The 41,034-nt window shown below is 35.3% G+C and carries 42 protein-coding genes; 35 read left to right on the top strand and 7 right to left on the bottom strand.

The annotated features are described in order from the left end of the window. The first annotated feature begins 84 nt into the window (after positions 1 to 84). The 13 genes from RBU60_RS10370 to RBU60_RS10310 all read left to right on the top strand — a co-directional run bounded on the left by RBU60_RS10370 (position 85) and on the right by RBU60_RS10310 (position 11,879). Positions 85 to 1,413 carry an FMN-binding glutamate synthase family protein gene (locus RBU60_RS10370; protein ID WP_308864876.1) on the top strand — a complete coding sequence of 443 codons (1,329 nt, stop codon included), beginning with the start codon at positions 85 to 87 and terminating at the stop codon, positions 1,411 to 1,413. A gap of 513 nt (positions 1,414 to 1,926) precedes the next feature. Then, the gene (locus tag RBU60_RS10365; protein WP_308864874.1) at positions 1,927 to 2,739 is read left to right on the top strand and encodes an META domain-containing protein; all 813 of its coding nucleotides are present in this window, start codon (positions 1,927 to 1,929) and stop codon (positions 2,737 to 2,739) included. Positions 2,740 to 2,894: 155 nt separating this feature from the next. Further along, positions 2,895 to 3,119 (top strand): hypothetical protein, encoded by a 225-nt coding sequence (locus RBU60_RS10360; RefSeq protein WP_308864872.1) that lies wholly within the window; start codon positions 2,895 to 2,897, stop codon positions 3,117 to 3,119. Further along, positions 3,104 to 3,238: a hypothetical protein gene (locus RBU60_RS10355; RefSeq protein WP_308864871.1), complete on the top strand. Its 135-nt coding sequence runs from the start codon at positions 3,104 to 3,106 to the stop codon at positions 3,236 to 3,238. The genes RBU60_RS10360 and RBU60_RS10355 overlap by 16 nt, the downstream gene beginning before the upstream one ends. A gap of 193 nt (positions 3,239 to 3,431) precedes the next feature. Continuing rightward, positions 3,432 to 3,890, top strand: coding sequence for a hypothetical protein (locus tag RBU60_RS10350; RefSeq protein ID WP_308864869.1), 459 nt, complete (start codon positions 3,432 to 3,434; stop codon positions 3,888 to 3,890). Between the two features lie 20 nt (positions 3,891 to 3,910). After that, entirely contained in the window at positions 3,911 to 4,441 is a 531-nt protein-coding gene (locus tag RBU60_RS10345; RefSeq protein WP_308864867.1) for a DsrE family protein, read from the top strand. Positions 4,442 to 4,492: 51 nt separating this feature from the next. Next, positions 4,493 to 4,978: a GbsR/MarR family transcriptional regulator gene (locus RBU60_RS10340; RefSeq protein WP_308864866.1), complete on the top strand. Its 486-nt coding sequence runs from the start codon at positions 4,493 to 4,495 to the stop codon at positions 4,976 to 4,978. A gap of 205 nt (positions 4,979 to 5,183) precedes the next feature. Beyond that, the gene (locus tag RBU60_RS10335; protein ID WP_308864864.1) at positions 5,184 to 5,822 is read left to right on the top strand and encodes an HdeD family acid-resistance protein; all 639 of its coding nucleotides are present in this window, start codon (positions 5,184 to 5,186) and stop codon (positions 5,820 to 5,822) included. 204 nt (positions 5,823 to 6,026) lie between these two features. Beyond that, a complete protein-coding gene (locus RBU60_RS10330; RefSeq protein ID WP_308864881.1) occupies positions 6,027 to 6,818 on the top strand; it encodes an SDR family oxidoreductase in 792 nt (263 codons plus the stop codon). Between the two features lie 330 nt (positions 6,819 to 7,148). After that, complete coding sequence (locus RBU60_RS10325; protein ID WP_308864863.1) at positions 7,149 to 7,610, top strand: hypothetical protein; 462 nt, start codon at positions 7,149 to 7,151, stop codon at positions 7,608 to 7,610. Positions 7,611 to 7,613: 3 nt separating this feature from the next. Continuing rightward, positions 7,614 to 9,338, top strand: a complete 1,725-nt coding sequence (locus RBU60_RS10320; protein ID WP_308864862.1) for an amidohydrolase — start codon at positions 7,614 to 7,616, stop codon at positions 9,336 to 9,338. Positions 9,339 to 9,342: 4 nt separating this feature from the next. Then, positions 9,343 to 10,971, top strand: a complete 1,629-nt coding sequence (locus RBU60_RS10315; RefSeq protein ID WP_308864860.1) for an FAD-dependent oxidoreductase — start codon at positions 9,343 to 9,345, stop codon at positions 10,969 to 10,971. A gap of 131 nt (positions 10,972 to 11,102) precedes the next feature. Next, positions 11,103 to 11,879: a glucose 1-dehydrogenase gene (locus tag RBU60_RS10310; protein WP_308864859.1), complete on the top strand. Its 777-nt coding sequence runs from the start codon at positions 11,103 to 11,105 to the stop codon at positions 11,877 to 11,879. A gap of 83 nt (positions 11,880 to 11,962) precedes the next feature. Here RBU60_RS10310 and RBU60_RS10305 read toward each other — a convergent pair whose 3' ends face one another. After that, complete coding sequence (locus RBU60_RS10305) at positions 11,963 to 13,513, bottom strand: M20/M25/M40 family metallo-hydrolase (protein WP_308864857.1); 1,551 nt, start codon at positions 13,511 to 13,513, stop codon at positions 11,963 to 11,965. A 625-nt stretch (positions 13,514 to 14,138) separates the two neighbouring features. On the opposite strand from RBU60_RS10305, the gene RBU60_RS10300 reads away from it, so the two are divergent. From RBU60_RS10300 to RBU60_RS10260, 9 genes are all read left to right on the top strand, one after another. Then, the gene (locus RBU60_RS10300; protein ID WP_308864878.1) at positions 14,139 to 14,513 is read left to right on the top strand and encodes an NAD(P)-binding protein; all 375 of its coding nucleotides are present in this window, start codon (positions 14,139 to 14,141) and stop codon (positions 14,511 to 14,513) included. 162 nt (positions 14,514 to 14,675) lie between these two features. Further along, the gene (locus tag RBU60_RS10295; RefSeq protein WP_308864856.1) at positions 14,676 to 15,278 is read left to right on the top strand and encodes a hypothetical protein; all 603 of its coding nucleotides are present in this window, start codon (positions 14,676 to 14,678) and stop codon (positions 15,276 to 15,278) included. Positions 15,279 to 15,415: 137 nt separating this feature from the next. After that, positions 15,416 to 15,658, top strand: a complete 243-nt coding sequence (locus RBU60_RS10290; protein ID WP_308864855.1) for a hypothetical protein — start codon at positions 15,416 to 15,418, stop codon at positions 15,656 to 15,658. Beyond that, on the top strand, positions 15,649 to 15,846 hold the full coding sequence (locus RBU60_RS10285; protein ID WP_308864853.1) for a hypothetical protein: 198 nt from the start codon (positions 15,649 to 15,651) through the stop codon (positions 15,844 to 15,846). Before RBU60_RS10290 ends, RBU60_RS10285 begins: the two co-directional genes overlap by 10 nt. Before the next feature lie 751 nt (positions 15,847 to 16,597). Continuing rightward, positions 16,598 to 17,692, top strand: coding sequence for a mechanosensitive ion channel family protein (locus tag RBU60_RS10280; RefSeq protein WP_308864852.1), 1,095 nt, complete (start codon positions 16,598 to 16,600; stop codon positions 17,690 to 17,692). 1,129 nt (positions 17,693 to 18,821) lie between these two features. Then, positions 18,822 to 19,028: a hypervirulence associated TUDOR domain-containing protein gene (locus tag RBU60_RS10275; RefSeq protein WP_308864851.1), complete on the top strand. Its 207-nt coding sequence runs from the start codon at positions 18,822 to 18,824 to the stop codon at positions 19,026 to 19,028. A 90-nt stretch (positions 19,029 to 19,118) separates the two neighbouring features. Further along, positions 19,119 to 19,700 (top strand): HupE/UreJ family protein, encoded by a 582-nt coding sequence (locus RBU60_RS10270; RefSeq protein WP_308864849.1) that lies wholly within the window; start codon positions 19,119 to 19,121, stop codon positions 19,698 to 19,700. Between the two features lie 46 nt (positions 19,701 to 19,746). Beyond that, complete coding sequence (locus RBU60_RS10265; protein ID WP_308864847.1) at positions 19,747 to 20,178, top strand: deoxycytidylate deaminase; 432 nt, start codon at positions 19,747 to 19,749, stop codon at positions 20,176 to 20,178. Positions 20,179 to 20,181: 3 nt separating this feature from the next. Beyond that, positions 20,182 to 21,771 carry a S41 family peptidase gene (locus RBU60_RS10260; RefSeq protein WP_308864846.1) on the top strand — a complete coding sequence of 530 codons (1,590 nt, stop codon included), beginning with the start codon at positions 20,182 to 20,184 and terminating at the stop codon, positions 21,769 to 21,771. On the opposite strand, the gene RBU60_RS10255 is transcribed toward RBU60_RS10260, so the two are convergent. Both RBU60_RS10255 and RBU60_RS10250 read right to left on the bottom strand, forming a co-directional pair. Next, positions 21,772 to 21,972: a hypothetical protein gene (locus RBU60_RS10255; RefSeq protein WP_308864845.1), complete on the bottom strand. Its 201-nt coding sequence runs from the start codon at positions 21,970 to 21,972 to the stop codon at positions 21,772 to 21,774. It abuts the gene before it with no gap. 2 nt (positions 21,973 to 21,974) lie between these two features. Then, positions 21,975 to 22,550 (bottom strand): MarC family protein, encoded by a 576-nt coding sequence (locus tag RBU60_RS10250; RefSeq protein ID WP_308864843.1) that lies wholly within the window; start codon positions 22,548 to 22,550, stop codon positions 21,975 to 21,977. Between the two features lie 142 nt (positions 22,551 to 22,692). On the opposite strand from RBU60_RS10250, the gene RBU60_RS10245 reads away from it, so the two are divergent. Beyond that, positions 22,693 to 23,259 carry a DUF3109 family protein gene (locus RBU60_RS10245; protein ID WP_308864841.1) on the top strand — a complete coding sequence of 189 codons (567 nt, stop codon included), beginning with the start codon at positions 22,693 to 22,695 and terminating at the stop codon, positions 23,257 to 23,259. 3 nt (positions 23,260 to 23,262) lie between these two features. On the opposite strand, the gene RBU60_RS10240 is transcribed toward RBU60_RS10245, so the two are convergent. From RBU60_RS10240 to RBU60_RS10230, 3 genes are all read right to left on the bottom strand, one after another. Continuing rightward, the gene (locus tag RBU60_RS10240; RefSeq protein WP_308864839.1) at positions 23,263 to 25,326 is read right to left on the bottom strand and encodes a tetratricopeptide repeat protein; all 2,064 of its coding nucleotides are present in this window, start codon (positions 25,324 to 25,326) and stop codon (positions 23,263 to 23,265) included. 81 nt (positions 25,327 to 25,407) lie between these two features. After that, the gene (locus tag RBU60_RS10235) at positions 25,408 to 26,910 is read right to left on the bottom strand and encodes a sensor histidine kinase (protein WP_308864837.1); all 1,503 of its coding nucleotides are present in this window, start codon (positions 26,908 to 26,910) and stop codon (positions 25,408 to 25,410) included. A gap of 5 nt (positions 26,911 to 26,915) precedes the next feature. Continuing rightward, positions 26,916 to 27,638, bottom strand: a complete 723-nt coding sequence (locus RBU60_RS10230; RefSeq protein WP_308864835.1) for a LytR/AlgR family response regulator transcription factor — start codon at positions 27,636 to 27,638, stop codon at positions 26,916 to 26,918. A gap of 259 nt (positions 27,639 to 27,897) precedes the next feature. Between RBU60_RS10230 and RBU60_RS10225 the strand changes: the two genes are divergently transcribed. The 12 genes from RBU60_RS10225 to RBU60_RS10170 all read left to right on the top strand — a co-directional run bounded on the left by RBU60_RS10225 (position 27,898) and on the right by RBU60_RS10170 (position 38,763). After that, positions 27,898 to 28,293, top strand: coding sequence for a DUF4870 domain-containing protein (locus tag RBU60_RS10225; protein WP_308864833.1), 396 nt, complete (start codon positions 27,898 to 27,900; stop codon positions 28,291 to 28,293). A 53-nt stretch (positions 28,294 to 28,346) separates the two neighbouring features. Further along, positions 28,347 to 29,993 (top strand): ELWxxDGT repeat protein, encoded by a 1,647-nt coding sequence (locus RBU60_RS10220; protein ID WP_308864831.1) that lies wholly within the window; start codon positions 28,347 to 28,349, stop codon positions 29,991 to 29,993. Positions 29,994 to 30,100: 107 nt separating this feature from the next. Continuing rightward, positions 30,101 to 30,622, top strand: a complete 522-nt coding sequence (locus RBU60_RS10215) for an outer membrane protein (protein WP_308864829.1) — start codon at positions 30,101 to 30,103, stop codon at positions 30,620 to 30,622. Between the two features lie 53 nt (positions 30,623 to 30,675). Further along, positions 30,676 to 31,908, top strand: a complete 1,233-nt coding sequence (locus RBU60_RS10210) for a hypothetical protein (RefSeq protein ID WP_308864827.1) — start codon at positions 30,676 to 30,678, stop codon at positions 31,906 to 31,908. A 136-nt stretch (positions 31,909 to 32,044) separates the two neighbouring features. Further along, a complete protein-coding gene (locus RBU60_RS10205; RefSeq protein ID WP_308864825.1) occupies positions 32,045 to 32,911 on the top strand; it encodes a DUF4412 domain-containing protein in 867 nt (288 codons plus the stop codon). Positions 32,912 to 33,065: 154 nt separating this feature from the next. Beyond that, the gene (locus RBU60_RS10200; RefSeq protein WP_308864823.1) at positions 33,066 to 33,647 is read left to right on the top strand and encodes a hypothetical protein; all 582 of its coding nucleotides are present in this window, start codon (positions 33,066 to 33,068) and stop codon (positions 33,645 to 33,647) included. Between the two features lie 83 nt (positions 33,648 to 33,730). Beyond that, the gene (locus RBU60_RS10195; RefSeq protein ID WP_308864822.1) at positions 33,731 to 34,723 is read left to right on the top strand and encodes a lipocalin-like domain-containing protein; all 993 of its coding nucleotides are present in this window, start codon (positions 33,731 to 33,733) and stop codon (positions 34,721 to 34,723) included. Positions 34,724 to 34,851: 128 nt separating this feature from the next. Beyond that, on the top strand, positions 34,852 to 35,469 hold the full coding sequence (locus RBU60_RS10190) for a laminin B domain-containing protein (RefSeq protein WP_308864821.1): 618 nt from the start codon (positions 34,852 to 34,854) through the stop codon (positions 35,467 to 35,469). Between the two features lie 24 nt (positions 35,470 to 35,493). After that, the gene (locus RBU60_RS10185; RefSeq protein WP_308864820.1) at positions 35,494 to 36,846 is read left to right on the top strand and encodes a right-handed parallel beta-helix repeat-containing protein; all 1,353 of its coding nucleotides are present in this window, start codon (positions 35,494 to 35,496) and stop codon (positions 36,844 to 36,846) included. A 110-nt stretch (positions 36,847 to 36,956) separates the two neighbouring features. Next, positions 36,957 to 37,514: a hypothetical protein gene (locus RBU60_RS10180; RefSeq protein ID WP_308864819.1), complete on the top strand. Its 558-nt coding sequence runs from the start codon at positions 36,957 to 36,959 to the stop codon at positions 37,512 to 37,514. A gap of 61 nt (positions 37,515 to 37,575) precedes the next feature. Beyond that, positions 37,576 to 38,067: a hypothetical protein gene (locus RBU60_RS10175; protein ID WP_308864818.1), complete on the top strand. Its 492-nt coding sequence runs from the start codon at positions 37,576 to 37,578 to the stop codon at positions 38,065 to 38,067. A gap of 123 nt (positions 38,068 to 38,190) precedes the next feature. Then, positions 38,191 to 38,763, top strand: coding sequence for a hypothetical protein (locus RBU60_RS10170; protein WP_308864817.1), 573 nt, complete (start codon positions 38,191 to 38,193; stop codon positions 38,761 to 38,763). Positions 38,764 to 39,148: 385 nt separating this feature from the next. Here RBU60_RS10170 and RBU60_RS10165 read toward each other — a convergent pair whose 3' ends face one another. Next, a complete protein-coding gene (locus RBU60_RS10165) occupies positions 39,149 to 40,792 on the bottom strand; it encodes a hypothetical protein (RefSeq protein WP_308864815.1) in 1,644 nt (547 codons plus the stop codon). Positions 40,793 to 41,034: the final 242 nt, after the last annotated feature.

Genomic DNA, 41,034 nt, shown 5'->3' with positions numbered 1-41,034 from the left:
ATGTTTTTTTGCCATAATTTAAATCTATAAATATTTATGGACTCTAAAAAATCGTCACATCAAAGGTAGACACTCCACTATCTCATGGAAATGGTCGCGCCCGAATTACACCAATATTTGGTAGAATCTGATACCGATGGAACTCCGGTAGACCGAAATCATAGAACTTATATTTATCAACGCGCAAAACTTCAAAACCAGACGCATCCCTTTGGCACCGAACTAGACGTTGAAAGCGAATATTACAAATGGATGCAACACAGTATTTATCCTACAAAAGAATTAGAAGAAGCTCCTAGGGTTTTAGTTGGTGGCAAGGATTGTACACAAAAATACTCTGCCAGTCTCTTTAATATTTCTGCCATGAGTTATGGCGCATTAAGCAAAAATGCAGTGATGGCCTTAAATCTAGGCGCAAAAGCAGGAAATTTCTTTCACGATACGGGCGAAGGTGGTATTTCTGAATACCATTTAAAAGGAGGAGATTTAGTCTATGAAGTAGGAACCGGTTATTTTGGTTGCCGCACCGAAGACGGTAATTTTTCTGCGGAAAAATTTAAAGAAAAAGCCGCTTATCCGGAAGTGAAAATGATAGAAATAAAAATATCTCAAGGTGCCAAACCCGGTCATGGCGGAGTCTTACCTGCCGCTAAAAACAATGAAGAAATTGCCAGAATACGAGGTGTAAAACCACATACCGTGATCCTATCTCCTCCCGGACATAGCGCTTTTAGTAATGCTGAAGGATTACTGAAATTTGTACAGCAAATGCGGAAACTATCAGATGGCAAACCCATTGGATTTAAACTTTGTATTGGGAGTAAAAAAGAGTTTATAGACATTTGTGAGATGATGGTCAAAACCGGTATTAAGCCAGATTTTATCACGGTAGATGGCTCTGAAGGTGGTACAGGGGCAGCTCCTATAGATTTTTCTAATTATGTGGGAATGCCCTGGGAGCAAGCACTTATTTTTGTAGTAGATACCTTAAACGGCTACGGACTTAAAGAAGAAATCAGAGTTTTTACAGCCACCAAAATTTTTACCGCATTCGATATCTTTAAAGCCTTATGTATAGGGGCAGACGTCTGCAATTCTGCTCGTGGGATGATGTTTGCTCTAGGTTGCATTCAGGCTTTAAAGTGTGATACCAACAAATGTCCTACAGGAGTCACCACGAATAATTCAAGTTTAATGCGTGGCTTAGTGGTATCCGATAAGTGGGAACGTGTAAAAAACTATCAGCAGCAAACCTTAAAAGAATTTTTAGAGCTTTTTGCCGCCGCTGGTTGCAATCACTTGGAAGAACTCAACAGAAGCCTGATCTACAAAAAAATTGAAGGAGAAGTTAAAAGCTATGAAAGTCATTACCCAAGCGTAGCAAGAGATAGTTATCCCAATTTAATTTCGTAATGTCGTACAAAAAATAAAGTTGCTTTTTCGTTCTATGACGCTGCGATTGGTTTGCATAGCCACTCGTGCTGAGTAAAGTCGAAGTATAGCTATGGAAGTTATGAGCAACCCGCTTGACCGGTACGGGCGAGGGAAATAGTCCCGAAGCCTCGGGAGGAAAATGACCGAGTTTAAATGCGGCATTATATGGTTAATTTGGTATTACCTATAAAATAGTTTATCATTCTTCTATTCTCGTTATGACAAGAATCTTTCGGGTAACTTCCAGTTAGACATCTCAATTTCATTACCTATACGTTTGCTTCAAAAGTGAAATAATTCTAAAAATTTACGATATTCAACTAGAGAATATTTTATGGCATCCTTTGTGTATAAAGCTTTTTGTGTTATTAAAACTTTCACTTTAATTTAGCTTTTTTATATGATGCCATCCAGCCTATAAGCGATAATTTGCATCCAAAGTTTTAAAGCATCTTTACTAACTATTAAATACTAACATTTAAAATCTAAGTTATGAAATTAAAAATTTTCACATTGGCACTTGCCGCTATGTCACTTTATAGCTGTGGGCCTAGTCAAGACAAAGAATCAAACGATAAAACAACCGAAATGAATGATAGCGCTATTACCGAAACTCAGTGGGTTTTGGAACAGTTAGAAGGAGAAAAGATTGAGGCTTCTCAAAATGGAAAGCTGATTAGCTTTACCTTAAATACAGAAGAGAATAGAGTAACAGGATATGCAGGATGTAATAGTTTCTTTGGAAGTTATGAGCTTAAAGCAGGAAATCGCCTTAGCTTTTCTACCTTAGGACTAACTAGAATGGCTTGTCCAGAAGGTGCTTTCAATGAATCTGAATTGATGAAAGTATTAGATATGACCGATAATTACCGAATTAATGGTGATCAATTGGAACTTAACGTAGGGAAAAGAGCGCCATTGGCTATTTTTAAGAAAGTAGATAAAAACGCTGAACCTATTGTTGAAAAATATTGGAAACTGAAAACCTTAGAGGGACAGCCCGTAAAAATGAGCAAAAACCAAGAAAAGGAGATCTATTTTACCTTAAAGATGAATGAAAACAGAGTCGTTGGTTTTGCAGGTTGTAACGGTATGTCTGGTACTTATAAGCTAGAAGAAGGAAACAGAATTAGTTTCTCACAAATGGCCACTACGATGATGGCTTGTCCAGACGTAGATGTGAATGAAGCTGACTTTTTAAAGGTTTTTGAATTGACAGATAATTACACTATTAATGGTGATACTCTATCATTAAACGTTGGAAGAAGAGCGCCTTTAGCTGTTTTTGAAGCGGTTTATCTATAATAAATAGAATTTAGAATAGAGGTTAATCTTAATCTCAACTCAAGCGTAATCTAGAATTCAAACCTAAAATAAATTCTAGATTACGCTTTGCTTTATAGTATCAATTTGGTTTACAAACTATTAATGAATGCTAATTTGGTTAATTCGGCCTTTATATGAGCAAAAAAAAATCAGTATTATTAACGGGAGCTTCAGGAACTGTAGGAATAGAATGTCTTAAGCAGTTGGTAAAAATTCCAGCATTGGAAGTGACGGTTTTCAATAAAAAAACCAAAGCTTCCGTCAAAAAATTAAGTCCGTTTCAAGATAAAGCAAAATTGGTTTACGGAGACATTACCAACCTAAAGCAGCTTCCAATAAAGATGTGGTTATACATTTAGCAGCTATTATTCCGCTGCTAGCAGATGATTCCCCAAAGTTAGCTCAAAAAGTAAATACCGAAGGAACTCGTAATTTGGTTCAGCTTCTAGAGCAACAATCTCCGCATTGTTTTTTATAGTTCCTCTATTTCGGTATATGTAGATCGCCTCAAAGATCCCTACATTAAAGTTGGTGATCCTCTCACGCCAAGCCCTGGGAACGAATATGCACTTACAAAAATTGCTTCAGAAGAAATTTTACATCACAGCAGCTTAGACTGGACTATTTTTAGATTAGCAGCGATTATAGACGGTCATAAAATGTCTAAATTGATGTTTCATCAGCTTTTAGATACTTCGCTGGAGATTGCAACACCTTCAGATACGGCGCGTGCTTTCGTAAACGCCATTCCGAAGCAAAAAAAACTCTCTAAAAAGATTTTTAACCTAGGTGGTGGAGAATCGTGCAGAACCTCTTATAAAGATTTTTTAACCCGATCTTTTAAAATATACGGCTTAGGTGAATTTACATTTCCGGATAAGGCTTTCGCCGAAAAAAACTTTCACTGCGGATATTATGCAGACGGAGATAATTTGGAAGAAATTCTTCACTTTAGACAAGACTCTTTAACCGATTATTTTGAAAACGGAAAAGAAAATTTTTCTTCGTTTAAAAAGTTTGGGGCATCTTTGCTTCAAAGAGCCATTAAGTGGTGCCTTTTACAACAATCTGAACCGCTTGAAGCCTTAAAGAATAACCATAAAAAATTAAAACAGCAGTTTTTTAAGTAGCTGTTATAAAAAACCACAAGATGAAATTATACCTCAGCATAGTATTTATAGCAATAATTCAATTCCATATGAATGCTCAAAACTGGAAAACACCAACCATTGAAGGTTATGGTAGAATTGTAGATTACGAAAATGTCGCCATTCAACCAAATCCTGCTACTACCTATAAAATGTTTTTTCACATCACTACGAGTAAGGAACGAGAAGGAGTAAATATTTCTCTCTGGAAAATGGCGAGAACCGTCAACCTCCTAGAGAATAGCGGAGTCCCAAAAAAGAATATTCAGCTTGCTGCGGTAATTAGCGGTCCCGCTACTCCTATCGTACTTTCGGCAGATGCGTATTTAGAAAGAATGGAAAAACCCAATCCTAATATAGATTTGATTGATAAACTCGTAGATTATGGCGTTACTATCCACCTTTGCGGACAAGCAGCTGCAAAAAAGAAAATAAATCCAAAAACAGATTTGAATCCGCAGGTAAAACTCACTTTATCGGCATTGATAGATATCCCTACCTATCAAATACAAGGATATACGATTATTCGTTGATTTCTTCTTACCTTGGTTCAATCTTATAAAGTAAATTTATTTTAAAGTCTTATGCCAAATCCTAAAGAAAGAAACCAACTTTTAGAAGATATAGGCCTTTTAATAGAAGAGCGTCTTGGCATATCTCCCTTGGCGGCAAGAATTTATTCTTTATTAACTATATCCTCTTACGACGGTCTGTCTTTTGAAGAGATTCGAAAAATCATAAAAGCAAGTAAGAGCTCCACATCTGTCAACGTTAATGTACTGCTCCAATTAGGATATATCTCTTATCATACTAAGCCTGGTGACAGAAAACGTTATTTCAAAGTTGCGAAGTATTATCAATTGGAATCCTTAGAACTATATCACCAATCTTTAAAAAGAGAAATTGAGATGGTCGATAAAATAAATGCTTACAATAAAAAATACCACCCTATAAAATTCACTCCAGAAAAGTCTGTAGGAAATATCGCTCAAATCTATTTGAAAAAGACACAAGATTTAGTAAAAACTACTATGGAAAGCCTTAAAAAGCATCGCAATACAGAAAAATAACCCGATCTTTAGTATCTAATACGCTGTTATTTAAATGAATCCTTATAATTTAGTTAAATATGGTTCGTGCTGTTACGAACTAAACGTATATTTGTATTAGCGCAAGCTTAAATACTTTTCAGATAGGTTATTCCGAAGTAAAATGATTCTGTCATAAAGAAGGCTATTAAAGCGTTTAATATAAAATCAACCTAACTATCTTATCATGCAAACTTTATTTTTAAAATCAATTAAAGACGCCATTAAGCATTGGTACATTCCGCTATTGGTGGAAATCTTTTTTGTCATCGTCAGTATAGTGGTGTTTACCTCGCCTTTAAGTTCATTGATTACTTTGGCAATTTTATTCGCCGTTTCCTTTCTCATTGGTGGAGCTTCAGAAATTGTGTTCTCCATGGCTAACCGACACCGAATGGTCAATTGGGGTTGGTCTTTAGCGTTTGGAATCATCACTTTCCTTATTGGAATTTCACTTCTTTCCAATCCAGGATTATTCCTTACTGCACTCTCTTTTTACATCGGCTTCACCATCTTATTTCGATCTATTTCTTCCATTAGCTTTGCTTTAGATGTAAAACGCTACGGAAGTAAAAGTTGGGGCGGATTATTAATTTTCGGAATCTTAGGCGCCATTTTTTCTTTTATTCTACTTTGGAATCCGGCATTTGCAGGTTTAAGCGTTGTTTGGTTAGTCGCCCTTAGTTTTCTATTTGGCGGTTTATTTAGTATCTTCTTTGCTTTACAGCTTCGGAAATTACACAAACGAGGTAAGAAAATAAGTCCTGAATTACGTGAACGCTACCAAAAATTAGAACAGGATATCAAAAATGAATGGGACGATTAAAAGCCAGACATAGATGGGCTTCGGGAAATTAAACCCTCAATGGGGATTAAAAAATATTGGCTCTCTTTCCTCGGGAAAGGGCTGGGGATAGGATGAGTTTTCAATCTTAAATCCCATCCCCCTCCTAAATCCTCTCCGCCGCGGCGGAAGGACTTGAAAACAACGCTATATTAAACTACAGCTTAACTATTTAAACTTTAAACCATAAAAAACATTCAAGAATTATTCGATTTTAAAGGAAAAGTAATCATCATCTCTGGTGCCGCAGGTGCCATTGGAAGTGAAGCTTCTCGCTTCCTAAGTTCGTTAGGCGCTAACATTGTTATGGCCGATTTAGCCGAAGAAAAAGTAAAAAAAATCGCTGCTGATATTGAAAAGGAAACCGGCAACGCAACTTTAGTGATGAAAGTTGACTTTACGGAAGAAAAAGAAATTGAAAATTTAGTAAAAAATACCGTAGATAAATTCGGGAAAATTTCTGCCGTAATTAACAACGTAGGTTGGGGAGCGAACACGCCACTTTTTGGATCAGATACCGAAAAAATGGTAAATGGCTATAAACTGAATACTTTAAGTGCTTATAACTTAACGAAATTCTGTATGCCTTATTTGAAGAAAGAAAAAAATGCTTCCGTTGTATTTTCTGGTTCTGCCGTTGGGAATACGCCATCGCCAGAATTTATTGAATACAGTACGGCAAAAGCTGGACTTTTAAATATGTCCCGAAGTATGGTGGTTGCCTCAGGACCAGAAGTTCGTTTTAATTCTTTAATCATTGGTACAATAGATAATGGCGCATCTTCTAAAGAAGCTGGTTATACCCAAGAGATGATTGATAATGTAGTAAAAGGAATTGTATTAAAAAGACGTGGACTGCCACAAGATATTGCTAATGCAATGGCTTTCTTACTAAGTGAAGCCGCATCTTGGATTACAGGTACGGAGCTTACTGTAAATGGCGGTGGTGTTTATAAAAGTAAAATGCCAACTTCATAAAGATTAACGATTTAAGATTGTTGATTATGGATTTCAGAAGTAATTTTTGGAGTCCATAATTATTCAAAAGTTTGTAATTTAAAATCTTTAACTATCAAGATTTCATTTAAAAAAATAGAAACTAAATAAAACAGATATGAAAACTTTAAAAACAAGAAATTTTTTGAATAGGATAACTGAATTTTTTTCTCCTAAAGGTCTAAGAAATGAGTCCGTGGGAAATAAAATTCTAATTCCTGTAAAGGTAAATCGTCGTCCATTTCGGTTTTAAGGAATTTAAACACAAAGCTAAAAAGCGAATAAAAATCAACACCAACTAAACCAAAAATTATGGATGCAGCAACAAATTCAAAATTAGTTAAAGGAGCGGTGCTCACAGGGTTTATTAATGCCGCGATTAATGGCGGAATTCAATATTTTTTCTTAAAAGGCCACGACTCTATTCCTATTTCAGTAGATTCAATTACAAATACGACCGAAACCGTTTTGGGTACTTCGGTGGTGCTCGCGATTACCTTGGCTATGATTCTAACGCTCGTGGCTTATTTTGGCATAAAAGGAGAGAAAGCCCCGTTTTATCCTACTGCTTTTTGGCTTACCATTAAGCACGGTTTTTTCACCTTTGGGGTACTGACTTCCTTAGCGGTTTTATGGCAAAAATATATGGGAACGGTTGAGGTTCCTTTGGTTTCAGCATTAATTATTATTGGGGTAATTGCAGGAATTGTTTCTGGGATAGTGAATTATCTTACCTTAAAAGAATGTACTTGGATTGAAAAACATAAAAATTAAACTATGAAAAAGATTTTAATCGCTATCCTTCTGCTTGCGATCAGCATCAGTTGTAAACAAAAAGAAGATAAAAAGCCAGTTTCAGAAACCGATGAATCTTCTGCTCAATTATACCACAACGGGGATATCCTTACGATGGCTGCAGAAAAGCCTACTTATGCGGAAGCCATCGTAGAAGAAGATGGAAAGATTGCCTTTGTGGGAAGTCAAAAAGAGGCCGAAGAAAAGTATACAAACGCTAAGAAAATTGATTTAAAAGGGAAAACTATGCTCCCCGGATTTATAGATCCACACAGCCATTTTGGGATGGTAAGCAACACCATGGGGCAAGTCGATTTGAATTCGCCGCCTGTAGGGGAAGTCAAAACTATTGCAAATGTGTTGCAGAAAATGGAAGCCTATAAAACCGATAATAACCTCCCTGATGGGGAATGGATTTTTGGCTGGGGCTATGATGAGAGTCAGTTAAAAGAAAAACGCCACCTTCATAAAAAAGAAATCGATTCTGTTTTGCCCAATAATCCGGTTTATTTGGTACATACCAGCGGCCATATGGGCGTTGCCAATTCCAAGGCATTGGAAAAAATGAATATTTCCGCAGCAACAAAAAACCCTGAAGGCGGAAGTATTGCGAGGCTTCCAAATTCTAAAGAACCTGCCGGTTTGGTGCAAGAAACAGCTATGTATCCATTTATGGGAACGATGATGCAAATTTTACAAAAAAAACAAGCCGATTTCTTTGAAAGCACGCAAGATAAATATGCAAGTAATGGAATCACTACCGCACAAGATGGGATGAGCGACCGCAATGCCATTCAATTTTTTCAGTCACAGGCCGATGCTGGAAAATTTAAAATAGACCTGATGGCTTTAGCTGGATATACCGACCTAGAAACCAATTTAGAGGATTCGCTTCTCCATTGGAAAACCTACAAAAATGGATTTAAAGTTCAAGGCACAAAAATTATTGCCGATGGCTCCCCACAAGGGAAAACCGCTTTTTTTACCAAGCCTTTTTTAACTCCGGTTGACGGGTGTGAAAGTGATTGTAAAGGACTTCCTAGCTTATCTCAGGAAACGCTGAATGATTTATTCATATTGGCTTATAAGAATGAGAATCAACTTTTTATTCACAGTAACGGCGACGCTTCTATAGATATGGTGATTGCCGCTCACGAAAATGCCTGTAAAAAACTCGATCAAGCCTTGGACAAAGATCGAAGGACCATTGTGATTCATTCGCAATTTGTGCGCCCCGAACAATTGGAAACCTATAAAAAATACAAGCTGGAGCCTTCATTCTTCACCAACCACGTCTATTTCTGGGGAGATGTACACATAGAAAACCTAGGTAAAGAAAGAGCTTACTTTTTAAGTCCGATTGCTTCCGCGGAAAAATTAGGTTTAAAATACACCAATCATTCTGATGCTACCGTAACGCCCATAGATCCAATTTTTACGATTTGGACGGCAGTAAGCCGTGTCTCAAGATCTGGAGAAGTGATAGGCCCCGATGAAAAAGCAACACCTTACCAAGCCTTAAAAGCCATTACCAGCCACGCAGCGTATGAGTTTTTTGAGGAAGACCGTAAAGGAAGTTTAATCCAAGGGAAATTAGCCGATTTCGTGGTGTTGGATAAAAATCCACTTAAAGTAGAACCGATGGAGATAAGAGATATTCACGTATTGGAAACCATTAAAGAAGGGATAACCGTTTTTAAAAAGTAACCCCATGAGAACAACAAAAGAAATAGCCATAGTCGGAGGAGGAATCTCTGGTCTTGTTTCGGCTTTTGAACTTAGTGAAGACCCTAGTCTGGATATTACCATTATTGAAGGAAGTGATTCCTGTGGCGGTAAAATGAAAGGATATTACAATGAAAAGACAAATAGGTTTGAGGAGCACTCCATTAGAGCCTTAGGTTCTACTTATTTTGCTTTTTTTGATGTTTTGAACCGTGCCGATTTATTACACACTCTTACCGCTGTAGATGATTATAAATTTTATGAAAGTAAAACAGGTAGAAAGGTAGCCGTTGACCGAACCGATTCCTTAAAACTTGAAACCTTTAAGGAGCTTGTTTCCACATTTGACCTTTCGGTAACAGATATGTTAAGTTTGGCAAGAAAGATTGCAGCTCACGTAAATGCTTCATATAAAGAACGTGAGGAACAAGCACATTTAAAAGCTGGAAATGTTATTGGAATCGATAAATTTAATGAACATACCAAACAGTTTATCATCAACTGGTTTGGGATTTTAACTGGGGCCAGAATGGAGAGCAAGGCCGTTGACATTATGGACAGTTTTGTCTTGATGTTTTTACCTATGAAAGAGAGCCCGCACCTTCCGCCTGGCAAACATTCTAAATCGTATTGCTTTAATCGTCCAACTTCTGAAGTCGTGGCGATGTTAGTTGAAAAGCTGGTTTCCCGAGGTGTAAAGTTTCAGTATAATAAACGCTTAAAGAATATACATCACGATGCCATTTCAGGGAAAACGAGGCTCGAAACTTCAGGTGAGAAAATACCGAACAATACTTTTGATGCTTGTATCATGGCCGTGCCACACGAAGTAATGTGGAAATTAGGGGTGTTACAAGGAGTAAAAAAACCGTTTAACGATGAGTGGTCGTTTGGGACGCAGTTTGCTATGAAACAAATCCCAAAAGCCTTTAAGGACTTTGCTGGAAAATCGTACAACCTAAGCTTTGATGCGCCATGGAATATTGTATTTCAAATTCAACATCAAGGTGCATTTTGGAAAGATGTCAATTTTCCAGAGGAAAAACCTTATAACTTATCTGCAACCTGCAGTTCCCCATTTAATGAAGGAGCACTTTACGGAAAGCGATTTATGGAGTGTACACCTGCGGAAGTAAAACAGGAGATTCTATTTCAATTAGGAATAACTTCTGAAGAAGAAAGAGTGGCATTAATGGAACACGCAGTAATTGACCCTGTTTATTTAAAATACACAAAAGATTGGGAGAAATACTCAACACTCGAGACGGCAGAGTTTGGTATTATTCAAGACGATGGGTATCGCTGGGTCAATCTTTCACAAATATATGTGCGATCTGCAGAAGATCTGGAAATCCACTCGGCAACCCAAAGAAAAGGTATTTTCCTTGCTGGCGAAGTGGTAAGCGTGCCAGGACGATGGAAAATCCCTACGATGGAGCAGGCTTCAATGTCTGGTAAACAAGCTGCGCAAGAAATTTTCACGTTTTTAGAAACTGACATAAAAGTAAATATGGAGTTTGCGACCTTGTTAAGCACAAAAGGGTTTAAACTAATGGAAGGTATTCTTGCGGGACTTACAAGCCTTTTAAAACTGATTCCTCATTCAAAAAAATAAGGATGAAGCAATAAGCATTAAGAAACAAGAAAATTTATAAAAAATAACAGTAGTGTCCGGTTAAAGAGCTAAGAATAAATCTTAAACAACGGACAAACAATATTCAAAATTAATTTTTAAAAAAGAAAACTATGGATACCTCAAAATTATTTGATTTAAAAGGAAAAACCGCCATCATTACCGGTGGTGCAAACGGAATAGGAAAAGCGAGCTGTGAAATGCTGGCCGCTTTTGGTGCCAATGTGGTCGTATCTGACTATAATTTGGATGATGCTAAAAAGACAGCCAAGGAAATTATCGACAAGGGCGGAAAAGCCATTGCCATAGACTGTGATGTGACCAAAGACAAAGCTTTGGTGAATTTGGTCAATAAAACCATGAAAGAATATGGAGGAATCCACATTTTAGTAAATAACGTTGGTGGCGGTGGCGCCGGAAAAGAAAGTCCGTATGACATCGAAGTAGAGCAGTTTAAAAAAGTGTTCGAAATGAACGTGTTTAGTATGTGGCGTCTTTGCCAATTGGTAGCACCACATATGAAAAAAGCCGGTTATGGGAGCATTATCAATATGTCTTCTATGGCTTCCGTAAATAAGAGTCCGGCGATTAGTGCGTATGCTTCTTCAAAAGCAGCAATAAACCATATGACACGTAATCTAGCTTTTGATTATGGCCCAGATGAAATTCGTATCAACGCTATTGGACCTGGAGCTGTAAAAACTCACGCTTTGAGTACGGTATTGACTCCAGAAATAGAAAAGAAAATGTTGGCACATACACCAATCAAACGTTTAGGAGAACCAGAAGATATTGCCGGTGCTGTATTGTACTTTGCTGCTCCCATTTCAAAATGGACGAGCGGACAAGTGATCTTCGTAAACGGTGGTGGAGTTCAAACCTTGGACTAATATCTTCACTCAAAACTGCTTAAAAAGAAGCCGTCTTAAAAAGTAAATTTTAAGACGGCTTTTATTACTTCATAAAGATAAGCTTAATCCAATCCTCCTTTTCTTGTAGCATCTCTTGCTTCTGGCCATTCCATTTGCTTACCAGCTCTAGAGTTCATAGGAAGAACCGATTTTTCGTTAGATGTTTTTTCAGGATCTTCACTAGCCATATAGGTCATAATCGCTGTTAAAATCACATTATTACGCACATCATCAAATACAATTTTATCGTAGGTATCTAAATTGGTATGCCACGTATAATTCCCGTACGACCAACTTAAAGAGCTTAAGCTAAAGGCCGGTGCTCCTGCTGCAACAAAAGAAGCATAATCTGATCCTCCTCCTGATGGCAGACCTGGGAAAGAAGTCTCTATTTCTCCTTTAATCTCCTGCGGAACTGGCGCTAACCATCTATTAATGTAATCATAAGCGTGTAAAAAACCTTGTCCGTTAATACTCTTTACACGACCGGTACCATTATCTTGGTTAAAAGACGCTTGCACATTGGCCACAATTTCTGGATGATCTTTTACAAAAGCTCTTGACCCGTTAAGACCTTGCTCCTCACTTCCCCAATGTCCCGCAATAATCGTACGCTTCGGGTTTGGATATAATTTTTTAAGGATTCGCATCGCTTCCATCATTACCATAGTTCCTGTTCCGTTATCGGTAGCACCTGTACCACCATCCCAAGAATCAAAATGTGCAGAAAGAATTACATACTCTTCGGGCTTTTCGCTTCCTTCAATTCTAGCAATCGTATTAAAGGTTGGTGTTTCTCCCAAATCTTTAGATTGAGCTACCACTTTAAGTTTTGGTGTATTTCCACTTTCCGCTAGACGGTAAAGCAATCCATAATCTTCTAAAGAAACATCAATACTAGGAACGTCTTTCGTGTAAGCGCCAAATATTTTATTAGCACCAAATCCTTTAGACCAATACGAAGTAATAATTCCTTCAGCTCCCGCTTCTTCCAATACTTTAGAGAGTTCTTTAGAAGTATAACCTGTATTTTTAACGCGGTTTCTCCAAAGAGAATCCGTTTCTTTCATAGCTCCCTTCATCTTATCCCAAGACTTATCGGTTGCCCATTTTTCCCAATTATGGGCAGGTCGTCCCGTTGGCTGAAGCGCAGACATCAATACAAATTTTCCTTTCACGCCAGAAAGCATTTTCTTAAACTCCCCAGCACTTGAAGCTTCCGGTAAAATCACAACTTCTGCCGTCACTCCTTTTTTCTTTGTGGAAGGACTCCAAGCTAATTGTTGACCTTGCAAAGAGCTTACTCTAGGTTCAATCATATCAATATGAGTGATCCCGCGTTCCCAAGCACGCCAAGTTCCATATTCCTGATTTTCGGCAGAGATTCCCCAGCCAGCGTATTTTTTTACCGCCCAATCGTGGGCTTGTTTCATTTGCGGAGTTCCCACCAATCTAGGACCTACTACATCCATTAATTCGTGAGCAATTTCTTCTAGTTTAGAGTTGTCATTGGCCTCCTCTACGATGTTATCAACCATTTGCTCTTGTGCTTGTAGCTGCAAACCTCCAACGACAAGAAACAAACTAAACAATGTTCTTAAATTCTTCTTCATAAAACTTTTTTAATGTTGAAAATATAAGTTTAAAGATATTGAACTTATCTATACTTTCAGTTCTTGGCTTTAAAAAATTGATCCTCTCTTCGGAAATGATTTTAGTAAATGAGTATCAAATAATACTAATCATCAACTTATTCCCTTATAAATAAGAGTTTTAATTTTTTTTATGCCACAATAAGTCTAAAAATCAACTTTTCCGCGTTTCATGTTAAAGTAAGGTTTTTAGCTTCCTGTAGATACCAGAAGAAATAAAATCTCTCATCTAAAGATTTTTTTGTCCAAAAAGCAGATTTCACCACTTGTGAAAAACCCTTATTTACAGGGTATTTCCGCTGAATATTAAGAGGTTTATTCTCTTTACGGATTTGATTATACTAGCTTTTCATTTTTAGGGCATGATTTAATATTCAGCTTAATTTTACATTTTCTTTAGCGTAGTCCTATTTCTTATTTTTTATATTTGAAGTGAGTCGTGTCCGACTATGCTTTTAAACCGCTTCGCTATAAGACATAATTTTTAATCTTTAAAACATAGATTGTTAAATCTATTAAAATTATACATTCATGGTTAATTTTAAAATAAGATTCGACACAATAGCCAAGTTGGTGCAATCAAAAAATAGCCGTTGTAGGCGGGGGTATCTCTGGTCTCGTTATTGCTTTTGAATTGAGTGAAGAGCAAAATATAGACATTATCGTGATTGAAAGTAGTAATCATTGTGGAGGGAAGATGAAAGGATATTTCAACAAAAAAATCAAACGTTTTGAAGAACATTCTATAAGAGCATTGGGTTCAACTTATTTTGATGTTTTATATCGAGCAGGGCTTTTGTACACCTTATCTGCTGTGGGTGATTATATTTTTTATGGAAGTAAATCTGAAAGTAAAGTAGCAGTTAATCGTACGGGATCTTTAAAATTAGAAACTTTTAAAGATTTGGTTGATATCTTTAATCTTTCGATGAAAGATATGCTAAGCTTGGCAAAAAAATAATTCATCATACTAATTCTTCAGATGAAGAACGAGCACAGCAAGCTCATCAAAAAGCTGGAGATGCAATAGGAATCGATGATTTTAAAGAGCATACCCAACAGTTTATTAAATTGGTTCGGCATTTTAACAGGTACACGTATAGAAAGCAAAGTGGTAAATATTATGGATAGTTTTGTATTGATGTTTCTGCCTATGAAAGAGAGTCCACATTTACCACCGGGAAAATATTCTAAATCTTATTGCTTCAACCGTCCTACGTCTGAAATGGTTATCATGTTAGTTGAAAAACTAGAATCTCGAGGTGTAAAATTTCAGTATAACACCCAATTAGAAAATCTTCATCAGAAGACAAATTCAGCAAAAACAATTCTGGAAACTTCAGGCGAAGCATTAGCACAAATATATGTACGCTCTGCTGAAGATGAAGAAATACATTCACCAATTAAAATGAAAGACGTATATCTGGCTGGGGAAGTGGTAAGGGCCTCTGGTCTTTGGAAAATGCCAACTATGAAACAAGCAGCACAAAACGTGTTTGAGTATTTGAATGTTGAAAGGAAAATAAATATGACCTATGCTACATTAGCAAGTAAAAAAGGTTTTAAACTAATGAAAGGGATTCTTGCAGAACTTGTGGGAATTTCAAAATTGTTACCGCATAATAATAAAGAAAATGAAAAAAGAAATTGTATTAGCAGAGCATCCCTCGGGCAGACCTACCAAAAGTACCTTTGGTTTAAACGACATAGACATGCCAAAAACTAAAGATGAAGAAGTGTTGCTAAAAGTTTATATGTCTCGGTAGATCCTGGCATGCGTGGGTTTATGGATAAAGGAGATGATGACTTCCTTAAAAGAACGATTTTCCTTGACAAAAATATTTTTGTCAGAAACCTCATGCTTTGGAGAAAGTAAATCCGGATTTGGCACCTATTTCTAGCGCAGTAAGTATTTTAGGCATACCCGGTTTGGCTGCGTATTTTGGAATGCTAAGAATTGGAAAACCACAAAAAGAAGAAACCATAGTGATTTCTGGAGCGACTGGTGCTGTAGGAAGTATCGCGGGACAAGGATGCAACGTAATAGGAATTCCGGATCCGACAAGAAAATTGACTACCTCAAAAACGATTTGGGTTTGGATGTAGACATCAATTATAAGAAGACCATAGACATGCAAAAAGCCATTCAGAAAGCTTCTCCCAATCGTGTGGATGTATTTTTTGATAATGTAGGCAGAAAACTCTCCGATGCCGTTCTTGCACATGTCAATAGACATTCTCGCATGGTGATTTTTGGCCAAATCGTCGAATATAACCAATCAAATCCGCCATAAGGAACAAGACCTCAACACGATTTGATTAAAAAAAGCGCTAAGGTTGAAGGCTTTGTGGTCTTTGATTATCAAGAAGAATTTGAAGCTGCCAAAAAGCAACTAGGAGAATGATTAAATAACGGACAACTAAAATACAAAGAGAATTTAGTGGAAGGCTTTGAAAATATTTCTTCCGCTTTTATCGGCTTGTTTGAAGGAGAAAATATTGGTAAGCAAATGATGAAAATAACTGACGCCGAATCAATATCCGAAGAACAAATACGCGAGGTATGAATCGGAAAAAATCCTTAAAGATTCGAGGCAGGTTTTAGGGAACCTATACGAATGTTATAGGCAGGTTAAACTCTCAATGAGAGATTAAATGCATACTTGCTAGAAACAAGAAAGTCGTCAGATTATTAAACCTGATGGCTTTTCTAGTTATTAGAGTGTTTTTATTTCTTAATTACTTTTTTTAACCAATGCTACAAATATCATGAGTGACAATTTTAGAACTATCCTGATTACAGAGTATCTTTATTCGATTTACTAAACGTAGCTTATCTCTTGGTATTTCGGAGATATTTCTATTATTGTTTATTTTTTTGGTATGATTTAAAGTAAAATTGATGATTAAAGAAATGCGGCGGATGTGATTGAAGGATTCCTTATCTTGCATTTTTCTTGTTCTTCACAAGAACAAGGATAAAATAGAATCGCTACACGTTAATTTTAGTGTACTTTGAAACAAAAAAGTAAAGCTTATTAATTTATGATAGAATTTTTTCAAACCTATAAATTAGAACTATTTTATGCCTTAAGTATCATTGGTGGTGTCATTTTATTGCGTTTTCTTACCAATATCTTGCATCAATGGATGCTAAACAAGAAACTAAAAAAATATCCAGATGAAACCCCCAAAGCGGTCAATTGGGTGAAACGAATCTTAAATGCACTTTGGTTAGTTCTAGGCTTTATGGCATTGTGCTCTCTTTTTGTAGACGAAGAAAAGTACGGGAATCTTAGAGAAGATTTTAAACTTATTCTTTATTTGGGTGTCGTTGCCGTCATCACCATCGTTGGAGCCGCATCAACAAATATGTGGTTTAAATCGAGTATAAAGAGGAAAGTAGCTCATGCAGAAGACCCTACAAGTTATAAGTTTTTGAGCTATGTCGCGGTGATAGGAATCTATTTTACTGGAATTCTTTTTGGTCTGCTCGCTTTTCCTTCCTTAAAAGGCGTAGCGCAAACTGCTCTTGGTGGCGCCGGAGTTATTGCGCTTATTGCAGGGGTTGCTTCACAAGAGGCGCTCGCGAACTTGGTGGGCGGAATATTTATTATTTCTTTTAAACCTTTTCGAGTTGGTGATATTATTAAAGTAACCGATACTATGGTTGGTACCGTGACCGATATTACCTTAAGGCATACCATTATACGTAGTTTTGAGAATAAAATGATTGTGATTCCTAATTCTATTATCAATAAAGAGAAGCTGGTGAATTATGATTTGGGAGAACTAAAAATTTGTGAACGTATTGAGTTTCACATTACCTACGAGAGCAATTTAGATTTGGCTAAACAAATTATGCAAGAGGAATGTGAAAAGCATCCCTTGATTTTGGATAATCGCTCTAGTGTAGACAAATCTAATGGAAAACCTATGGTTCGCACAGGACTTATTTCTATTAATGAATCTAGCTTAACGGTTAGGGCTTGGACTTGGGCAAAGAATTTTGATGATGCCTTTAATATGCGCTGTGATTTGTTAGAATCTGTAAAGAAACACTTTGATAAGGAAGGAGTAGAATTAGCTTACCCTCATCGCACGCTAATTTTTAAAAACAAAGAAGAAGTAAAGAGTTGAAGATTCAATGTTCATTCAGTAATGAGTAGTTAGTAGTGACAGCGAGAAAAAAAATAAACTCGAAGCTGAAGCTGAAAACTAAAAATGTAGTGTTGAGTTTTCAGTAATGGTTTTTCGATATTTAAAATTCAAAAATCTGCAATCCAAAAAATTCCTGCTTTGTCGGAAAGACAATTAATAACAGAATTTTCAGTTTGGACGAATGCAAAGAAGTCCCGCCAGCCACCTATTAAATAATGAAGAGCGGGCAGGGAAGAATCTCATCATCGCTTTTCAGAATATAAAAAAAGCTTTTACTCAAGGTGTTTTCAAATGCTTTTATCAGAAATAAGTTGAAAGGAGTTTTTCTTCATAGGATCAAAAATTTCTGTTAGCAGAGCGCTATACTTCTGAGCTTTCAGAAGCCCACCAGCGGTGTTTTAATTTTTTAGAAAAAACTTCAAGACTTTCCATAACAATACGATTATAGATATAGTCACTAAACCTCCTATATGGTTCAAGTAATAAAAATCTGAAAAAATAAGTTTTAAAGATTTTTTATTCTTGTTAAAAAGAAAAAACCTAACAATTCCTCCAACTAAAAAAACTCCAGTTGCTAAAATAACTCCTATTACTATAGTTTCAATCATATAATGGAATCTAACTATAAAATAAATTGCCAAACAGCAATTACTAAGCCTATAAAAATAAATGAAACTGCAGCGTTAAGAGATGAATCGTCTTAAAGTATTGATTTATAACTTCTATTTTTAAACAAAAAAATCCAACGTATAAACGCCCCTGGATATCTAAAAATTATTATAAATAATGTTTCAAAAATAACTTCCATATTTTCTATTTCTGAATTTGATTTCTTTATTTTTCTAAACGGTTGTTTATTATTTCTTTAAACTTCATTATCACATTAGTGGAACGTGATGAAATCGCGTACTAGCATTGTTTTATTCAAAATTTCCAATCTAGATCTATTGATCAAAGTAATAAAACTAATCGGCTTTAAAATACTTTTAATATCGATTTAATGTATTTCAAAAGAGTTAAATTGAAACTAAATTAAAAACCCACCTCAGCAATTCTTTTTATCTTTAATGGATCTAAAAATAGATGTCTCATTAAAAATCAATAAATTATGAAAAATTATAAAGTAGGTGATCACGTAAAGTGGAATTCAGAAGCGGGTCATGTTTCGGGTAAAATCACTAAAGTACATAAATCAGATTTTCAATACAAAGGTTATACACACCACGCGAGTGAGAACGATCCTCAATATGAAATAAAAAGCGACAAATCAGATCATATTGCAGCCCATAAAGGTTCAGCACTGTCTAAAGTTTAACCCTTTTGCAATCAGTCCACTTTTTTTTATCAAATTTTTAGGTAGTTTCTTTTTTCAACTGTATGTTTGAAATAGCATAATATTTCACTTATGAATGAATTTTGGATTTACTTTAAATTGGGACTTACCCATGTGTTAGACTATAATGCTTACGATCACGTATTGTTCTTAACTGTTTTGGTGGCAGCCTATACATTTCAGCAATGGAAGAATGTAGTGGGGCTAGTCACCATATTTACTCTTGGACATACCGTTTCCTTAGTATTGGCAGCTTACGATGTGGTTCATGCCAACAGTGAGATGGTAGAGTTTTTTATCCCCATTACCATCTTAATTACCGCACTTTACAACCTTTTTACTGCAGGTAAAAAGAATACAAGCCGATTAACTATATTGTACATCACCACTTTATTTTTTGGAGTGATTCACGGCCTAGGTTTTTCTTCCTTTTTCTTAAGTACAACGGGCAGTAAAGGCGTAGAAATACTGAGACTTTTAGAGTTTGCACTAGGAATTGAAGCTGCGCAGCTTATCGTTGTTTTAGTGGTTCTCATTTTAGCCTTTATCGTACAAACCATTTTTAAATTCTCTAAAAGAGATTGGATTTTGGTGGTTTCATCCATCGTCGTAGGTTTGGTTATTCCTATGCTTATGGCCAATTGGATTCTATAAATCTTCATTTCAGCAACAATATCCTCTCACTTTGTAAGTTTTAATTATGATAGACAAAAAACAACTTAAATTTGATAAAGCATATCTTCGCATTGCTAAAGAATGGGGTAAACTATCGCATTGCAATCGCCGTCAAGTAGGCGCGGTAATTGTTAAAGACCGTATGATAATTTCTGATGGTTACAATGGTACGCCAACCGGTTTTGAAAATCCTTGTGAAGACGAAGAAGGATATACCAAATGGTATGTGCTCCACGCAGAAGCCAATGCGATTTTAAAAGTTGCTGGCTCTACACAATCTTGTAAAGATGCTACTTTATATATTACTATGAGTCCTTGTAAGGAATGCAGCAAACTTATACATCAATCTGGTATTAAACGCGTGGTATATCAGCAAGATTACAAAGACAATGCAGGTCTGCTATTTTTAGAAAAAGCAGGCGTTATTATTGATCACATTACTCAATTAAATGAATAATTATTGAAAACATACGCACAAAAATATTTACCTCTTATCATTGGATCTGCTCTCGCTATTGGCGTCATACTGGGAGGTATGCTCAACTTTGGAGGAGGCACTAAAAATCCTCTTTCGTCTAACGCTAAAAAAGAAAAACTTAACCGGCTTATAGATTATATAGACTATGAGTATGTAGATAGCGTAAATACAGACAGTATTGTAGACGTTACCGTGAATTCCATTTTAACCAATTTAGATCCACATTCAACCTACATTCCCAAAAGAAATTACGAAGATGTGGCGCAGAATATGAAAGGCGACTTTGTAGGAATCGGGATTAATTTTTATAAAATTAATGACACCATTGCCGTAATTAGGCCGTTGAGTGGAAGTCCGAGTGAAAAAGCGGGCATTGAAGCAGGAGACCGAATTTTATACGCAAACAATATCCCTTTATTCAATCAAGAATTAGATAATGATTCGCTTACCCATTTTCTTAAAGGAAAAGTGAACAGCGAGGTGACCTTAAAAGTCTTCCGTAAAGGAGAAAAAGACTTGCTAGAGTTTCAGGTAAAAAGAGACCATATCCCCATTAAAAGTGTGGATGCTGCTTATATGTTAAGCACAAACTTAGGCTACATTAAAGTAAATCGTTTTGCCGAAACTACCTATGATGAATTTAACGCTTCCGCGGAAGCTTTACTAAAAGAAGGCGCAAAAAATTTGGTGTTAGACCTAAGAGACAACGGCGGAGGTTACATTGAGCAAGCCACCCAAATTGCCGATGAATTTTTAAAGAAAGACCAACTCATATTATTCACAAAAAACAAAAATAACTCGGTTAAAGAAACCTTTTCTACCAAGGGAGGAAAATTTGAAAACAGCAAAGTATATGTGTTGATTAATGAAAATACCGCTTCGGCGAGTGAAGTAATCGCCGGCGCCTTGCAAGACAATGATGTGGGAACCATTATAGGAAGACGCTCATTTGGAAAAGGCTTGGTGCAACGCGAGATGGATCTTGGCGATGGTAGCGCCGTGCGATTAACCGTGGCTAGGTATTATACGCCTACCGGAAGATCTATACAACGTCCTTACACCAACGGAAATCAGGATTACTTTAAAGATTACGAAAAGCGCTATAGAAATGGAGAATTGGAAAGCAGGGACAGCATTCACGTCAACGATTCCCTGAAATTTAAAACGCCTAAAGGGAAAATTGTTTATGGCGGCGGCGGAATTATTCCCGATATCTTTGTGCCTAAAGACACCGATTTCAATTTTGAAAGTCTCAAGTATATGCTAAGAAGCGGGGTAATGGATCGTTTTATCTTTTCGGAATTAGAAAAAGACCGACTTTATTACAAATCTTTGAGTTTGAAAGAGTTTTCAGAAAATTTTGAAATAACCGACGTAATGCTTGAAGATTATATTGAATATCTAAGAAGCTTTAATTTTGATTACAAAACCAACAAATATAAACCCTTGCTTAAACGCTATCTTAAAGCAACGATTGCCCAGCAACTGTTTGGCTCTAATGCGATGGAAAGAATTATAAATCAAGAAGATCTTATGGTTAAAAAGGTACTTGAACAAATTAACCCAAACTAATTATTCGCTTTCGTATTTTTCTTTGATCGCTCTAGACATCAACAAAATAAGCATTAAGACGATCACACATAAACAGGCTAATATTCCGGCTAAAGCTATACTGCTGTCTTTGGCAAATAAATCGTCTAGATTTAGTAAAGTGGCGTTATAGCCTAATAAAACGAATGCTGATATCATCAAAAAGTAAATAAAATATTTCATCTCTAAGAAAATAAATTTTGAATATTGGTCGCAAATAGTTTCACTGCGATTGCTAACAAAATTACACCAAAAATTTTACGTACAACGTTAATTCCTTGTGAACCTAGTACCTTTTCAATTTTTGCGGAAGATTTTAATACCAAATACACAAAAATCATATTGATTCCAATTGCGCAAATAATATTGATGGTCTCATATTCGGATCGTAAAGAAAGTAAAGTCGTCATAGTTCCCGCTCCTGCAATGAGAGGAAAGGCCAAAGGTACAATAGAAGCTGTCTCTGGCGCATCATCTTTATACAATTGAATTCCCAAAATCATTTCGAGTGCTAAAAAGAAAAGAATAAAAGCACCTGCTACAGCAAAAGAGTTGACATCTATCCCAATTAATCCTAAAATTTCTTCTCCTACAAAAAGAAATAAGATCATTAAAATAGCAGCTACAATCGATGCTTTTTCACTTTGAATATGACCTACTTTTTTTCGCAAGTCAACTATAATGGGAATACTCCCAATAATATCGATCACCGCAAATAAAATTAAACTTGCCGTAATTATTTGTTTAAAATCAAAATTCATAGTAAAAATTTTCAATATTTTAAAAGTGCGCAAAATTATTTCAAAAAGCTTAGTCTACAAGCTTTTAAACGTGAATTTTTTCTTAAAAGTTAAATCTTGTCATTCGGGGGAATTCCTATGAAAATAAATTTAAATTTGCACTATGTTTCAAATAGGAAAGACCATCGTTTCAGAAGATATCCTTACCAAGGATTTTGTGTGTAATCTAAGTGCTTGCAAAGGAGCTTGCTGTGTAGAAGGAGAAGCGGGAGCCCCTGTAGAACCCGAAGAAGTAGCGCTTTTAAAAGACGTTTACTCCAAAGTAAAACCTTACCTTAGGGAAGAGGGCATTGCTGCTATAGAACAACAAGGTACGCACATTGAAAATGATTTTGGCGAATTAGAAACTCCCTTAGTAAATGGAGCAGAATGCGCGTATGTTACTTTTGATGATCACGGAACTGCGCTTTGCGGAATTGAAGCTGCCTACCGAGCAGGTGAAACCTCTTGGAAGAAACCTATTTCTTGCGAACTTTACCCAGTAAGAGTTCAGCAGTACTCAGAGTTTTCTGCGGTAAATTATCACCGCTGGCCTATTTGTGATGATGCCTGTACTTTGGGAAAAGAATTACAAACTCCCATTTATAAATTTGTAAAGGAAGCGCTTATCAAAAAGTTTGGCGAAGACTGGTATGCAGAAATAGAAAAGATAGCGCTCAAAATTCAGTGAAAATTATTCCTTTTCTTTTAATAGCGTAAAAACCACTTGAGTTCCTGTGGCTTCACCATTTTCATCTTTTTTATCGATAATTTCATAGCTTATTTTTCCTGGGTAGCTTTTATTATATAATTCTATTCGCTCATCAATGATCTGTATTCCCATACTATTGTGCTTTTTTCTATGTCCTCTTTTAGTAGATTCTTCTCTTCCAATACCATTGTCATCAATAATAATAAGAGTACTATTTTCTTTTGAATCAATACTTACATGAAGTACTTTATCATCTTTTTTGCTAGACAATAATCCGTGCCAAATGGCATTTTCCATAAAAGGTTGGAGCAATAATGGCGGAATCTCTATTCCATCAATTTCTGGAAAATCATCTCCGCTCACACGAAATTCAAACCCATCCTCAAACCTGTTTTTTTCTAACATCAAGTAATAGTCAGTAAGTTTAAGTTCTTCTTGTAGAGAAATGACATGTTTCTTAGAGGTTTCTAATACCATTCTCGTATAACGACTAAAAATTTTAAGATATTTTATGGCTTTAAGATTCTGTTCGCTTTGTATAAGGTAAGTGATAGCGTTGAGGCTATTAAATAAAAAATGAGGATTAACCCGTAAGCGTGTCACTAATATTTCTGACTGTGCCAAGTTGCGCTCATAAATCGCATTCATTTTTTCTTTTTCTTCTTGTTGAATACGTGCGTTGGTCTCTTTCTTTGTACGATAATTTCGGTATTGCATTAAAAAAATAACCAATAATAATAAAAAGCCTACTCCCAAAAGAACCATTGTTAACCTACGCCGTTCTAATTGTTGATGTTGACTTTCTACCACATTTTGCTGCAGCACTTTATCTTTTTGAAGTAATTTAATCTGATTTTCCTTCTTCTCTAAATTATACTTTCTTGTGAGCATCTCAATTCTCACATTTTGATTGGTAAGCTGTATACTATCCTCATAGGCATTAGCCTGCTTGTAATAATATAAAGCATGCTCATAATTACCTTCATCTTCTAAAATTTGGGATAATTTCATGGAGTTTTCTCGAACCAATTCATTTTGCTGAATCTCTTTTGCTAATGAGAGCGACTCTTGAAAATAATCTTCAGCAAGGGCTGTATTACCCCGTTTGAACTGAAGACTTCCTAAGTTCCTGAGTATCTCTGCTTGTTTATGATTGTTGTTTAAGACCTTAAAGCGAGTTAATGCATTTTGAAAATAAACCACCGCTTTTTCTAAATTTTCACCTTCTTTCAAGTAAGAAATTCCCATAAATTCATAGGTAATAGCCAGTCCAAATTCATCCTTTCTTTTTTGATTGAGTTGGAGTAGTGTATCTAAGTATTTGCGTGAAATTTTATAATTATTTTTGTTAATGTAGTAGTCACTTATAGAAAGATAATTCATAGCCAATCCCAAACTATTTTTACGTTCTTTTTCAGCCTCTAGGGCACGTAAAAAATAACTCAAGGCTTCTTCTTCTCGACCGGGTATATAAGAAAGAGCATTCCCTATTCCATTGCTTGAAATTGAAATATCTTTAAGATTTTTCTCTTCTTCTGCAACCTTCAAAGCCTTCATATAATAGGAAACGGCGGTGGCGTATTTTTGATGATTTCGACTGGCTACCCCAGCATTATTAGCAAACCGCATTTTATAATATGGCTTTACATTTTTATTTTCCACAAGGGCAAAAGCTTTAGTGTGCAAATTTAAAGCCTCATCATACTGCTGATGAAACCTATGAAGCAAACCAAAATTATCTAGCGTTCTGGCATATAAAAGCGTGTCTTTTAATTGAAGGGCTAGTTCAATAGCATTTTGAGCGTGGTTATATTCTTCTTTTTCACTATGTTGCTTTCTATGAATCTCTCTTGAGAGCTCAATCTCGTGGATTATTTTTAACGAGTCATTAGTTTCTTGTTCCAACAGTGTACTTAAACTATCAATTTTTGATGTTTTCTGAGCCAAAGCCAAACCAGAATGTAATAAAATGACAATAAATAGCGAGCCTCGAAGGAAGTTACGAAGATGTACTTTTGAGAAATAAAAGTGATGTGTAGAATCCAAATTAAGTTCTTATTAAGATCATTGTCTCATTAAAAAATATTCGTTATTTATTGATTTCAAAGTAGTTTTAAACTATTGACACTAAGTTCCACTTTTTAAAAGACTACGGAGTTCTTCATTTTTTTTACTGAAATAAAAAACTATTTCAGTACCCATAGCTTGCCCATCTTCTTTCTTCAAATCATTTATTTTGAAAGAATAGTTGAGGTTTCTTTTTTGATTGAAATGATCGAGTCTCTCCTGATTAATCTTTAGTCCTACCGATTGTTTTTTAAACAATTTTCTTCCTACATTTTGTCTAGATTTTTGACGCCCTATTCCATTATCGAAAATTTTAAGCATTACTCCGTCTTGGGTTTCATAAAAGCTTAGATTTATCTTTTTCTCTCCTTCTCTCAACATAAGTCCATGCCAGATAGAGTTCTCTATAAAAGGCTGTAGAATCATGGGCGGAACCATTATATTCTTAAGGTTGAGCTTTTCGGAATTCTTAATCTGTAAGTTAATTTTATCTTCAAAACGGATGTTTTCTATATTAACATAGAGTTCTAAAACAGATAACTCTTCATGTAAGGTAATGCTTTCTACTTGGGTACTTTCTAGAATAATCCTGATGAGTTTTGAAAACTTATTTAAGTAGTAAATCGCCTGTTGTTTGTCATTTTCAATCAAAAAAACCTTAATCGAATTAAGCGCATTAAAAATAAAGTGCGGGTTCATCTGACTTTGTAAGGAAGCTAAATGTAGGTGATGTATCTCATCTTCAAATTTAGATTTAAGTTGGGAAACTCGTTCTTCTTCCGTCTTAGCGGTTATGGCGAGTATTTCACTTTCTTTCTCTTTTAGCTTTTCTTCTAAGATTCGATTTTGCTTCTCTTTAATTTGTTGATTTTCTAAGGACTTTTCCAGCAAAGCAGTATTCATTTGCTTCACTTTATACGCTAAACCCACAGCAAATACGAACTGCTCAAAGTAGATTCCTATATGAAAAAGCGCAAAAGGTTTCATATTAAAAAATTGCCATTCCATAATTGGAAAGAAAAGTGCCATCATCGCTAAGATGATAAAAACCCCTCCTCCTATAATAAAGAAATACTTTAATCTTCCGGGAAGTGACATAGACCTGATTAGCGTATATACCGCAAAGCAAAAGACGATAGGCACAAAGACATAAATATAAAAATTGGAGAAAAGAGGAGCATCTTTTGTAAGCATCGCATATGCAAAAACCAGTGTCCCTACGGTAAAAGCTATACCTACAACTTTTATCAAGAACCTATAAAGCTTGTAAATATGGGTTTTGATGTCTAAAAAATAGAGGAAGAAAAGAAAATAGGAGCAGTTGTAAACTACCTGTGTATACCAACGTAGCGCTTTAAAGGGTGTGGCATAAAGCTGATTGAGCCACTCGAAATCATAAGGAGAGACAAGAATAAAATAAAACAGCAAGAAAAACGTGTAGGTCGCATAGAACAAGAAGCTTTTCTCACTAGAATTAAACCCAATAACAAGGCTTATCATACTGAGTATAAACAATGCAGTCACCATTAATTGCCAAAAGAAAAAGGTAGAAAAAAATTCCATTGCGCTTAGATTTTATCTAAAAAAGCAGACTTCTTATTTCGCGAAACGGGGATTTCTTTTTGATTATCTAAGACGACGTAACCATCCTTTTTTAGATACTCACTCACTCTCTTCAAGTTAATAACATAGCTATTATGCACTCTAAAAAAGTCATCCTCGGGCAAGAGGGATTTGACTTCTTTTAATTTTTTTGAAATAAATAAAGGCTTTTTATTTGCCAAGTGGATTTTACAGTAATTCCCATCACTCTCACAATAGACAATATCTTCTGTATTTAAGAAAATTAACTTGCCTTCAACAGGAATAGCGATGCGTTTAGTAGTATGCGAACGTAAGCGTTCTTCTAGAGCATCATAAGTTCTTCCATTTTTTTTATCGGCTTTAAGCTTTTCCATAGTAAATACTAAATCATCAGAATCGATAGGTTTTAGTAAGTAATCCATGGCATTTTCTTTGATAGCTTTGATAGCATATTGGTTATATGCTGTTACAAAAACCACACAGAAATTTCTTTTTTTAAAATGATTTAGAAGCTGAAAACCATCCATTTCAGGCATCTCTACATCCAAAAATACACAATCTGGATCGTGATGCTGTAAGTAAGAAATCGCTTCTTTTGGCTTGGTAAACGTAGCCATGACCTCAACATCTTTACAAAAGTTAGTAATCTCCCATTCTAAACTTTTTATGGCTTTGGGTTCATCATCTATAAGCACTATCTTAATCATAAATTCAGGTTTTTAAACTTGGGAGTTTTCTAAAAATACTAAAAATATAGATTAACTAAGACAAAAATGTATAGCTGGTAGGAATAAGCTTGTATTTGGTTTAAATTCTTTGATTATTGGTAAGCCCACATTTACAGCTAAAACAGCAATTACCAGTTACCTCCAAAATCTTACCTATTATAAAGTGTTTAGCCCCATTCACACATTTGCTCATTGAATATCAGATATTTAAATAAACATTTGTATAAATAAAAATATTATGGACCCAAAAACAAATACATCAAGTATGCCTTCAGAGGAAGCCAATACACAGCATACAACAAATGCATCTACAGCACTTGTAACAGAAGATAAAAATATAGCTATCATCGCTTACATCACCTTTATAGGTTTGATTATAGCCTTTATTATGAACAATGATAAAAAAGCAGTCTTTCCAACATACCACATTAAACAATCTTTAGGGATAGCCTTAACAGGATTAGCTTTGTTTGTAGTTGGTATGGTCCCGATCTTGGGTTGGATCGTTAGTTTTTTAGGATCATTAGGACTGCTTTATTTATGGGTTATGGGCTTAATCAATGCTATTAACGAAAAACAAAAACCTGTACCATGGCTTGGTGAAAAATATGAAGAATGGTTTAAGAATATTTGAGAAGTTGAAACCTTAAACAATAAAATAGAAAATTAAACTAAAAACAATTAATTATGAAACTTAAAAATTACTTAACAAGAGAAAAACAAATTCTTAACGGGTTCTCTAAAACGGGTTCCTTTTTGATAGCCTTATTATTTGCCAACTGCCTTATGGCACAAACTCCAGAACTAGTAAGTCCAGATGCCATAACTCCTAAATATTTAACCGAATATAATGGAGAAGTATTTTTTACTGCAGATTTTCAACAAACAGGTAAAAATTGGCTTTGGAGTAGCGATGGAACTACAACAAATGTATTATCAGGTACTGTGACACCTACTCACCCTGGCTCTCAACCTAGAGATCTCAAGGTCTTTAATAACCAACTAATTTTTAGTGCGCTTCATAATGAGGGAGGCAATTGGAATAGAGAACTTTATGAATTTGTTGGATCAGCGCCAAGCCTTATTAAAAATATACAAATTGGAGGAGAAAGTGGTCCATATTCGTTTATAGAGCTTAACGGAAGCCTCTATTTTGCTGCAGACAATGGTTACAACGGAAGAGAACCTTGGGTAACCGATGGAACAGAAAGTGGAACTACTCAAATAGCCGACATTTATTTTGGTTCAAGCGGTAGTAACCCTTTCACCAATGGTGGAATTGTAAAATCTAACGGAAAAATTCTCTTGAATGCAAAAGACGATACCTATGGGACTGAACTATGGGGAATTGATGGAACAACAAACGGAACTAATTTAATCAAAGATATCAAAACAGGCTCTTCTTCTAGTTATCCCACTTCATTTTATGCAGTTAATAATAAAGTATATTTTTCAGCAACAGATGACTCCCACGGTAAAGAGCCTTGGGTAACCGACGGGACAAATGCTGGTACATATATGTTAAAAGACATTAACACAAGTACTATTCCTAACAGCCTACCTGGAGATTTTACAGCATATAACAACAAGGTTTATTTTAAAGCTGACGATGGGAACAATGGAACCGAACTGTGGGTAACTGATGGAACAGAGGCAGGAACAGTATTGCTCAAAGATATTAATCCTGGTTCAACTAATAGCAGCCATAGTAATCCTAGAAATTTTATAGAGTATAACGGTCAGCTTTATTTTGGAGCTTATGATGGTAATAGTTATGGATTATGGGTAACTGATGGGACAGCAACTAATACTGTTAAAATCATCACGACATCAGATCAACTAAGCAATACATTTACTTATGATGATAGGCTATATTTTACAGCTGACGATGGCTCAAACGGGCGACAACTTTGGGTAAGTGACGGTAGCACATCAGGAACACAAGTCATCGCGCCTACTATTGCACCAAATAGCGATCCTATTCCTAATGCTACTTTTGAACATGCTGTAGTGGCTGGCACACTTTATTATACAGCAGATTATGACGGTAATGGTATTAAAATGTATAAACGAACTACCAATAACCTAAATGTCAATACACCTGGGGAGAGTGACTTTGTAGTCTATCCCAACCCAGTTCAAGATGTTTTACACCTAGAGACCACTGCTCATAACATTCAAAAAGTGGAGCTTCTTTCTATCACGGGACAGCACCTACAAACTTGGGAAGGAGAATCTGAAATTAATATCTCACAATTTACTGCTGGAAGTTATTTTGTAAAAATCACTACAGATAACCATCAAAGCTTGACCAAACAAATTTTAAAAAATTAATTAATTCTGAAAAATATCCTCGTTGAGACTATAGAAGGAGAAAGCTTCTGTAGTCTTAACACAGGGAGATCAATTTAAATCTAGACCCTAATTAAACCCAATCTATCATGAAAAAACAAAATTTAATTATCGCCAGTTTAAGCTTATTTCTAATAAGCCTTATTCCCTCAAGCACAAATGCACAAGAAATAGAAACCAACATTGGAGCAATGCTAGCCTATGGTACCGAAATTGAAAACATAGGTATTGGTGCAAATGCAGAATTTGGCATTATGGACAAGCTAAGTATATCTCCAAGTTTTATATTCTACCTCCCCAAAGAAACTGGTCCAGTTAAAGTGAACTGGTTTGAGGTAAACGCCAATGCCAATTACTACTTTATACAGGAGGAAAAATTTGATGTATATGGTCTTGGAGGACTTAATTATAGCAGTGTTAAAGTAAGCTATGATGGATCTACTTTATTTGGTAATGATTACTCCAGCTCTGATGGCCGTTTTGGTCTCAACCTTGGAGGGGGAGCAAAATTAAATTTAGACAGTAAAATCACACCGTTTGCAGAGCTCAAGTATGTTATTATTGATGGGGGTCAGCTTGTGCTTGCAGCCGGTGTGAAATTTAAAATATAAAAATGAAAACTCCCAGTTTTAAAAAAAGTATAACCCAGAAAAACCCAATTATAATGAATACTATTCAAATTAAATTCAAAACCCTATTCGCATTGCTTTTAGTGGGCTCTATAATCACCAGTTGTAGTAGTGACGACGATACTATAGACGATTCTGGTGATCCAAATCCAGATACACCGGCAGGTATAATTGTCATTGATTCTAATATTGATAGCGAAACAGTTTTGATAAACCACAGAACAGGTGTTGACTATGAAATTTGTGGCGGTATTAATGTAAAGGCAGACTTAATAATAGAAGCAGGAGTTGAGATTGTAATGTGTGCAGGAGCTGGTATTAATGTTGAAAATACGGGTTCATTTAATGCCGTAGGAACTTTAGATTCTCCTATTATCCTTAGAGGAAAAACAGCTTCGCCAGGATTTTGGGATCTTTTGCATTTTGACTCCAATAACCCGAATAATGAATTAAATTATGTGAGTATTGCAGATGGAGGTGGAAGCGGAACATACTCCAATGCCATCATTTGGGTTAATAATAACAATGCGGGACAGCTAACTCTTAAGAATTCTACTATTAAAAATAGTAAAGGTTATGGGCTCGCGATTGAAGATAATGCTTTAATTCCAAATTTTAGCAATAATGTGTTTAGCAGTAATGGTGATGCCCCTATTAACATTCCAATGTCCATTATTGGCTCTTTAGACGATGCTTCAGATTATGGGGATGGAAATACTAAAAACCATATAGAAGTTTTTAGTTCATCAATGAATCAACCCCAAATGGTTAAAAATATAAATGTTCCTTATTTAATTGAAGGAAGTCTAAATATTAAAGATGACTTGACATTGAGTCCAGGAGTTCGATTTTTAATGGGTTCTGGTGCTGGCATTAATATTAGCTCTTCAGGTTCTATGCATGCCATTGGGACAAGTAATGAACCTATTACAATTAAAGGTAACGTTGATGCAGTGGGTTATTGGGGTTTAATTCATCTTGATTCTAACAATCCATTGAATGAATTTGCTTTTGTAAATCTTAAAAATGGAGGCTCTAGCGGTACATATGGTTATTCAAGTATTTGGGTAAATAATAACAACAATGGATCTTTTATTATGAATGACTGTTCTATTTCAGATAGCTATAGTTGGGGTTTAGTTGTTGAAAATGGAGCTACAATGACGCCTTCTACAAAAGCTGGAGTAGAAAGTGCAAATACTTTTAGCAACAATGGTAATGGTACAAATGCAGACTGTACAGACGGATGTAGTGTGATTTTTCAATAGTAAAATTGTATTTATAAAAGAATTGGACAAATTAAAAACTATTTTATTAAAAACACCTTTGTGTGATGAGGTGAAAACAATCACTCATAAATATAAAGGTGTTTTTTTATTAAAGATGAACTATTAAAAAATATTTATGATGAAAAAGATAAGCCTATTTACATTTGTAACCTTTGTTTTATTACTTTTTGCTGGTCCGGTACAAGCACAACGTGGCTTTATTAAACGCCAAATAAAGAAAAAAGTAGAAAAGGACATGAGAGAGAAACATGCCGAACCTCAAAAAGAAAAAGGTAAAAAAGCGCTCGAGGACATTACTTATGAAAACGACAATCGATACCCCGTGCCAGAAAATCCAGTAAAAGCCACCATGGTCATGGAAACAAGAGGCTTTAAAAAAAATGGAAAGTTGAAGGAAACCTCAAGCATTAAAATGGTTTTTGGGGATACTGGAGAATGCATGATTATGAATGAAGGTGATAAAGATGAAAGTCGCATCCTCTTCGATTATAAAGGAGCCGCTACCTATATGATCAGTATCAAAGAAAAAACGGCAACGAAGATGCCCATGATCAACTTTCAAAAATTGGGTGAAAAACTAGCAGGAGATCAAGTAAATCTAGAAGACGATAATGGCGAATGGCAACGAACTCAAGAACAAAAAGAGATTAATGGTTACAACTGTCGTAAATACATCTACACTAACAAGAAAGAGAAAATGAAGATGTACGCCTGGGTTACCCAAGACATCAGTATTGATTTAAGCGGAAATCATCTTTTTGGCGGACAGATTAAAGATTTTTCTACCAATTCAGCGTCAGCCTCATCTGCTAAAGTAGATGAAAACTTTCCTAGAGGAATGATGGTACGTAGTGTTTTCTTTGAAAAAAACCGAGATACACCCAGCACGCAAATGGACATTACCACTTTTACAAAAAAATCTGACCCTACATATTTTGATCTTAGTGCTTATGAAGTAAGCGATGTCTTAGGGAAACTTTAAACTTCATTTTTTTTTAAAACATACGTTTGGAAGAAATCTGAATCTAAAAAAAGACTACTTAAGAAGTAACTTTCCGTGATGAGGTGAAGTTTTGAGTCAATCAACGCTTGTTCGAATCACCTTGATCAAATAAACCCTTTAAATAGAACATATTATGATACGCACAACACAAAGCTTTAAAGCATTGTTTATCCTCCTTATTTTTGCATTCGCATCTTGTAGCAGTAATGATAATGGAGGTAATCAAGATCCTACTAACGACAACAATGATAATAATAATAATGGTGGGACTGAAGTTGTTGCTACCATAGAAACCGAAGCCGATGGTCAAATAGATTATGCTTATGATTTCATACTAGACTCCATGAGACCTAAGATTAGGCATGAGAGCCATGATGGTAAAGATTTATTCTTTTTCTCATCAAAAAATGGCGACTTTTCAATAGGGATGAGAGTTTTCATAGATGGCGAAGGTGAATATACACTTGAAGCCGAAAGTCCCTATGAGGACTTGTCATTGATTCGAGATGAGGATGAGGGGCATAATAATGATACTGTTTTTAAAATCGATGACAATTTTGAAGATGGCCAAGCCACCCTAACCATCACTTCATTGACTGAAAATCATATCAAAGCCACTTTTTCGGCCACCTTGTATAACTCGAGTACTGGTGAAAAGGCCACCTTGACAAACGGTAAAATAGATACAGATATTATACGTGTGGATTTCGACTAATAGCAGTTGAAAGTAAGATCAAGTATAAGCAACTGTTGCTTTGTAAAGCCAACAGTTAAGTGAAATTATAAAAGCCCTTTAAAATGAAAATAGTCCTGCAAAAATTAAAAATTCCAATGATTTTACTGCTAATGGGCACATTTCTTTTGAATAGTACGCCTTCTTTTGCGCAAAGTCTGGAAGGAAAATGGAATATAGCCAAAATGAATACCCAGAATTCTACAGTGATACAGTTTACCAAAGACAGTTTGATATTTTATGAATTTGACAAACGCCGCTCGGCAACGTCCTATCATATCAAGGATAATCGTTTAGCTGTCGGTGCCGGTTCAATTCCAATAGGAGGCGAGTTTGAGTTTGTGAATCCCCAACGTTTGCGTTTAAAGCCAGAACAAGCCAAAAGCCCTATTGATTTTGTACGCTTAAAACCCACAACAACGACCTTGACAAGAGCCGAGATAGCGCAATTAAATTTCGAAATGACTTATCAAAATCGTACGCTTCCATTAAATTTTGATGGAGAAGAAGACGAATCTGGACAAACAATCCAATTAGAGATTATTGACTCTACTTATTTTATTTCTTTTTATCGAAAAGACCGAAGGATGGGAGCTATGCCGATTGAGCAGGTAACCACTAAAAAAATTATGGTTTATGGATTTCCCGAAAAACCGTTTGTGGTTTCTGGGGAGCGAGTGATTTCCAATGGAAACACTATTAAAACGAATAAGGCAGCCTCTGCCAATGCAGATGTGGCGGCTATCGCAGAAATGATCATAGGCAAATGGTTTTATAACCATATAGAAGGCTGGCCTTCTTTATCAGACTGCACTAAAAAGACCTTTTTTAAATTTAAAGAAGATTTTTCTTTACAAACAAAACCCTACGCCGAAAACCCTAGTAACGGAAATTGTATAGCGGGCTCCAGTATAAATGGAACTTACGAACTTCTAGGGACCGACCAAATCAAAGTAACCCAAAATGACAAAACTGAAACTTGGAAAATTCAATCGCTTACGAAAACAAAACTTGCAGTAGAAAGAGATGGCAGCGCACTTACACTTACTAAAAAATAGTTTCTATTTTTTTGCGGAAAGTAAAGATCTATACAATAGAAAAAACGAACAAAAATTTAATTTTGAGTCAAAAAAATGAAAATACAACAATCAAATTATAACAAAAATAGATTTAAAGCCTTTTAAAAATGAAAACACCTCAACTAAAATTCAAAACCTTAATATTTCTGCTTCTGGTGGGTTTTGCCTTTGCCAGTTGCGGTAATGCCAATAAAAAAGAAGCACTTGTTGAGAGCCGTTTTTTGAAAAATACAGAAGTTTGGAAAATAACAGGTGATGCCAATGGCGGCAAAGGGGAGCAGGCTGAAGCTTCTTTTGATGGCGGGGTTCAGGACGGCTACATTTTCGCTAAAGACGACGCAGCTGGGGGCACGTGGTATTTTTCTGCTCCACAAGCTTATCTTGGCGACAAAAGTAATTTTTACGGAGCAACACTCAATTTTAATCTCTTTCAGCATTCAGCTATAAAGGATCAATTTGAGAATAATGATGTTATTTTTAAAAATGGCGAAAAGAAGATAACCTATGCGTTTAAAAACTACCCGAAACAAGATTGGACAGCTTACAGTATTCCAATTGATGCAGATAACAATTGGATGAAGGGAAACTTTAACAATGAAATGCCTGCTACCAAGGAAGATATAAAAGCCGTCCTTTCTAATGTTACTGAATTTTGGATTCGCGGTGAATATGAAAGTGGAGGTGATGAAGGCGGTCTCGATGAAGTCGAAATAACTAAAAATTAAATAACTCTTTAAAATCCTTTAAAAATGAAAACACTTCAGCTAAAATTCAAAACCGTATTATTTTTGTTTTTAATTGGCTTTTTCCTAGCCAGCTGTGGCAATGATAAGAAAGAGAACACAACAAATGTTGACGAAGAATTGGATACACAACAAGTTGATAACCCGACCAGCCCAAATAATAGCGATGGCGCGACCAGCCCAAAATCTAAACAAGATGATAAGTCTCAAATCGCCCCAGAAGAAGATGGATCAACAAGCCCTGATTTTTCAGAAGCTAATGCTGCGGCAATTCTATTGGAATGCAATTATTTTAGCGAACACTCCAATGCAGTTTTGAAAGACAATCCTGAAGCCCCGATAGATTATATCATCACCTGTATAACCCGTATTGATGGTAAACTTACTATCGAGCCCGGTGTTGTGATTGCTTTTGAACAAGATGCAGGATTGGATTTTAAGTCGAAGTCTTCCTTTAAAATGAAAGGCACTGCGGAAAAACCGATTATCCTAACAGGGAAAGAAAAAATAAAGGGATTTTGGTGGGGTGTTCGCACGGAAAGTACTAGTATAACCAATACTATGGATTATGTAACCATTGATTATGCTGGTGGTGGCTCAAAAGCTGGTTTGGTAATCAATAATGAAAAAAGCAGTGTAACCCTTGAACATTGCACTTTTTCAAACAGTAAAAATTATGGAATGATTACCTATAAGGGCGTTGATAAGGATGTGCAGAACATCGTGATGAATAACTGCAACTTTACTAAAAATAAAATACCGGTACACTCTGATGCGAGCCGTTTAAGATTGTTTAACGGATCCAATAAATTTGCTGGAAACGATAAAGATTATATCCATCTAGAAGGAGGAACCATGAGAGGTGATGCCACCTGGGCCAAATTGGATGTTCCTTATTTTCTTCAAAATAATTTTACCATAAAAGAAGGTGTTTTTACAGTAGCACCAGGCACAGAGGTAATCATGTCGTCCCAAAAATGGATACATATATCTGAAGAGGCTTCATTAATAATGGTGGGGACGGCAGAAAAGCCAATTACCATTCGCGGGGAAAGGGATGTTGCTGGTTTTTGGCAGCAAATAAATGTGAAGTCCAGCAGTCCTTTAAATGAAATTGGCCATGTAATCATAGAAAACGCTGGCAGAACAACAAAAAAACCTAACGGTGCTGTATTTTTCGAAAGGTCAAGATTTTTAAATATTCACGACGTGGTTTTTCGCAATTGTTTTGAATATGGGATTACAGTGCAGGATGCAACACGATCCAATTTAAAATACGCTAATTTAAGTGTAGACAACACCCCAAAACTGTTCTCTGATTGGAATGGAAAAGAGATTGCCAATCCCAATAATCCATAGGGATTGAATGTTTTTAATGCCACTTTAATTAGAACCGTTTTTTAATTTTTAAACATAGAAAAAAATGAAAGTAATATTCAACTTATCTAAAATCACCAAGCTTTTATTGGTTGTTTTTCTACTCATCCTGTAAAGATGAAAAAAGTCAAGAAAACGGAAAGAGTCAAATCGAGCAAATAGATCAATTAGAAGATGATGATAGCTTTGCCGGTTCGAGCAAACGGGATGATATCTGTCAACTACTTAAAGAAGATGACATTCGGTTGGTTTTTGATCTTTCTGATGCTATCGAGATAAAACAAGAAAAAGATAGAGATGCAATTTGCTCTTATAACTGGGAGGCTTCGGGGGAAAAATTTATGAAGTATACCGTAATGCTGAATTTTGCCAGCGGCGGAAAGCGCACCAAGAGTCAAATGGATAAGGCTTGGGAGCAACAAAATAAAACGGTTTATTCCAAACGGAACATGCAATCCGTTTCTGGGGTTGGCGATAGGGCTTCGTGGAGCGACCTCGGTGGTGGACAATTGCGCGTGGCTGCCGATGGATATATTTTTTATGTATCTCACTCTGTGATGGTGATGCCAGGCGAAGACAAACCTAAAGACACCCAAGGAATGATTGATAAAACCAAAATTTTGGCCAAAAAAATAATTGAACGGACGTGACCTTTATAAAATAATCATCAAAACGACATCTATTCTACAACCACGCTAAAACAAAATACTAATGAAGATTATACAACTCAGAAATACACTTTTATTAGTACTTGTTTGCACAACGATGTCGGGTTGTATAACGCTACAACAGCCATTACCTGGGAGTCTCTGGGGCAGTTGGACCTTTGAGAAAACGGGTTTTTTAAACAAACAATCAAACAGTCAGCTTGAAAATTACCAAAATATATGTCGTAGAAAGGGAGACCGCTTGCACTTTTCTTCAGATCATAAAATGAAATTACGGTGGTACGATGAAAGCTGTATGATTCATGAGTATTTTATTGGGAGTTATCACGTAGATGGTAAGATTTTGAATGTTGATCTAGCCCAAAGTCGTCGCTATCAAGATCGTCCTTTTCCGCCCATCACAAAATTTAGGATTATGCAGATTAATGAAACCACTTTAAAGTTAGAGGAGATTCCTCAAGGCGATAGAAGTGGTCGTGATAGAGCAAAAACCGGTTTTGAGCCGTTGATTTTTGTTTTTATGAAATTGGATTGAGTTCTATTTAAACATTATAAAGCCGTGGTAATATAACTGATGAATAGAAATTGAAACTACTGTAAATGCCTATTTCTATTCGTTTTACGGAAATGAAATTAATTAATTTAAAAACATACAATTATGTTTAAAACAAAACGCTTAATGATCCTTTTAGGAATCTTCGGATTCCTTCTCGTGGGTTGTAAAGATAATTCAAAAACTGAAAATGCGGCAGATGATGCATCATTGTCCAGAACTAAAAATGACACCGATAATACATCATCGTCCAAAACTAAAAAAAAGACTGGTGCTTATGCGACCATTACTTTTGATGATGGGCGGCGTACCATCGAAATGGAAGCCAGAAGTCAACAAGGGATTTTAAGTTTGCCCACTAAATTTGAGGGAAATATGACGGATTATAAGATAATAGTCATAATTGAGCTTAAGGACTCAGAACCTTTACAGAATAAAATTTACGAGAAAGGTGCCTATTTATCGATCTCAAACATGAAGGGTAAAATTCCGCTTGACGAGAAGTACCAGTCTAATCATAATAAAAGTGAAGACGGAAAGCGAGGTCATGCAGAAATTAAAATCACGTCCATTAGTAAAACTCACGCAGAAGGCACATTCACCGGAACCCTTTATTCAAAAAGTCATCGAAAAGCGACTATTGAAGGTAAGTTTATAACCAAAAGGAAGAAAGAGTAGTTATTAGCTATAGCTATTCTTTAAACGTAATTGCTGGAACCTCAACCTTGGCAAAACACCTAATCAAAACCATGTAATTCAAATCTATTCAATATGAGAACGAACTATCTTTTTATCGCCATCGTCCTACTATTTGGGCCAGATTAGATGTTCCTTATTTTCATCACGATCGTTTTAGAGACAAAGAGGATGTGCTTCGTGTAGAACATGACGTTGCTGGATTTTGTCTCCAATTATATTTTAAAATAGCCATTAGATTTGGAAAAATATGTTCAATTATATAGCTCATTTTAAAGTAAAATTGGTATAGTACATTAAAACTGTATTCAGACTACAGCGGAAAAGAAATTGCCGAGCCCAAAAAACCATAGGATAGATTTGGTTTTTAAAATCTAAAGCTACCATAAATAAAGGCATATCTTTCTATTGCTCTATAACTTTGAATTGATTGGGAATACTCAAAAGCATTTTCTAAGAGATACTCCTTAGTATTAAGAATATTTTGAATCGTAAGACCTAAACTCCAATCTTTATTTTTAAGGCGGTACTCTATATTTAAACTATTGGTTTCATAAAAATCTGAAGCCACAATAAATGCATTACTTTCAATATTTATAAAATAAGCATCATAAATCTTAAAAGATGAATCTAACTTAAATCTATAACGCTTATTTTTTACATAAGAATTTTTACTTTTTGTTTGATTAATCGAATAATTTGCTAATAATTTAAAGTTAACAATACCCTTCCAAAAAGTTGTTGCGTTAAAACTATAAGAAGAAGTCTGAGAGTTTAAAATTGTAAAGTTATCATTAAGTTGTACAGGTTTTTCTGAAATGCGTAGTTGATATCCAAACTTAAGTGTAGTGAGAAAAGGATTAATATAAGTTGTTATTCTTGCCTGTGGCGCTAATGTTTTTTCCCCAGCGGTATAAGTCAACTTAGAAATGTCTGTTGTTTCACTAAGCCTATTATAAAAAGATAAACCATTTTTATAAAGTATATAAGAAATTGAAGCATTAAAATGCAAACGTTGCTCTACTTTTGAGAGCGTATAACTAAAAAGATAATTATGACTTTTTAAAGCTTTTACTTCCTTAATTCCTAATTTAAGATTACGGTAACTGTTTACCATATAATTATCTGTAAAGTAGTTTAGTCTAGGGATTTCTGTCTTATAAGAATATTTAAACAAATAAGATCCTGTTTTTGTTTTTTTAAGATTAATTCTTATCTGTGGATTAGAAAGAAAGAAAGTGTTGAAAAATTTATTTTTGGTATAATAATCTATTTTCGCGTCTATTTTTGAGCTAAAAAAGAGATTTTTAACTACTTCTGTTTCTAACTTAAATTGCGCATGAGGCTCAAAATGTTTAGCAAAATTATTGCCCGTTAAACTATCAATTTCTATTGTATTACCATTGTAATTTGATGTACTTTTTGTGTTAAGAACCTCATTAAAATGCTTAAAACCTCCTGTTAATGAATAGGTTGTTTTTTTATTTTTAAAAACAAATGCTGCATCTATTCCTTGATAATCTATAGATGTGTCATAATTAGTGCTTAATTTCGTATTTTGTTCTTCTTGAAATTCTAATTGATTAGGTGAAATTATAAAGTTTTCCTTTCCTTTTTTAATCCCTAAATAAATGTCAAAAACAGCTACACCATAATCTGTTTTACGAGTAATTTGTGTTTTGCTTTCTAGTTCTCTTTCTTGGCGTTCTAAATTCTGAAAGATATCATTACTCCCATTAAATATTAAATGGTTTTCTTGGTTTTTATTATGTAAAGTCAGCGTATTATTAGATTCAATATATAAATTTTCAGAAATAGCATAACTAATGGTAAAATCATTAGAAAGATTTAAATTTTTTGATTGAATTGAATTTTGCTCTGTATAAGTAATATCCTCTGGTTCAACAAAATACTTGTAATAGGCTGAATTATCATTTTCAAATTTTTCAGTATAGAAAAATAAAGAATTTCTTATTTTTCCATTTTCACCAAACCGCTCATTAAGAAGCAAATTGTTTGCAAGCGATGTGTTTTCTATATAAGTATTATCGGGTAAAAAAATTAAATTACCACTGTCTAAATAAATGACAGGATTCTGTTTAACAACGAAATTTTTATTAAAATCATTAAATCCTTGAGCACTATAAGTATAATTTTTAAATTGGCTATTAACAACTGTAGACTTCCCCTTTTTAGGACAGTGCTAAATTAGAAAATATTATTCATTTAGACGTTGATTTTGGTTCAAATGGA

The sequence above is a fragment of the Mesonia profundi genome (assembly GCF_031085155.1).
Taxonomy (GTDB): domain Bacteria; phylum Bacteroidota; class Bacteroidia; order Flavobacteriales; family Flavobacteriaceae; genus Mesonia; species Mesonia profundi.
This window is presented reverse-complemented; position numbering and strand designations above follow the sequence as displayed.

What these genes read in the sequence shown, in the direction of transcription:
- RBU60_RS10320 (WP_308864862.1), top strand. Translation starts at nt 7,614, where the DNA reads ATGAAAAAGATTTTAATCGCTATCCTTCTGCTTGCGATCAGCATCAGT.
- RBU60_RS10255 (WP_308864845.1), bottom strand. Translation starts at nt 21,972, where the DNA reads ATGAAATATTTTATTTACTTTTTGATGATATCAGCATTCGTTTTATTA.
- RBU60_RS10365 (WP_308864874.1), top strand. Translation starts at nt 1,927, where the DNA reads ATGAAATTAAAAATTTTCACATTGGCACTTGCCGCTATGTCACTTTAT.
- RBU60_RS10210 (WP_308864827.1), top strand. Translation starts at nt 30,676, where the DNA reads ATGAATACTATTCAAATTAAATTCAAAACCCTATTCGCATTGCTTTTA.
- RBU60_RS10270 (WP_308864849.1), top strand. Translation starts at nt 19,119, where the DNA reads ATGAATGAATTTTGGATTTACTTTAAATTGGGACTTACCCATGTGTTA.
- RBU60_RS10215 (WP_308864829.1), top strand. Translation starts at nt 30,101, where the DNA reads ATGAAAAAACAAAATTTAATTATCGCCAGTTTAAGCTTATTTCTAATA.
- RBU60_RS10205 (WP_308864825.1), top strand. Translation starts at nt 32,045, where the DNA reads ATGATGAAAAAGATAAGCCTATTTACATTTGTAACCTTTGTTTTATTA.
- RBU60_RS10295 (WP_308864856.1), top strand. Translation starts at nt 14,676, where the DNA reads ATGGATAGTTTTGTATTGATGTTTCTGCCTATGAAAGAGAGTCCACAT.
- RBU60_RS10195 (WP_308864822.1), top strand. Translation starts at nt 33,731, where the DNA reads ATGAAAATAGTCCTGCAAAAATTAAAAATTCCAATGATTTTACTGCTA.
- RBU60_RS10235 (WP_308864837.1), bottom strand. Translation starts at nt 26,910, where the DNA reads ATGGAATTTTTTTCTACCTTTTTCTTTTGGCAATTAATGGTGACTGCA.
- RBU60_RS10305 (WP_308864857.1), bottom strand. Translation starts at nt 13,513, where the DNA reads ATGAAGAAGAATTTAAGAACATTGTTTAGTTTGTTTCTTGTCGTTGGA.
- RBU60_RS10245 (WP_308864841.1), top strand. Translation starts at nt 22,693, where the DNA reads ATGTTTCAAATAGGAAAGACCATCGTTTCAGAAGATATCCTTACCAAG.
- RBU60_RS10345 (WP_308864867.1), top strand. Translation starts at nt 3,911, where the DNA reads ATGAAATTATACCTCAGCATAGTATTTATAGCAATAATTCAATTCCAT.
- RBU60_RS10310 (WP_308864859.1), top strand. Translation starts at nt 11,103, where the DNA reads ATGGATACCTCAAAATTATTTGATTTAAAAGGAAAAACCGCCATCATT.
- RBU60_RS10340 (WP_308864866.1), top strand. Translation starts at nt 4,493, where the DNA reads ATGCCAAATCCTAAAGAAAGAAACCAACTTTTAGAAGATATAGGCCTT.
- RBU60_RS10315 (WP_308864860.1), top strand. Translation starts at nt 9,343, where the DNA reads ATGAGAACAACAAAAGAAATAGCCATAGTCGGAGGAGGAATCTCTGGT.
- RBU60_RS10185 (WP_308864820.1), top strand. Translation starts at nt 35,494, where the DNA reads ATGAAAACACTTCAGCTAAAATTCAAAACCGTATTATTTTTGTTTTTA.
- RBU60_RS10370 (WP_308864876.1), top strand. Translation starts at nt 85, where the DNA reads ATGGAAATGGTCGCGCCCGAATTACACCAATATTTGGTAGAATCTGAT.
- RBU60_RS10200 (WP_308864823.1), top strand. Translation starts at nt 33,066, where the DNA reads ATGATACGCACAACACAAAGCTTTAAAGCATTGTTTATCCTCCTTATT.
- RBU60_RS10175 (WP_308864818.1), top strand. Translation starts at nt 37,576, where the DNA reads ATGAAGATTATACAACTCAGAAATACACTTTTATTAGTACTTGTTTGC.
- RBU60_RS10170 (WP_308864817.1), top strand. Translation starts at nt 38,191, where the DNA reads ATGTTTAAAACAAAACGCTTAATGATCCTTTTAGGAATCTTCGGATTC.
- RBU60_RS10225 (WP_308864833.1), top strand. Translation starts at nt 27,898, where the DNA reads ATGGACCCAAAAACAAATACATCAAGTATGCCTTCAGAGGAAGCCAAT.
- RBU60_RS10265 (WP_308864847.1), top strand. Translation starts at nt 19,747, where the DNA reads ATGATAGACAAAAAACAACTTAAATTTGATAAAGCATATCTTCGCATT.
- RBU60_RS10250 (WP_308864843.1), bottom strand. Translation starts at nt 22,550, where the DNA reads ATGAATTTTGATTTTAAACAAATAATTACGGCAAGTTTAATTTTATTT.
- RBU60_RS10220 (WP_308864831.1), top strand. Translation starts at nt 28,347, where the DNA reads ATGAAACTTAAAAATTACTTAACAAGAGAAAAACAAATTCTTAACGGG.
- RBU60_RS10190 (WP_308864821.1), top strand. Translation starts at nt 34,852, where the DNA reads ATGAAAACACCTCAACTAAAATTCAAAACCTTAATATTTCTGCTTCTG.
- RBU60_RS10360 (WP_308864872.1), top strand. Translation starts at nt 2,895, where the DNA reads ATGAGCAAAAAAAAATCAGTATTATTAACGGGAGCTTCAGGAACTGTA.
- RBU60_RS10280 (WP_308864852.1), top strand. Translation starts at nt 16,598, where the DNA reads ATGATAGAATTTTTTCAAACCTATAAATTAGAACTATTTTATGCCTTA.
- RBU60_RS10275 (WP_308864851.1), top strand. Translation starts at nt 18,822, where the DNA reads ATGAAAAATTATAAAGTAGGTGATCACGTAAAGTGGAATTCAGAAGCG.
- RBU60_RS10325 (WP_308864863.1), top strand. Translation starts at nt 7,149, where the DNA reads ATGGATGCAGCAACAAATTCAAAATTAGTTAAAGGAGCGGTGCTCACA.
- RBU60_RS10350 (WP_308864869.1), top strand. Translation starts at nt 3,432, where the DNA reads ATGTTTCATCAGCTTTTAGATACTTCGCTGGAGATTGCAACACCTTCA.
- RBU60_RS10230 (WP_308864835.1), bottom strand. Translation starts at nt 27,638, where the DNA reads ATGATTAAGATAGTGCTTATAGATGATGAACCCAAAGCCATAAAAAGT.
- RBU60_RS10335 (WP_308864864.1), top strand. Translation starts at nt 5,184, where the DNA reads ATGCAAACTTTATTTTTAAAATCAATTAAAGACGCCATTAAGCATTGG.